Origin of the sequence: Natranaerofaba carboxydovora (genome assembly GCF_022539405.1) — a bacterium.
GTDB lineage: Bacteria > Bacillota > Natranaerobiia > Natranaerobiales > Natranaerofabaceae > Natranaerofaba > Natranaerofaba carboxydovora.
On the sequence record NZ_CP054394.1, the window covers coordinates 2,489,901 to 2,547,571 of the forward strand.

At 37.9% G+C, this 57,671-nt stretch carries 50 protein-coding genes and 2 riboswitches (1 of these 52 only partly in view); of the genes, 15 read left to right on the top strand and 35 right to left on the bottom strand.

Going from position 1 to position 57,671, the window contains the following annotated elements:
• Nucleotides 1-387: 387 nt before the first annotated feature.
• From yedE to ACONDI_RS11820, 4 genes are all read right to left on the bottom strand, one after another.
• Nucleotides 388-1,476, bottom strand: a complete 1,089-nt coding sequence (gene yedE, locus ACONDI_RS11805) for a YedE family putative selenium transporter (protein WP_241078749.1) — start codon at nt 1,474-1,476, stop codon at nt 388-390.
• 346 nt (nt 1,477-1,822) lie between these two features.
• A complete protein-coding gene (locus ACONDI_RS11810) occupies nt 1,823-2,587 on the bottom strand; it encodes an Rpn family recombination-promoting nuclease/putative transposase (protein ID WP_338086501.1) in 765 nt (254 codons plus the stop codon).
• A 340-nt stretch (nt 2,588-2,927) separates the two neighbouring features.
• A complete protein-coding gene (locus ACONDI_RS11815; RefSeq protein ID WP_241078750.1) occupies nt 2,928-3,677 on the bottom strand; it encodes a LytR/AlgR family response regulator transcription factor in 750 nt (249 codons plus the stop codon).
• Between the two features lie 207 nt (nt 3,678-3,884).
• Nucleotides 3,885-4,532, bottom strand: coding sequence for a cobalamin B12-binding domain-containing protein (locus tag ACONDI_RS11820; protein WP_241078751.1), 648 nt, complete (start codon nt 4,530-4,532; stop codon nt 3,885-3,887).
• A gap of 549 nt (nt 4,533-5,081) precedes the next feature.
• Between ACONDI_RS11820 and ACONDI_RS11825 the strand changes: the two genes are divergently transcribed.
• The 7 genes from ACONDI_RS11825 (at nt 5,082) to ACONDI_RS11855 (ending at nt 10,708) form a co-directional block, all read left to right on the top strand.
• Nucleotides 5,082-5,225: a hypothetical protein gene (locus tag ACONDI_RS11825; protein ID WP_241078752.1), complete on the top strand. Its 144-nt coding sequence runs from the start codon at nt 5,082-5,084 to the stop codon at nt 5,223-5,225.
• Nucleotides 5,226-5,431: 206 nt separating this feature from the next.
• On the top strand, nt 5,432-6,211 hold the full coding sequence (locus ACONDI_RS11830) for a GntR family transcriptional regulator (RefSeq protein ID WP_241078753.1): 780 nt from the start codon (nt 5,432-5,434) through the stop codon (nt 6,209-6,211).
• A 31-nt stretch (nt 6,212-6,242) separates the two neighbouring features.
• Entirely contained in the window at nt 6,243-6,902 is a 660-nt protein-coding gene (locus ACONDI_RS11835) for a cobalamin B12-binding domain-containing protein (protein ID WP_241078754.1), read from the top strand.
• A 252-nt stretch (nt 6,903-7,154) separates the two neighbouring features.
• Nucleotides 7,155-8,516 carry a uroporphyrinogen decarboxylase family protein gene (locus ACONDI_RS11840; RefSeq protein ID WP_241078755.1) on the top strand — a complete coding sequence of 454 codons (1,362 nt, stop codon included), beginning with the start codon at nt 7,155-7,157 and terminating at the stop codon, nt 8,514-8,516.
• 125 nt (nt 8,517-8,641) lie between these two features.
• Complete coding sequence (locus ACONDI_RS11845; RefSeq protein WP_241078756.1) at nt 8,642-9,286, top strand: cobalamin B12-binding domain-containing protein; 645 nt, start codon at nt 8,642-8,644, stop codon at nt 9,284-9,286.
• A 160-nt stretch (nt 9,287-9,446) separates the two neighbouring features.
• Complete coding sequence (locus ACONDI_RS11850; protein ID WP_241078757.1) at nt 9,447-10,298, top strand: dihydropteroate synthase; 852 nt, start codon at nt 9,447-9,449, stop codon at nt 10,296-10,298.
• A 170-nt stretch (nt 10,299-10,468) separates the two neighbouring features.
• Nucleotides 10,469-10,708: an MTH865 family protein gene (locus ACONDI_RS11855; protein WP_241078758.1), complete on the top strand. Its 240-nt coding sequence runs from the start codon at nt 10,469-10,471 to the stop codon at nt 10,706-10,708.
• Nucleotides 10,709-10,881: 173 nt separating this feature from the next.
• Here ACONDI_RS11855 and ACONDI_RS11860 read toward each other — a convergent pair whose 3' ends face one another.
• Nucleotides 10,882-11,583: a Crp/Fnr family transcriptional regulator gene (locus ACONDI_RS11860; protein ID WP_241078759.1), complete on the bottom strand. Its 702-nt coding sequence runs from the start codon at nt 11,581-11,583 to the stop codon at nt 10,882-10,884.
• Nucleotides 11,584-11,863: 280 nt separating this feature from the next.
• Nucleotides 11,864-13,273 (bottom strand): SLC13 family permease, encoded by a 1,410-nt coding sequence (locus ACONDI_RS11865; RefSeq protein WP_241078760.1) that lies wholly within the window; start codon nt 13,271-13,273, stop codon nt 11,864-11,866.
• Nucleotides 13,274-13,589: 316 nt separating this feature from the next.
• On the opposite strand from ACONDI_RS11865, the gene ACONDI_RS11870 reads away from it, so the two are divergent.
• The 5 genes from ACONDI_RS11870 (at nt 13,590) to ACONDI_RS11890 (ending at nt 21,472) form a co-directional block, all read left to right on the top strand.
• Nucleotides 13,590-14,810: a benzoate/H(+) symporter BenE family transporter gene (locus ACONDI_RS11870; protein WP_241078761.1), complete on the top strand. Its 1,221-nt coding sequence runs from the start codon at nt 13,590-13,592 to the stop codon at nt 14,808-14,810.
• A 184-nt stretch (nt 14,811-14,994) separates the two neighbouring features.
• Entirely contained in the window at nt 14,995-16,386 is a 1,392-nt protein-coding gene (locus ACONDI_RS11875) for a uroporphyrinogen decarboxylase family protein (protein WP_241078762.1), read from the top strand.
• 43 nt (nt 16,387-16,429) lie between these two features.
• Nucleotides 16,430-18,436 carry an ASKHA domain-containing protein gene (locus ACONDI_RS11880; RefSeq protein ID WP_241078763.1) on the top strand — a complete coding sequence of 669 codons (2,007 nt, stop codon included), beginning with the start codon at nt 16,430-16,432 and terminating at the stop codon, nt 18,434-18,436.
• A 161-nt stretch (nt 18,437-18,597) separates the two neighbouring features.
• The gene (locus ACONDI_RS11885; protein WP_241078764.1) at nt 18,598-19,695 is read left to right on the top strand and encodes a DUF418 domain-containing protein; all 1,098 of its coding nucleotides are present in this window, start codon (nt 18,598-18,600) and stop codon (nt 19,693-19,695) included.
• A 228-nt stretch (nt 19,696-19,923) separates the two neighbouring features.
• Nucleotides 19,924-20,009, top strand: a riboswitch (cyclic di-GMP riboswitch).
• 152 nt (nt 20,010-20,161) lie between these two features.
• A complete protein-coding gene (locus ACONDI_RS11890; protein ID WP_241078765.1) occupies nt 20,162-21,472 on the top strand; it encodes a methyl-accepting chemotaxis protein in 1,311 nt (436 codons plus the stop codon).
• Between the two features lie 155 nt (nt 21,473-21,627).
• Here the strand turns inward: ACONDI_RS11890 and ACONDI_RS11895 are convergent, their stop codons facing one another.
• The 5 genes from ACONDI_RS11895 to ACONDI_RS11915 all read right to left on the bottom strand — a co-directional run bounded on the left by ACONDI_RS11895 (nt 21,628) and on the right by ACONDI_RS11915 (nt 27,686).
• Nucleotides 21,628-22,521: a cell division protein FtsX gene (locus ACONDI_RS11895; protein WP_241078766.1), complete on the bottom strand. Its 894-nt coding sequence runs from the start codon at nt 22,519-22,521 to the stop codon at nt 21,628-21,630.
• The gene (locus tag ACONDI_RS11900; RefSeq protein ID WP_241078767.1) at nt 22,521-23,192 is read right to left on the bottom strand and encodes a cell division ATP-binding protein FtsE; all 672 of its coding nucleotides are present in this window, start codon (nt 23,190-23,192) and stop codon (nt 22,521-22,523) included. The genes ACONDI_RS11895 and ACONDI_RS11900 overlap by 1 nt, the downstream gene beginning before the upstream one ends.
• Before the next feature lie 87 nt (nt 23,193-23,279).
• Nucleotides 23,280-24,482 (bottom strand): coiled-coil domain-containing protein, encoded by a 1,203-nt coding sequence (locus tag ACONDI_RS11905; RefSeq protein ID WP_241078768.1) that lies wholly within the window; start codon nt 24,480-24,482, stop codon nt 23,280-23,282.
• A 201-nt stretch (nt 24,483-24,683) separates the two neighbouring features.
• Nucleotides 24,684-25,499, bottom strand: coding sequence for an FMN-binding protein (locus ACONDI_RS11910; RefSeq protein ID WP_241078769.1), 816 nt, complete (start codon nt 25,497-25,499; stop codon nt 24,684-24,686).
• A gap of 99 nt (nt 25,500-25,598) precedes the next feature.
• Nucleotides 25,599-27,686 carry a YcdB/YcdC domain-containing protein gene (locus ACONDI_RS11915; protein WP_241078770.1) on the bottom strand — a complete coding sequence of 696 codons (2,088 nt, stop codon included), beginning with the start codon at nt 27,684-27,686 and terminating at the stop codon, nt 25,599-25,601.
• A 515-nt stretch (nt 27,687-28,201) separates the two neighbouring features.
• Between ACONDI_RS11915 and ACONDI_RS11920 the strand changes: the two genes are divergently transcribed.
• The gene (locus tag ACONDI_RS11920) at nt 28,202-28,714 is read left to right on the top strand and encodes a ferritin family protein (protein ID WP_241078771.1); all 513 of its coding nucleotides are present in this window, start codon (nt 28,202-28,204) and stop codon (nt 28,712-28,714) included.
• 99 nt (nt 28,715-28,813) lie between these two features.
• Here the strand turns inward: ACONDI_RS11920 and ACONDI_RS11925 are convergent, their stop codons facing one another.
• From ACONDI_RS11925 to larB, 6 genes are all read right to left on the bottom strand, one after another.
• Nucleotides 28,814-29,656 (bottom strand): methyl-accepting chemotaxis protein, encoded by an 843-nt coding sequence (locus tag ACONDI_RS11925; protein ID WP_241078772.1) that lies wholly within the window; start codon nt 29,654-29,656, stop codon nt 28,814-28,816.
• Nucleotides 29,657-29,920: 264 nt separating this feature from the next.
• The gene (gene thiC / locus ACONDI_RS11930; protein WP_241078773.1) at nt 29,921-31,267 is read right to left on the bottom strand and encodes a phosphomethylpyrimidine synthase ThiC; all 1,347 of its coding nucleotides are present in this window, start codon (nt 31,265-31,267) and stop codon (nt 29,921-29,923) included.
• 484 nt (nt 31,268-31,751) lie between these two features.
• A riboswitch (TPP riboswitch) is annotated at nt 31,752-31,842 on the bottom strand.
• 82 nt (nt 31,843-31,924) lie between these two features.
• Complete coding sequence (yqeB, locus tag ACONDI_RS11935; protein ID WP_241078774.1) at nt 31,925-32,797, bottom strand: selenium-dependent molybdenum cofactor biosynthesis protein YqeB; 873 nt, start codon at nt 32,795-32,797, stop codon at nt 31,925-31,927.
• Between the two features lie 36 nt (nt 32,798-32,833).
• Nucleotides 32,834-33,628: an XdhC family protein gene (locus ACONDI_RS11940; protein WP_241078775.1), complete on the bottom strand. Its 795-nt coding sequence runs from the start codon at nt 33,626-33,628 to the stop codon at nt 32,834-32,836.
• Nucleotides 33,629-33,694: 66 nt separating this feature from the next.
• The gene (locus ACONDI_RS11945) at nt 33,695-34,495 is read right to left on the bottom strand and encodes a beta/alpha barrel domain-containing protein (protein ID WP_241078776.1); all 801 of its coding nucleotides are present in this window, start codon (nt 34,493-34,495) and stop codon (nt 33,695-33,697) included.
• A gap of 213 nt (nt 34,496-34,708) precedes the next feature.
• Nucleotides 34,709-35,524 carry a nickel pincer cofactor biosynthesis protein LarB gene (larB, locus tag ACONDI_RS11950; RefSeq protein WP_241078777.1) on the bottom strand — a complete coding sequence of 272 codons (816 nt, stop codon included), beginning with the start codon at nt 35,522-35,524 and terminating at the stop codon, nt 34,709-34,711.
• Between the two features lie 189 nt (nt 35,525-35,713).
• Between larB and larE the strand changes: the two genes are divergently transcribed.
• Entirely contained in the window at nt 35,714-36,517 is an 804-nt protein-coding gene (larE, locus tag ACONDI_RS11955; RefSeq protein ID WP_241078778.1) for an ATP-dependent sacrificial sulfur transferase LarE, read from the top strand.
• Nucleotides 36,518-36,534: 17 nt separating this feature from the next.
• Here larE and ACONDI_RS11960 read toward each other — a convergent pair whose 3' ends face one another.
• Complete coding sequence (locus tag ACONDI_RS11960; protein ID WP_241078779.1) at nt 36,535-37,335, bottom strand: methyltetrahydrofolate cobalamin methyltransferase; 801 nt, start codon at nt 37,333-37,335, stop codon at nt 36,535-36,537.
• Between the two features lie 384 nt (nt 37,336-37,719).
• Here ACONDI_RS11960 and ACONDI_RS11965 point away from each other — a divergent pair, with 384 nt between their 5' ends.
• Nucleotides 37,720-38,865: a radical SAM protein gene (locus ACONDI_RS11965; RefSeq protein ID WP_241078780.1), complete on the top strand. Its 1,146-nt coding sequence runs from the start codon at nt 37,720-37,722 to the stop codon at nt 38,863-38,865.
• Between the two features lie 85 nt (nt 38,866-38,950).
• On the opposite strand, the gene ACONDI_RS11970 is transcribed toward ACONDI_RS11965, so the two are convergent.
• The 17 genes from ACONDI_RS11970 to ACONDI_RS12050 all read right to left on the bottom strand — a co-directional run.
• Nucleotides 38,951-40,330: an SLC13 family permease gene (locus ACONDI_RS11970; RefSeq protein WP_241078781.1), complete on the bottom strand. Its 1,380-nt coding sequence runs from the start codon at nt 40,328-40,330 to the stop codon at nt 38,951-38,953.
• Between the two features lie 172 nt (nt 40,331-40,502).
• Entirely contained in the window at nt 40,503-42,809 is a 2,307-nt protein-coding gene (locus ACONDI_RS11975) for a xanthine dehydrogenase family protein molybdopterin-binding subunit (RefSeq protein WP_241078782.1), read from the bottom strand.
• 3 nt (nt 42,810-42,812) lie between these two features.
• On the bottom strand, nt 42,813-43,319 hold the full coding sequence (locus tag ACONDI_RS11980) for a (2Fe-2S)-binding protein (RefSeq protein ID WP_241078783.1): 507 nt from the start codon (nt 43,317-43,319) through the stop codon (nt 42,813-42,815).
• A 65-nt stretch (nt 43,320-43,384) separates the two neighbouring features.
• Complete coding sequence (locus tag ACONDI_RS11985) at nt 43,385-44,212, bottom strand: FAD binding domain-containing protein (RefSeq protein ID WP_277397856.1); 828 nt, start codon at nt 44,210-44,212, stop codon at nt 43,385-43,387.
• A gap of 438 nt (nt 44,213-44,650) precedes the next feature.
• Nucleotides 44,651-46,267 carry a BCCT family transporter gene (locus tag ACONDI_RS11990; protein WP_241078785.1) on the bottom strand — a complete coding sequence of 539 codons (1,617 nt, stop codon included), beginning with the start codon at nt 46,265-46,267 and terminating at the stop codon, nt 44,651-44,653.
• A gap of 31 nt (nt 46,268-46,298) precedes the next feature.
• Nucleotides 46,299-47,717, bottom strand: a complete 1,419-nt coding sequence (locus tag ACONDI_RS11995) for a trimethylamine methyltransferase family protein (RefSeq protein WP_241078786.1) — start codon at nt 47,715-47,717, stop codon at nt 46,299-46,301.
• Complete coding sequence (locus tag ACONDI_RS12000) at nt 47,717-48,379, bottom strand: cobalamin B12-binding domain-containing protein (protein WP_241078787.1); 663 nt, start codon at nt 48,377-48,379, stop codon at nt 47,717-47,719. The genes ACONDI_RS11995 and ACONDI_RS12000 overlap by 1 nt, the downstream gene beginning before the upstream one ends.
• Before the next feature lie 341 nt (nt 48,380-48,720).
• Complete coding sequence (locus ACONDI_RS12005) at nt 48,721-49,950, bottom strand: tRNA-dihydrouridine synthase (protein WP_241078788.1); 1,230 nt, start codon at nt 49,948-49,950, stop codon at nt 48,721-48,723.
• A gap of 38 nt (nt 49,951-49,988) precedes the next feature.
• The gene (locus ACONDI_RS12010) at nt 49,989-50,714 is read right to left on the bottom strand and encodes a DUF2848 family protein (RefSeq protein WP_241078789.1); all 726 of its coding nucleotides are present in this window, start codon (nt 50,712-50,714) and stop codon (nt 49,989-49,991) included.
• Nucleotides 50,715-50,862: 148 nt separating this feature from the next.
• A complete protein-coding gene (locus ACONDI_RS12015; protein WP_241078790.1) occupies nt 50,863-51,636 on the bottom strand; it encodes a nitrilase-related carbon-nitrogen hydrolase in 774 nt (257 codons plus the stop codon).
• A gap of 15 nt (nt 51,637-51,651) precedes the next feature.
• Nucleotides 51,652-51,993: a cupin domain-containing protein gene (locus tag ACONDI_RS12020; protein WP_241078791.1), complete on the bottom strand. Its 342-nt coding sequence runs from the start codon at nt 51,991-51,993 to the stop codon at nt 51,652-51,654.
• 30 nt (nt 51,994-52,023) lie between these two features.
• Nucleotides 52,024-52,569 carry a 2-oxoacid:acceptor oxidoreductase family protein gene (locus ACONDI_RS12025; protein ID WP_241078792.1) on the bottom strand — a complete coding sequence of 182 codons (546 nt, stop codon included), beginning with the start codon at nt 52,567-52,569 and terminating at the stop codon, nt 52,024-52,026.
• 12 nt (nt 52,570-52,581) lie between these two features.
• A complete protein-coding gene (locus tag ACONDI_RS12030) occupies nt 52,582-53,385 on the bottom strand; it encodes a thiamine pyrophosphate-dependent enzyme (RefSeq protein WP_241078793.1) in 804 nt (267 codons plus the stop codon).
• A gap of 1 nt (nt 53,386) precedes the next feature.
• On the bottom strand, nt 53,387-54,517 hold the full coding sequence (locus ACONDI_RS12035; RefSeq protein ID WP_241078794.1) for a 2-oxoacid:acceptor oxidoreductase subunit alpha: 1,131 nt from the start codon (nt 54,515-54,517) through the stop codon (nt 53,387-53,389).
• Nucleotides 54,518-54,520: 3 nt separating this feature from the next.
• Nucleotides 54,521-54,724 carry an ATP-binding protein gene (locus ACONDI_RS12040; RefSeq protein ID WP_241078795.1) on the bottom strand — a complete coding sequence of 68 codons (204 nt, stop codon included), beginning with the start codon at nt 54,722-54,724 and terminating at the stop codon, nt 54,521-54,523.
• 47 nt (nt 54,725-54,771) lie between these two features.
• Nucleotides 54,772-55,989 (bottom strand): acyl-CoA dehydrogenase family protein, encoded by a 1,218-nt coding sequence (locus ACONDI_RS12045; RefSeq protein ID WP_241078796.1) that lies wholly within the window; start codon nt 55,987-55,989, stop codon nt 54,772-54,774.
• Between the two features lie 206 nt (nt 55,990-56,195).
• Nucleotides 56,196-57,671: the 3' portion of a sigma-54-dependent Fis family transcriptional regulator gene (locus ACONDI_RS12050; protein ID WP_241078797.1), read on the bottom strand. 492 nt of this gene lie beyond the right edge of the window; only the last 1,476 of its 1,968 coding nucleotides appear in the window; its start codon lies off the right edge, out of view; its stop codon occupies nt 56,196-56,198.

Genomic DNA, 57,671 nt, shown 5'->3' on the forward strand with positions numbered 1-57,671 from the left:
AGTAATTAAATTTTCGAATTCCTACATTATATATACTACATATATACTACTATACTCGAAATATTTTAATCTTACCTGACTTACCTGAATACTTCTCTAATATTCCAAAAGAGGTCTATGCACCTCTTTTTTACGACTAAAGATTCTGCAGGAATTAATTTGTGCTTTTAGAATTTTCGATTTCTAAAATTCGCTTAGCACTTTCCATTATTCACACCCAGGATTCCAGTAGAGGTCTATGTAGCACGATTTAGAATTTTTGATTTCTAAAATTCGCTAAGTGCTACCTCTTTTTACAACTAAAGATTCTGCAGGAATTAATTTGTGCTTTTAGAATTTTTGCTTTCTAAAATTCGCTTAGCACATAATTAATCCTGCACGAATCTACTACATATCCGCCGATTTAGAACTCCCTACACCTACTCCAAGTCCTTCTGTATTCATAAATGCAGTAGCAAAGACAAAGACAAATCCTACAACAAGGGCAGCTATCCCCGCAGTAGTCGCCCCTGCAGGGCTTGCCGCTATCCCAAAGTTATGGGCAAGGGCTCCTCCTGTAAGCATACCAAAGACGGCAACACTTGCATCACCATCACCTGAGCCTGCTAGGATAAGCTGTCTTAGAGGACAACCTCCAAGTAAAATAGCACATATCCCAACAAGGGCCATACTAAGGAAGTTAAATAAATGTTCAGTGTGAGCTACAGGCTGATCTACGAAACCTAAGTTAAAATTACCTACCACAATGTTGAAGACAAGAGCTACAACGAATATAAAGATAAAGCCTGTAAACAAAGTGAAATCCCTAATAAGATACACATCTCTTATCCCACCTGCCATGCATAACCTTGACCTTTGGGCAAGAGCACCAACTACTAGGCCGGAGATAAGAGAAACAATCAAAGGCGCTGTCATAGAACCAGGACCTTCTTCACTAAAAATCAATATCCCAGGTACTAATAAAAGCAGCGCTAACAATACTAGAGAGAATATAGGCGCACTATAACCTTCTAAATTCTTTTGAGAATAGCTTCTTCCAAGGTTGTAGCCTTTTTTTAGAAACTCTGTTCCTACAATAATACCCACTGCAAAACCAAAAAACCCAGGCACAGCATTAAGATCTCCCCCGGCTAACCTAAGTACCATCCTTAATGGGCATCCCAAAAATATCAATGCCCCAAACATCATAAAGACAGCAAACAAAAACCTAGTTGCCGTGGCAGAGCCTGCCATGGGTCTAAATTCTCCACTTATTTTGGAGATAATGAATGAACCAAGTATTAATCCAATTACCTCAGGTCGTACATACTGAACTACCTCTGCCCTATGAAGGCCTATTCCTCCTGCGATATCCCTTACAAAGCAGGCTATACAAAAGCCCATGTTCAAAGGATTACCTAGAAGTACTAGCCCTCCTCCAAGTAGACCTACAATAACTCCTGTGATAATCATTATTCTTTTCTCTTCGATCTCCATCCACCCCTTTATCTGTCTGTAGTTCGTGAAGTTTTTCGCTTACAATTATATTTTAATATATAAAAAAGGGTTTTAGGATTGGATTTATTTATAGTTGTAATCTTTAGTATAGATGGTATTTATAATAGATATCTTTGTCTTAACAGCAAGTTCTAAAATATAGTTGCTCAATCCATTTTCCTAGGAAGCAGCGGACTGCTTCTCTCCTCATACTTCTCATAATATAATAAAGGGTGACTTTGATAGCCACCCTTAAAATTTAACCATTTTTTATAACTCTCTAATTTTCCCCTTAATAAGGTCAATTACTCTTTATATTTTAACGAGCTTTTAAGTCGAAAGCTGCTTAAAGTTCTTCTATCTCTTCTTTAGAAAGATTTGTTATTTCAATTATCTCTTCAATTTTATAACCTTTTTTAAGCATATTTTTAGCAATTTTTCTTTTACTTTCTTTTTCCGCTTCTTTTTTACCTTCTTTCTTAGCATCTGCAAGAGTTTTCTTAATTACCCTTTCAACGTTAGAGATCATTTCTTCCACCTCCTCAGGGTTAGCCTTATCTAAGATTTCAACAACCTTTTCCTTTTGTTTAGGTGACAGGGTACGGGTCAAAATATTTTTCGCCCAGGTTACAAAGAGCCTAAATTCAACCTTGTTTAATTTGCTGATAATCTTTGCGAGCTTTTTTAAGGCTTTAATTATCTCTAAAAAGTTTTTGCACTGGTCTAATAAGAATACTGTTCCCAAAAGGTTTTCTAGCTCTAATAGTTCATTTTCATCATATTGGCGAACATTAACCAATGAATATTTAAAATCCAGGACATGTTCTCCGAAAAGTTCAGAGCCATTTAAGTATTCTTTAAAATTTAATGGTACCGTCCATTTATTTTCTCCATTGTATAATACTATAGGTACTATTACAGGCAGGCGAAAATCCTTTCTTGCTGCTTTTTGGGGGTCTGTATTTTTTATTATATCTCTCCAGATTTCTGTCATGTACAAAAGCAGGCGGTATGGCATTTGAAAATCTACAGTGGATTGAAGCTCTAATAATACATAAAATATTACATCTCTATCTTTTATTTTTGCCTTGTAAACTATATCTGCAATAATTGGATGAAAGCTACTTTACTTTTAAAAAGGTATTTATATCCTGTATCATGGGGGTTATTTACCTGGCTGTTGTGCTCTGACATTAAAGTAGCCTCTTTTCTATTTTATTTATATTATAGCATATGATTGTAGTTTTTAGGAAAAATAAGTTCTAGCTTTAGGTGCATATCCTAAGCTGGATTTAATTTGTATAAATAAAAAGTGCACAGAAGTTTCAGATACGTCCGCGTCAATGTTTGAAGCTAGCTATGCTAGCAAGTTTTGACGCGGCCTGAAAATTCTGTGCACTTATCAATAATTTACCACAAATTCTTATACAGCCTTAGGATAGCACCTAAAGCTATTTCAACGCCCTCTTAAGTTCCTCTAACTTATACCTGCTTACATAGGCTGTCTTTGTAGTGCCTGCAAGCTCTACTATATAAGATCTTGGGGTATCACCTTCAGTTACTCTAATGATTTTTTCCTTATTTACTATGAAGGACCTGTGCACTCTGACAAACCTTGAGTCTAGGTCTTGTTCAAGCTCCTGCAGGGGCTTCTGGGTGGTATAGCTTTTGGTGTAGGTGTGGATTATGGTATTTCTGCCCTGCTTTTCTTTTTCTATCATGGTTATATCTTCAAAAGGTATTCTAAGAATCTCTTTTTTCTCTTCTATCAGTATGCACGGCTTGTCTGATTTTTCTACCTTTCTATGAAACTTTTCTTTAATAATTTTACTTACAAGTTTGTTTAGTGTGCTTTTGAACCTATCTTTGTCAATAGGTTTTAGAATATAGTCAAAAGGATGTACCGCAAAGGAATCAAGAGCATATTCTGAATGGGCTGTGACAAAGATAAAATAAGTCTCACTTAGCTCTATATGGATGTTTTTTGCCACTTCGATACCGTTTAGACAGTTTCTTTGATCCTCTCCTGAGAGGCCAATGTCTAATATTACTATATCTGGTTGTTCTTTTTTTGCTATTTCGATAGCCTCTTTTCCCCTGCCGGTATCAAATATACTATCTATATATGTAACTTCAGATACTAACTTCTTGATAAATTCTCTAATCCTGTCATCGTCTTCTAATATAAGTGCTTTTAGCATAGTAACACCTCTATCCTAAGTGTTTGTACATTGATTACATTTAATTTTTGATAAATATCCTTTAGCTACATTATCTAAAAAAACACATAAAAAATAAAGGGTAAATAACCCTTTATTACTATATCACCAATATAATCTATATCATACCAATATCATCTAAGCGTCTCAAAAACTATGTATTAATCTTCCTAAAAACTCCTCTAAAAACTATAAAATAAGCTCTTTTGACATCAGTTTATCTGCTGCTAGTACAGCTTGCTTTGCATTTTTGGCAAAGCCATCTGCCCCGGTCCAGTTAACATGCTCTTCTGAGACTGCACTGCCGCCAATTAGATACTTGACTTTATCTCTAATGCCTTCTTCTTCAAGGGCGGTGGAAACTTCTCTTAACCTGTAAGATGTGGTTGTAGTATATGCTGATGCACCAACTATATCTGCATTCTTTTCCTTTATCTTCTTTGCAAACATATAAGGCGGGATATCCACACCGATGTCATAAACCCTGTAACCTCCACCCTGCAGGACATACTTTACTATATTCTTGCCAAGCTCGTGCATATCGCCCTGTACTACACCTAGTACTACCCTACCCCTAACCTTTCCTTCATAATAACCAATCCTTGGGAGCACTACTTCTAATCCCTGCCTCATGGTATCTCCCGCAAGGATAAAATCATGAATAGGAGATTCTCCCCTGTTGTACTTATCCCCTGCTATTTCAAGCCCTTTGGTCATCTGGGTTAATATCGTCCATTCATCTATTCCTATGCCTATGAGCTTATTTACCAACCTATCAATAGTATTCATCTCTCCAGAGACGACAGCATTTTTCAGACTTACTTCTAATTCTAGCATTCTTTTTGGCTCCTCCCCCTAAAGCTATTTTCTACAAGGTCATACGGCTAGACTCTGAAAGCGGTTTCACCAAGAGTCTAATTCTACTTTCTAGCCTTAGATACCTCTCCCATTTACTAATAATCTGAAAAAATTTCAACATGTTTGTGAAAGCGATTTCACAAATAGCTAAAAAATAAGGGGGTATCTTAAATCTCTATTTGTTAGATACGCCCTTCTTAAGAAATTCTGACAGCATTACCAATTACAAAAAACAAAAGATGACAAAATTTTTAAATTAAAAAGTGTAATTTTTAATTTACTTTTTTCATCTTATTCTAGACTTTAACACTTAGGATAAATACATTCAAGCACTACGTTTGAATAGGTTATATAGGTGGGTGAATAGCCAATATTCAGGAGTGTATGGTCGCCGAAAAATTAACTACTTTGACATTATGAAACAGATTAAGTATTAAATAAAATTGTTAATAGTTGTCCATAATATTCTAGTAAGTATATTTTTTGTTATACCTAAAAAACAAATATATTACATTGGAGGGATCCATTATGGATAAGAGAAATCATCTTGACCAGCTTCCTCTAGCTGAGCTTGGTGATGGGGAGCTAAATCAGATCAAAGAGCTTGAGAGATCTTTGACTGAAAAGTATAATCAGGACATCTACCTTATGGCACTAAAGGAAACTAAATAGCTATTTTAGAAGAGAGTTCATCAGTGGGTTCATCAAAAAATTCACCGAGGATTTCGTCAGTGAATTTAAGCTCCAGCAATGTGGCTGGGGCTTAAAATTTTTACCCTATTTTTTACCCGATGTTGTATATACAAGTTGGCAGGTATATGATATACTTGTTGTAAGTAAGTTTAAGTATATGTCCATAAAGAAGGGAAGTTAAGAGAATGGCTACAGAAAAGTTAGACCTAAACCTCAAAAATGAATTTAGTAAGCTTGACAAAACTTCTGTCATCCCTGTTTATTACCAGGTGGCAAAGATTTTGGAAGGCCTAATCCTAGAGGAGAAGTTTGGCCCGGGTGAGATGCTTCCCTCGGAGACTAAGATCGCTGAGCTGTGTGATATCAGTAGGATGACAGTTAGAAAGGCAATCTCAGAGCTAGCAGAGAGAGGTTTAGTAATAAGGGAAAAAGGCAAGGGCACCTTTGTCAGCAAAAAAGATTTTAATTATGCAACTTTTAAACATATAGATCTGCATGATAAAATGAGAAAGAAAGGTTATGAAGTAACCACAAAAATCATCCAGGCAGATATCTTAAAGACTGAAGATGATAGTGTAGATAATATAGCTAAAAAACTAAACCTATCTCCTGGTGAAAGGGTGCTTCGATATGGTCTATTGAGCTATGTTGAAGAGAAGCCTTATGTATTCGAAAAAAAATACATACCATATACGAAGCAATCACCGATCTTAGAGAGCGATATTATCGATTCTTCACTTCCTAGATTACTCACCCTTCACGATAAGACAAAGACTCCCTATACAAACAGCAGAGTCCTAAAGGCAGTTATTCTAAATGAAGAAGCAAAGCACCTAGAAATAGAAAAAGGCTCGCCTGGTATATTAATCGAACAATTAATATATGATAAAGATGAAAACCCAATCGGGTATGAAGAATCAATCTATCGCGGTGATGAGTATATGCTTGTAAGCGAAGATAAGTAATTTTGTCACCCTCTATTTTGGAGGTTAATTTATGGTAGATAGTAAAGACCTTACAGAGGATCTTTTAGTCAAAAAAATTGCAGATCTTAACGAAAAAGAGACGATTAACCTGGTAAAGATTGAGGTTAATGATAATAACGCACAGGATATCTTTAATAGATGTATGAAAGGTGTTGAACAGGTAGGGAGAAGATACGAGAAGGGTATCTATTTCCTGTCTGATCTTATTATGGCTGGCGAGATATTTAGGGAGATCATGAAAGTACTTAGTCCATATTTTGCCGAAGAAAAAGAAAGTACTCCAACGAAATCACCAAGGGTTGTCATCGGTACTATTAAAGGAGATATTCATGATCTTGGCAAAAATCTTATATCTTTCCTGTTGAAATCTAGAGGTTATGAGGTCTATGATATTGGTGTAGATGTTTTACCCGAAGAGTTTGTTAAAGAGGCTTATAGGGTTGGGGCTGACTTTGTAGGTATCTGCACCCTTTTATCAAGCTGTTTCAAAGATGTTAAAAGAACAGTCGATCTCTTTCACGAAACGGGTCTAAAAGATGAGCTAACGATTGTCATCGGCGGCTATCCAATAAACGAAGAAGTTAAAAAATATGTAGGTGCAGACTTTTTTAGCAATGATGCCAAGAATGCAATTGAGATATTTGAGAAGTACAGGTATAAGTATGTTTGAGCAAATAGACTTTTGCACAGGAATCATTGATTTAGTTTACAATCCCTGCTTAATCTAGGTTTGATAGATAATATCAAAAAAATCAGCAGGGATTTAAAAAGATATAACCTGTCTATACAAGTATACGTCTACTCTGGGTATTTTTCTAGGAGGTGATTTCAAGTATATTTATCCAAATGTATTATTTCTTTCATTTATTGAGATTCTAAAACTAAAACTGGTTTATGTTAATACCTGAAGGAGGTTTTATTAATGACAGAAGATCTTAAAAAGCTTTATAACGAACGCCTTGGGCGCTACCAGAACGCAATCGCACTTAAATCCATTGATAGGATACCTATAGCATCAGGAAGTAATTACTTCGCCGAAGTTTATTCAGGCTGTACTAAACAGGAGATAATCTATGACCCAGAAAAGTGGCTTCAGGCTGAAAAGGATTTTATCAAAGATTTCCCGGAAGTCGATGTGCTTAGAAATAACAGACTCTGGGCTCCCCTGCAGGATACTGTAGGTAGTAAAACATACAAGTTCCCCGGTAGGGAGCTAGATCCGGACATCCAGTTCCAGTTCATTGAAGAAGAATACATGAAGGCAGACGAGTACGACGACCTTATAAACAACCCTGGAGAATATTTAATAGACAAAGTCCTTCCAAGAATGTTTACGGAGATGGAAGATAGAGGTTCTCCCCGCTCTTACATGGCATGGCTAAAGGCAGGTATGGCGCAGATGAAGATGGGCGAAATTATGAAGAACCGCTCCATCACCCTGCAACAAGAGTGCGGGATGCCTCAGCCTATGACAGGAGCCTTTTTGGCACCTTTTGATGCACTTTCAGATGCACTTAGAGGGCTTCAAGGAATATCCATCGACATGTACAGACAACCAGAAAAAGTAGAAAAAGCCTGCGAAGTACTAACAGAAGAGATGGCCGGGTTTGCCCTATCAACAGCAGACCCATTCAAACGCTATCCAATTTTTGTACCAACCCATAAAGCTTGTTTCTTATCGCCAAAGCAGTTTGAGAGATTCTACTGGCCATCATTCAAGAGAGTGCTAGAGATATTAATAGAAGCAGGCTATACAGTAAGAGCTTATCTAGAGGGAGACTGGACCCAGCACTGGCACCACTTAAGAGAACTACCAAAAGGAAAAGTTCTTCTAGATATCGACGATCAAGCAGATATAGTTAAGGCAAAAGAGGATCTTGCAGGCTATCAGTGTATTGCTGGTGGTATACCAAGCTCCATGTTCATCCTTGGCTCTCCAGATGAGATGAGAGAAAGAGTTAAGTGGCTCTGTGAGACTGTAGGGCAAGATGGTGGATATATCCTAAATGGAGGCTGTAATATTCCATACGATACAAAACCTGAAAACTACAAGGCAATGATCGAAGCTGCTATGGAGTACGGCTTCTATGATGAGTCACTAAAGCCTGAACCAATCACTCCACCAGAGGGCAAAAACACCCTTACCAAAAAGCGTATCCTTACCCCGTGGGAGACCAAAAAAGAAGAACTTGGCGGCATAACTGGTGATGAGGAGCTTATCAAAGAGCCGTGGGAAATGCTTGAAAAAATGGGCTATAACTGGCTTTGGCAGTGGTTAATGTAAACATCAGTGTATTACAATTTAGCTGGTACTATTACAAAGTAAGGATTTAGTTTGTTAGTTTAGTAGTTTAGCAGCTTAATTTTAGTTATATATTTTTCTAATTAAATGATTGGAGGTATTAAGGTATGAGTAAAACTGATCTGGCAAAGGCAGTAGCAGAGTTAGATGAAAAGAAGATTTTTGAGATAATTGATGAGAAACTTGCAAACAATGAAGACCCAATGGGAATAATAAAAGAGTGTAACGAAGGAATGATCGAAGTAGGTAATCTTTATTCCGAAGGCAAATATTTCATCAGTGAGCTAATGTTCTCAGGTGAGATTTTCAAGGAAATAATGGCTAAACTTGATGATAAACTTGAAGATACTGCAGAGGAAGAAGAAGTAACTGGTGAAAACGTAGTAGTAATTGGTACCGTGAAAGACGATATCCACGATATCGGTAAAAACATCGTAATCAACCTATTAAAAGGCAGCGGTTTTGATGTAATTGACATGGGAGTAGATGTTCCTCCAGAAAAGTTTGTAGAGAAGGTCAAGGAAACAGGAACCAAGGTATTAGGGCTTAGTGCTCTACTTAACTCCACCTTCCCTGAGATGAAAAAGGTAATAGACGCTATAGAAGAAGCAGGACTTAGAGATCAGGTAAAAATTATTATTGGTGGAGCACCAACAGATGAGCAGGTTAAAGAATACTGCGGAGCAGATTATTACGCACAGGACGCATCATCCGGAGTGGAAATTTGTAGAGAGATTATAACTCAAAGCTAAGTAATTCTTAAACCCACTTTTAAAGCTAACAGGTTTCATTTTTGAGGCGGCCAAGCCTTTTGGCTGCCTCCTTATTAATTAACATTGTTGTAGAATTGGTAACTGAAAATTTTTGAGAAGATCCTAAGAAAAAGAAAAGAAGGAGGCTTAATTCGAAAATATGGTAAAAATGTTAAAAACCAAAATAAGCAGTGAAAAAAAAGAGATAGAAATAAGTTTTGAAAACCAGACAGCTCTAATAGGAGAAAGAATTAACCCTACGGGTAAGAAAAAGCTAAGCAAAGCTCTGCAGGATAAAGACCTCTCCATAGTAGAAAAAGAAGCAAAAGAACAAACAGAAGCGGGAGCAGATATTCTTGATGTTAACGTAGGTGCAGCAGGTGTCGATGAGATGGCTATGCTTCCTGAGGCTGTTAAGCTTGTCCAGGAGACTGTTGATCTTCCTATCTGTATCGATAGCTCTAGCCCTGACGCAATCGCCAAAGCGCTTGAAGTTTACAAAGGAAAAGCCCTTATAAACTCTGTAACCGGTGAAGAAAAGTCAATGGATATAATGTTTCCCCTGGTAAAAGAACATAACGCTGCTATAATCGCACTTCCCCATGATGAAGAAGGAATTCCAGCTAAAGCTGACAAGCGCTTAAAGGTTGTTGATAAGATTTTTGATAGAGCTACCAAAGAAGGAATTCCTCACGAAGATATAATTATAGACTGCCTTGCCCTTGCTGTAAGTACAGATGATACAGCAGGCCTCGCCGCTCTAGAGACCATTGAAGAGACAAGAAAAAGATATGGGGCAAACATAACCGTAGGAGCAAGTAACATAGCCTTTGGAATGCCAGAAAACCATCTAATCACAGGTGCTTTCTTATCAACTGCCATCTATGCTGGGCTTACCTGCCCTATTGTTGATGCCAAAAAGGTTCGCCAGTACGTTCTTGCAACAGATCTTGTCCTCGGTAGGGATAAATTTGGCATGAGGTTTATAAAGGATTATAGAAGCAGAAGCTAAAGATTACAAGATAAGGTGTTATTGAGTACTGTAAGTTTAATTTGTGAAAAAAGTTACGAGATTGTAAAATATTTTACAGCAAAAACTCCCCCCTATAGTCTAAAATGACACCTAAACCAAGCCTAAAGACAAGGTTTTAACCAAAACTAATTCAAAAGGGGGAGTTTTTTATGACAGTAAAAGAAGAGATCAGAAATCAAATTTGTGGTGCTATCAAGGATGCTAACTTCCCGATTAACACCCCAGAAGAGCTCTTAAACGCCTTCCCAGAAGGTGCTGATACTACCTGCAAATGCGGTGATGTTGAAGTAACAGCAGGTGAAGCAGGTAAATTATTAACAGAAGATGATTTCCCATTTAATGGACCAGAAGAGGTAGCTGATACAATAGTAGAAAGAGCAAACTTTTAAAAAAACTGACCATCAGAACCCTTACCACCTAATACTATAACCTCCTACCTCAGGTTATAGTATAGTTCCACAACAAGCTGCTGCCCAAAATCACCTTGTAACTTTTTTGGGCAGCTCTTTTTTGACAAAACTAGTGATCAAGTTATCATATAATTTGTTGTATTTTATTCGACTTATTCTACCATTTCTTCTAGCCCATCTAACTCACAGGTTAGCACCGATGGATCTTCGATCCAGATGATACCTCCTTTAGCTTCAACACCCGGAAGCTGTTTTAGGATATTGGTTACCATCACCCTTGATGAACCGATGAAATCAGCCAGTTCCTGATGGGTCAGTTTTACATCTAATTTTAGCCTATCTCCTTCATAACGCCCATATTCTTCTGATAGCCTCTCAAGAAGGGAGACAAGCCTGTACTTCACATCACCTGCTGCAAGAGAGCTTACCCAGGAGGTTGTTTCGTGAAGTTTTTTACCCAGGTTAGCTATTATTTTCATGGCTAGTTGGGGCGATTTTTGGACTGCTCTTTCAAACTGTTCTTTGGTACAGTAGCAGACAAAAGCATCCTCCACAGCCGTTGCAGTAGCGACTTGACTGTTGTCTCTAAACAGTGCGTCCTGTCCTAACACCTCATCTGTACCGGTAAAGCCAATTGCTATCTCTCTTCCATCGGGAAAAATCCTACTTAGCTTTAGCCTTCCTTTTTTGATCAAGTACAAAGCGTCAGCGTTTTCGTCCTGGTAGAATAACACTTCTCCTTTTTTTAAGTACTTTTTCTCTGCTAGTTGGCGGATTACGTTTTTTTCTTTTGCAGACAAACCTTCAAACAAAGGTAGGCTTGTCATGCACATTGTAGTAACATTGTTCTCCATAAATAATCCCCCCACATTTTATAAATATTTGTCCCTTCGTATATTATATATTGAAAAAAACACTTGTCCTTTTATTATTTAATGTAATTTCTAATATAATATTTTTAGGTAATAAAAAATTAGCATAATTATTTGATTTTGACAATAAATAAGCCTGCCCCTTTTAGTGAGATTATAAAAAGAAGCAGGCAAGATTTGAATACATTTTAATCTAAGGCATCATTTCCAAAGTTTTAATTGAAATATTAGCAAATCTATGGTTATGGTTAATTGAACTAAATTACTGAATTAATCCCATCAACTGCCAGTAAGGAATTGTAACCATTGCTGCGATTAGTGCTATTGCTAGATATAAGAATGCAAATGGTCTGGCTTGTTTGTGAGTAAATAGTGTTCCTTCTGATACTGAGTACATAATTAGATATCTTGTTGGGTTTAGGTGGGGCATTAGCCAGTGATTACTTACTAGAACGTATACAAGTAGTAGTACGAATGGGCTTATTCCTGCTGATTCTGCAACTCCACCTAGTGAAGTAATTAATAAGATCCCTGGTACACTTAGTGATGGTATGATTAGTCGTAGTAGTAATGCTACAAAGAAGAATGCAAGTAAAAATACATATGGACTGTATAGTAATGGCTCAAGCAGTGGTATCAAGATTGAAGCAATCCATTCGTCAACTTCTACACTTGCAAGGGTTGGTGAAATACCAAGAATAATTGACACCAAGAACCATAGATGAAATGGTACTTTGCTTATAAATTCGGGTGGTTCTAAAACATTAAACACTAGAATTGCTACCATTGCACCGATTGCAACCATTGCTTCATCTAGTCCTGTAACTATACCTGACAGCCAGGCCAAAACTGTTACAAGGGCAATTATTGCAGCTGTTTTTTCCTTTTTACCCATTGGTCCCATTTCTTTCAGTTGTTCTTCAACGTATTCTTTAGAAACTTCTGCCTTTGAATCCGGTGAATACATCTTGTTAAGAAGGGGTACCATCGCTGCAAACAAGATAATCACTAGAGGCAGTGCATATAATGTCCACAGTGCCCATGGCACATCAGCCTGAACATGTTCTGGAAGCATACCGTAGATAGCAACCTGAGAACCGCAAGCAGTCAAGAAAGCTACGTTTCCAAGTACACTTGCTCCTGTATAGGCGCTCATACCAAGGCCTGTACTTTCTTTGGATTGATCTGCAAAACCAAAGGCCTTTGAGATACCCATAGTAGGAAGTGTAATAACGGTATTTCTTGGCGCTGATGATGGAACAGCAGCACTTAAGAATATACCACCGATTACAAGGGCTAAAGATTGTCCAAAATAGTTACCCGGCAGTACCTTCAACATCCATAATGCAAGCCGCTGGGCAAAGTTAGTCACCCTAAGCGCAGTAGCTAGTGTTAAAGCAGCAATTGTTAACCAACCTACTGGGCTAGAAAATCCATCAAATGCTGTGCCAATCGGTATATCTGCAACTGCAACGAATAAAAAGGCCATTAGTAAAAGCGAGATCCACTCAGGAAAAACATCTAAAGCCATGAATATGATTGCACCGGCAAAAATACCAAGAACAAGCATACCCTGTTGGTCAAGGCCTTCTGGTGGTGGTAAAAATGCAATTATTAGTCCGATAATTACACCGATGGCACCAAAAGTCATTCTTTTTTGCTTTTCGTCCATAGACTTTAACTCTCCTTTCAGTTTGAAATATTACAAAATATTAAAAATCAATGTATAAACAGGTACCTGTATATACAAGCATACAGCAGGTTTGGTTATTTGTCAAGAAAGACACTAAGTTAATTATATAGGGGAATAACGTGTTTTCAATATTTTATTTGGTGATTACAGTTGTAATAGTTAAAATAAATGTTGCGTAAATGTATATACAAGTTTCCAGCTATAAGTTATAATACTGATGTATGCTTGTCTATACTAAAACACTGCTTACTACATCTTACATGTCCGAAAATTCTAAAGGTGGTGAAAAAGATAAATGATTGAAAAAGGAGTAGGTTTTAAAAACACTTTAAGGGATTTAAAAAATGATTTTGATAGGCATAATTTAGGAGCAGGTATTGTAGCTGCTATATTTGGGCTTAGTGCAGGTGTGGTTCATATCAGTGCTGCAAACTCGGTAGGTCTGCCGTCGGATTTTACAATGATATGGGTTACTGCCCTTTATTTTATCAACGGACTATTCGGTGTATTAGTTGCATCATACTACAGACAACCCTTGCCTATGGCTAACTCATTCCCAGGAGTGTTTCTCTTTGTTGCTTTTGTTGCCAATGCAGGTCTTGCACCAACTTTGGGCGGGACACTGGTAGCTGGATTTTTAGCATTTTTGATTGGATTTTCTGGGGCTATGGGTAAGATAATGCGTTTTACACCTACGCCAATTGTTATGGGAATGATAAGCGGTATACTTTTAAGCTTTGGACTAGACCTTGTGACACCTTTGGAGGATTCTTTTTTACCAGCAGCTTTAATGATAGGAACTTATCTATTGATACAAAGATTTTATCCAAAATTCCCTGCTATAGTCGGGGCACTAATTACCGGAGTTATTTATATGTTTATAGTTGGTGTTGATTTTACAGGAGTTAGCTTGATGACTAACTACCCTAGATTCAGTGTACCTGAGTTTGATATATCAGTTATTCTGTCATACGGTATTCCTTTAACAATAATTCTTGTAGGTGTTGAAACCCCTGCAGGTGTTGGGCTTTTAAAGGCTGCAGGTTACAAAAAATCCCCCGCCAATGGGATCACTGCAGCAAATGGTATCGGCACAATGGTATCGGCATTTTTCAATCTTCATAACACCTGTATAGCAGCACCGATGACAGCGATAACATCATCACCTGAAGCAGGTAAACTTGATAAACGCTGGGTTTCTGCTGTTCTTGTCGGTTTGATCTGGATGGCAGCTGCACCTTTCTATGGAAGTTTGGTTACACTATTTGAGATCATGCCTCCATTTTTCATCAATATAATTGCGGGACTAGCACTTCTCAAAGTCCTTGTAAGTACTTTTGGCAATGCTTTTGGCACAGGAGGCCATACAATCGGAGCTTTGTTTGCCTTCTTGATCGCCGCTTCAGAGATAGAGCTGTTAAACATCGGAGCACCTTTATGGTCTCTTGTTATTGGTATTTTGGTATCATTAATCCTTGAAACTAAAGATTTTGACTTTAACTTCGCTGATGCGTAAGGGGTAAGCAGGGGGACGGTTCTCCTGCTTACCCCTGCTTACCCCTTACGTGTAATATTAAGATAAATATTTTGAAACTCTAAGGAATGATAGGAAGTGCATAAAAAGAAACAGGAGCAGGAGAACCGTCCCCACTGTTTCCCACTGCTTCCACTGCTTCCTGCTTCTAAAGGAGGGAAAAGAAATGAATGATTATGAAAAAAGGCTTGCACGCTACCAGGCGACCTGCAGGTTAGAAACTCCAGACAGACTCCCAATAGGGGCAACAGGTTCTAATTATTATGCCGAAATTTATGCTGGGTATTCCAAGCAGGAAACAATCTACGAAAGCGATAAGTTAATCGATGCCCAGGTTAAGTTTTGCGAAGATTTCCCCGAGGTAGATGTACTTAGAGCAGGCGGTAGAGTTTGGGGACCTCTACTTGATTCAGTAGGAGCTAATTTTTACAAGCTTCCAGGCAAAGAACTCTCCCCCAATACTCAATTCCAGTACATTGAAGAGGAGAGAATGAAGGCTGATGAGTACGATTTTTTCATGGATAATCCTGTAGAGTTTTTCATGGACAGGATTCTTCCAAGAACCCTGGATGATTATGACAGAAGCGGTTCTACAAGGAGCTACATAACTTTCTTGAAGGGCGGAATGGCCTTCATGGATAAGTTAAAGTTAAATGCACAAATAGCCCAAACCCTTGAAAACAAATGCGGTATGCCACAGCCTTTTAAAGGCGGTTTTTTGGCGCCGTTTGATTTTTTGGCCGATGGTCTTAGAGGGCTTAATGGCATTATGATGGACCTATTTCGCCGTCCCGACAAGGTAAAAGAAGCTTGTGACTGGCTTGTCCCCCAGACGGTTAGGACAGCTCTTATGGGTGCAGATCCAGAAAGAAAATTTCCTATCTTTGTTCCCCTTCATCGGGGCAATACTCCTTTTTTATCGCCTAAGCAGTTTGAGAACTTTTACTGGCCAAGTCTAAAAAAGACACTTCAAATACTTATTGATGCAGGCTATCAGGTAAGATGTTATCTAGAGGGAGATTGGAGCTATAACTGGCATCATTTCAGAGAACTTCCCAAAGGAAGTGTCATCTGCGACATTGATAATCAAGGTGATATCTTCAAAGCTTATAAGGACCTTGGCGGCCATCAGTGTATTGCCGGAGGAGTCCATGACAACATTTTCATACTAAGCTCTCCCGAGGAGGTCAAAGAAAAGGTCAAAACCCTCTGTGAAAAGATTGGTCAAGATGGAGGGCTTCTTATCACAGGTGGCTGTGCTTTTCCTTATGATACAAAACCCGAAAACTTCAAGGCTTATATAGATACAATGAAAGCTTATGCTACTATAGATGAGAACAAAAAGTTAGAAGTAAAATCTCCCGCCCCGCCGTCAAAGGATATTAAATCCATCCTTGCAGATTACGGCTATACTAATCTTGACAAAACCGTCATCACACCCTGGGAAGTAAAGAAAGAAGAGATAGGAGACATCCTTGGTGATGAAGAACCTATCAAAAACGCCTGGGAGAAGTATGAGACGATTGCATACCACTGGCTTTGGAGCTGGACCTGGTGATAAAATGAGTTCAAAAAAACATAGTATGAAAGGTTGATAGATCATGGAGGTTGAAACTAACAAAAATAATAAAGCAAAAGTCTATATAGTGCCTATGGAAATCGAAGTAGAGATCAACAAAGGAAAAACCATCATTGAAGCCTTAGACAAGGCGGGAGTAATGGTTGAGGCTACCTGCGGCAGAAAAGGCACCTGCGGTAAGTGCCGAGTCAAAATATTAAGCCCTCCTCCTACGATAACCCAGCAATTCAACCCGGCAGAGAAAAAGCATCTCACAGACAAAGAACTAGAAGAGGGCATAACTCTATCATGCATTAGAAAAGTTCAGGAAGATATGATAATAGAAGTTAAGGATACTATAGATGACAAGGATAACAAAAACAAGACTACCTCAAACAAAATAAATAACAAGTTAAAAAACCAAATAAAAAAAGAAGTCCAGCACGATCTAGAGATACAAAGGCTTAAAAATCTAGAGCTTGACAGCAATATCCAAAAGCTAAAGGTTAAATTAAGTGATACAAATGGCCTGCTTGAACTAGAGTCTAAAGAAATTAATTCGTCAGAGTTTGACAGGATAGTTGAACCTCTAAGAGAAAGGGCTGACCTAAAAGCTGACATAGATGTGGGTTATATTGGGCTTGATGTTTTACAAAAACTACCCGAGACTATATTTACTGAGGATGAAATTACTGCAGTCATAAACACAGAAAATAACAATAGGGTGATAAATTTTGAAAAAGGTGATACCACAGGAAAAAAATATGGTATAGTAATAGATATTGGTACAACCGGGGTTAAAGGATACCTTGCTGATCTGAACAAAAAAGAAATTCTCTCGTACGACTCTATGCTAAACTTCCAGGTAACATACGGCGGAGATATTATTTCAAGGCTTAATTATGCCGTAGAAAACAAGGAAAATTCCAAAACCCTACAAGACCTTGTTTTAAAATCTATCAACAAAGTATTAGATAGGTTGATTCATATTAGTGGTGTAAACAAAGAATATATATACGAGACTGTTGTTGTTGGTAACACAACTATGCTTCATTTGTTTTTGGACATTGTGCCGACCCACACTAATTCTCTGGTCTATAAACCTATTATCAAACATCAGGTTATATTGAATTCAAGAGAAGTCGGACTAAATATACTACCCTCCCATTCAAGTATTATTGTCCTTCCTTCAATATCTGCAACTGTTGGGGCAGATGCTTTAGCAGTTACTATGACTTTATTGATGGACAAGAATGGTCTTAGAAAAGCAGGAAAATGGGCTATCATAGATATTGGTACAAACGGGGAGATAATAATTTTTGATAACGAAAAAATCATCACATGTTCAACCGCTGCAGGGCCTGCATTTGAAGGAGGTAAGATAAAACATGGTATGAGGGTCAAAGAAGGTGCAATTAGAGAAGTAAAGATTAATAAAAATGCTAATAGCAAAACTAATGCCTTAAAATTAGATGTCATAGGTGAATCTGACCCTGTTGGAATATCTGGTACGGGGATAGTCTCTGCAATTTCCGAGTTTTTGATAAACGGTATTGTAGAAAAAAACGCTAGAATAAAAAATCCTGAAGAATGGCCGACTAAAATAAGAAAGCTTTTGGAAGATAGATATGTAAATAATAATGGGGAGGTTTCCTTCGTTCTAAGTATTTCCCCGGAAATCACTATCACTCAACAGGATATCATTGAGATACAGCTTGCTAAAGGGGCAATTAATGCTGGAATAATGACAGCATTAAAGGAAAGGGATATATCTATAGAGGATTTGGATGGAATCTATGTAGCAGGTGCCCTTGGCAGTCACATTGACAGAGAATATCTTATAAACACCGGCATCCTCCCCCCTGTTGACATAGAAAAAATAATACCCATTGGCAATGCAGCAGGAGAAGGAGGGCTTTTGTTTCTTAATTCAAGAAATGAAAGAAAACTTGCGTACAATCTGGCAAATGAAATTGAAGCTATAAACCTTGCTATACACCAAGGGTTCAAAAAAACTTTTTCTAGATCACTCTACTTCCCTACTACCTAAGAGCAATGCCTTTGCTAGCTCTATTTTTTCTGTAGTTTTCATAGTATTTACATTTTAAGCATTTAAATTTTACAGAGTTATATATATAATATTCTATATGAGAGAGTACTTCATAGGTATTCTTATGCTGATGATCTTAGCTAATATTGGAGGCATTTATATTGCAGTCTTTAGGAGAAAGGGTAGAAGTAGTTGATGCTGTTAGGGGATTTGCCCTGCTTGGAGTATTAATAGCTAATGTCGGGGTGTTTACGCATAATATAGGAGATATTAACAGCTATGCTGTGAGTTTTTATGAGATTTTCGTCTTAAATAATTTCTATGTTATTTTTTCTATGCTCTTTGGGCTTAGCTTTTATATTTTTATGGCCAAGCCAAAAAATTCTAAAGTCACTTTTTTACGCAGGGTGACTATTTTGCTTTTTTTCGGGTTTATACACCTGACTTTTTTCTGGCATATTGATATTCTTCATGCTTACGCAATAACGGCTTATTTACTGATATTTTTTTACGATATGGATCTTAAAAGTATTAAATTTTGGATTGTAGGATTATTTTTTGTGGACATGTTTTTTGAAGCCTATCTATCATCAGAGATCCTTACCAACTATCTGCTGCAGCCAACATCATCATCTCTAATAGACACTTACTACACTGCAACCTACGCCGAGAACCTGTCTATAACATTTGAGAACCTTTCAAATGTACTGGCAAACACTGTTGTAGAAGTACCTCATTATCTGTTTTTATTCTTAATTGGTCTTTATATCGGAAAATCAGGTATCTATGCCAAAACCAGCGAAAGGTTTGATGATATATACAGAACATCTATCTACAGCCTCATTGTAGTTTTATTATCTTCCCTTTCATGGGGAGTTCTAGCTATTAATGAAACTACTGATGAATACCTTGTTGATCCTGCAACAAATATATTTAACCTTGCTCTTGGCATATTTTATGTAACTTTTATAGTTATCCTTTATCAACAGTACAGTCAAAGTTATATTTTTGACAGGTTTAGGGCTGTTGGTAAGATGACTTTGACAAATTACCTTTCCCACAGTGTTATATATCTAATTTTATTTTATGATTTTAACCTTGGGCTTCATAATGAGTTTCCTAAGTTATTAGTGCCTTTAATTGCCCTGCCAATTTTCTTTTTACAGGCGGAATTTAGCAGGTATTGGATCGAAAAACATGGCCATGGCCCTATGGAAAAGATCTGGCGGTATTTGACTTATCTGCGGCGTAAAGCTTAGAACAAAAAAGTTAAGATTAAAGTCTATTCACATTTTAGTCCAATTAGTTCATAATTTTTTCACGATTACATCATTTATCCAGCGATACAAAAAAATTTAAAATCTCTTATATGACGGAGTGCAAAAGCCCTATTTTTAATTAGTTAAAAGTAGGGCTTTTGCACTAATTGTGACTAAAATGTTACACTGTGCATAGTTAACAAAAGCAATATTTAATATAGTTTTACATAAAATAAGGGGCAAACTTGACGAAAGTCAGGGACGCAAAGCCACGGGTCTAAAGCTTTTTTTGCCATGATCGCCGGGCTGCCAAAAGATGAAGAGTTTTTATATTCATCTTTTGTAAGATATATTGGTGATAACTGCCAATTTGTATCTTTGCTGCAGTTAATAAAGCCCCCTTGCTATCTTGGGGGCTTTTTAAATTGGCTAATTTTTTTAATCTATCTACAAGGAGGGTTATTTTATGTCAGGCAATTACACATCTACCAAAGTAAAGCAAGTTAACAATTTTACCAAAGGGCTTCAGTTTAAGCTAACCCTATCGATTATTGCAGCTTTTATACTAATTACTTTTGCCCGTACATTTTTCATTGAATTTGCCCGAAGTTTCACTGAAGAGACACTTATAATAAACATTTCTTCTGCCCTTGTCGCACTAATATTAGCTGGGTTTATTGCTTTTTTAATTATCAGATTTTTTTTAAAAAAACCTTTGGATTCTCTAACAGAGTATGGCAGCAGACTTGGCACTAATGATTTTTCTTATGCTTTGGATATTAATACTAAAGATGAGTTCGGTCATTTATGTGAAGTTTTTAACAGTACATCAGCTAACTTGTGTAAAGTTATTACAGAAGTTAAAGAAGCATCCGAAAGAATCTCCACCAGCAGTGAGCAGCTTGCTGCAAGTACAGACCAGATCGGGGAGTCAAGCGAAGAGATAAACTCAACCATCTATGAACTTGCAAATAACGCTGATGAACAAAGTAGAGAGATCTCCGATTCATCCCAGGCTATAACCGAAATCTTCAATAATATTAATACTGTCTATGAAAATTCTTTAGGGCTAAAAGAATCCACTAAAAAAGTAATCGAAACTGCCCAAAACGGAAGTAGTGTAGTTGATGAAAACTTAGATGCTATAAACAGTATCAAAGATTATACTGAAAGCATTGATAGCGCAGCCAAAAACTTAGAAAAAGACTCAGAACAGATTGTTAATATACTTGAGATAATAAGCGATATAGCAGAACAAACTAATCTTCTAGCGCTTAATGCAGCCATTGAAGCAGCAAGGGCAGGTGAAAGTGGCAAAGGTTTTGCTGTTGTAGCAGAAGAAATACATAATCTCGCTACTCAGTCACAAGAAGCTACCGAAAATGTAAGTAAGCTAATTAACAACACAAGAGAAAATACCAAAAAGACAGTTTCTTTGATTTCAAAAACATCAGAAGAAGTTAAAAAAGGAGTAGATATTGGCAATAAGACTCGAAATGAATTTGACGAAATTATTAATGAAAACCAGGACAATTCAAAGCAAGTTGACGAAATAGCCTCATTAATCAATGATATTTACAGCGCTAGCAAAGAAGCCGGTACTAAACTAGAAGAAGCGACTAGCAAAGTAGAAGAATTCGCCTCAGGTGCTGAAGAAATATCCAGCAGTGTGGAGGAACAAAACGAAGGGATAAATGAGATTAAAAACGCAACAAAAGAATTATCGAATCTAACAAAAGAACTAAGTGATTTGGCAGTTCAGTTTAAGACAGAATAGTCAAGATTTTTATAATAATAATTTAATAAAACTCCTACCTACACCTACCTGCATATTAGCAAATAATAGCTGGCTATCTAATGAGTTATCTAATAAATAGCCAACTATCTGCTAGATGAATGCGGGTAGTTTTTATGTAGATTTTTTAGATCTTTTTAAAGCCTCTCTTCTTTTGTAAAACGCAAAGACAAGAGACTTCCAACCAAACCAAAGACCACCCCTAGTACAATTACTAAAAATATTACAGCGGGCAAAATCTCCGCCGTATTAGGTATAGGAACAAAGGGCACAGAAGCAGTAATAATTCCCTGGCCATAACTTAGTACCCCAAAGCTAAGAACAGAAGCAAAAACACCGCCAAGACCTCCAAGGATTACACCTTCAATAACAAAGGGTAGGGATATGAACCCTTTTCCCGCTCCAAGTAGTCTAAGCATGTTGATCTCGGATTCTTTTGATAGGATACCGAGGCGAATAATCTGGGATGTGATTATCATGGTTGTAACCCCAACTATCAGTGTCAAAAAGACTCCTATATATCTTATCATGTTAGATAAGGACTGAAACTGGCTAATTATCTCTTCATTATCTCTCACATAGTCAACCCCTGATATTTGATAGAGTTCATCTGTTAGCTCTGGTAGCCTATCCGGATCAACACTAGTGGAGAAGAAAGGATCAAAAGGATTGTCTCCCATCTGGGCCAAAACTTCTATCTCATCACCCATCATAACTTCCATCTGCTGGTATGCTTCTTCACTGTCAACATGACGTGCCCCAAGTACTCCATCTTTGTTCAAAATAACCTCTTCTAAATTAGCGATCTCTTCATCAGTTAGTTCCTCATCATAAAAGATAGCCATCTCAGCATCCTGCTGTATATGGGTTATAATCTCTTCACTTGACCACCAGCCGACAAATACAACTGCCAAAATCAAAAGAGAAAGTCCAATGCTTACGATAGATGCCAAGTTAAGCAGAGGGCTTCTTTTAAAACCCGATAAGCTTTCTTTTAGGAAGTAGTTAATATTCATTAATATTATCTTCATCAAGCAGTTACCACACTTTCTTTAGTTAATTTGCCGTTTTCTAGGTAAAGGGTCCTTAGGTTCAGCTCAGAAACCAAATGTCTTTCATGGGTTGCGATTATCACTACCCTATCCTCATCTCCCAAGTTAACCAGCAGATTAATTATCCTGCGGGAATTTTCATCATCAAGGTTTCCTGTTGGTTCATCTGCTAGGATAATCTTTGAATCCCTTGCTATTGCTCTTGCAACAGCTACTCTTTGACGTTCACCATATGAGAGAAACTTGATTGGATTGTTCAATTTATCACCAAGGCCGACTTTTTCAAGGGCTGATTTACTCTTTTCCTGCATTTTGCCAGGGGTGTGCCCTAGTACTCTAAGGCCAAGGATAACATTTTCTAAGGCGGACTTATCTTCCAAAAGCTTAAAGTCCTGAAATACAGGTGAAATCATCTGCCTTAATTTTGTGATATCAATCTTTGAGCCAGGTGATATATTATGGTCATCAACCATTAATACACCATCCGTAGGAAGCTTAGCCCCCATTAGTAATTTTAGAAGGCTTGACTTCCCCGCACCGCTTGGTCCAAGAAGTAAGACTACTTCTCCTTTATCTATGTTTAAGTTTAAGTTTTCAATACCTACTGTTTGATTGTCATATTCTAAAGTCAGGCTTTTGGCTTTTATCAATTTTTCATCCTCCCCCAAAATCTCATAATCCTTACTATCACCCAAAAATATATCACAATATAAACTCACTTAGTTGTCATTTTTTTCTCATCTAAAAAATGTTGCTTCAATATCAAGCACTAGCTTACCTTCTTTCATTGTAACTTCTGTAATTTGATAACTTCCCATCTCTGCTGCAAAGTCAAAGCCAAGGTTAATATCTCTGGTTAGTTCTTCTATCACTTGTTCCCCAAGATATATATCAAAAAATCTTGCTTCCATAATTTCAAAAGACAGCTCTGTATCACCTACAGAGACGATCTCACCTTTGAAGGTTAAGTTTCCTCCGGGAAGTTCTAAAAACACTTCATCTTCTTTGAATTCAAAAAACAGATCCGGCAGCTCCTCTTCTTCTTCAAAAAAGGAGTTGAAGTTCTCTTCAGACAGCTCCGCTACCGGGTTAAGAAAAGTACCACTAATATCAATCTTGTCTTCGTCTAGTCTTTGGTCTTCAATAAAGCTCTCAAGAACTGCGGCCAGTTCTGTCAAAAAGGGGCGGGTTCTTTCTATCCAAATTGTCTCCAAACGGTTCATCTGCTCTTCAAAATCCTGAAGTTCTGCCTGCACACTTTCTAAGATTTCCTGCTGTTCTTCTTTTTTGTCCATGACCTGGGCAATATTTTCTTCTAGCTCTTCTTCTAGCTCATACTGTCTTAATAGCTCTTCGGTAATATCTTCTTCTATCTCGGCTAGTTGGTTTCTTTCTTCAATATATCCGCCAAACAGGTTATTAATATTTGAAAAAACATCTTTTATCACGTTCAAACGGCGAAGAAAATCTCTTAAGTCTTCAGCTTCAAGTACCATCTCAAAATATGATAAAGGACCTGTCCTCTGAAAAGACCTAAACACTTCTTTTAGTTCTGCTTCTAGTTCTTGAAGTTCTTCTTCTTGTTCTTCTTTTTGGGCCCTTGCTTCTTCTAGATCTTCTCTTGTCTTATCTATCTCTTCTTCTATTGTTTTTTGTTCTTCTTCGAGGCTTTCTATCTCCCTTGAAAGGTTAAATATCTCCGACTGGACCTTTTGTTCTTCTTCTGTCAAATCTGAGAGAAGTTCTTTGTCAACATCGTCTAATTCTTTTATTTCACCTATTTCCTTGAGGTCTTCTATATCAAAGCTTCTAGCAAGAGGTGAAAAACTAAATAATACAAATAGTATAAGTAGGATAATCGGATAATATTTGATTTTATTTGATTTTAATTTGGAGTACAGTTTATATTTATTGAAATTATATTTATGCTCTTTCTTCATTTTGATAGACCGCCTACCTCATTATATTTATTTGTTTGTATTTATTCGGCATTTTGTCATTGTAAACCTTTTATTAGATTTAAAGTTTTCAAAAAAAGAAAAGTCACAGCTAAAGCTGCGACAAGAATATTATAAATGATATATATATCATTTAACTCATATCTTCTTTATATTATTATGCTGCTAAATCATGCGAACTATCTAAATTTCATCTCCGACTGCGTCTTCTACTGCTTCTACAATACCTTCGCTTGCACCAGTCGCTCCTGTCTCTGTATCCACATCTGTGCTTTGTTCTTCGATAATATCATCAATTGTTTCCACAGCACTTGCTTCGTCTCCATCCCAGAAGTCTTCAGTTTCTTCATGGCTTAGAACTTGAATGTCAACAATTTGTCCCTCTTCCATTGTCACTTCTAATTCTATGTCATCGTTATAGCCTTCCCCAACTCCTGTATAAGTCTCTTCCTCTTCCTCATCGGCTTCTTCATCGGCTTCTTCGTCATCTTCGTCTTCATCTTCTATAGGCTCTGCTCCAAATGCATCTTCAACAGCAAGAGCAACGGCTTCACTTGTCTCAGTTGCTCCTGAAATTCCATCAACACCGTCTGTTCCTCCGGCATCTACTATTCTTGCAGGCACTTCCTCCGTAGCTTCTTCTACTTCTAACATCTCAGCCGCAGACTCCGAATGAAGCAAGACCTCAACATCTTCAAGGCCTCCATCCTCAATCACTACCTGAACTTCTAACTCTCCTCCATAACCTTCAGCACTACCTTCATATTCACCATCTTCTAGGTCTTTATCTTCTGCCATAAGACCTTCAACATTTTCTAGCGCTACATCATCAAATTCATCTACAGCTTCTTCTTCCTCTTCTTCTTTTTCTTCCTCTTCAAGTTTTTCTTCTTCCTCTTTGGGGTCTTCTTCCTTAGCCGGCTCTTCTTCACAACCTACGGCAAATCCCATGAATGTTGTAACCATCATAGCAAGCATAAGAATCAACAATTTTTTCATGATTAAATTTCACTCCTTCTATATAAAATTTTCTTCAATTAAGATTTATACGATAGAATTTATTGTAAACCTTTCTAATATATAAAAGTTTAAAATAATTTAAATTGTGTTGACAATTTTTTTAAACAACCTTGCAGCGTCCTCTCTAGTAGCTTCTTTGTCTGGATTTTTATATACTTTTTCAAGATCAAAGTCATCTTTTTCATAGTCTAGCTCGTTCCCATCTATTAATCCTCTTACAACCATCTCAATCAACTCTATCCTGGTAACCTCTCCCTCAGGAGGATCTTCTTCATTTACAATCTCGGGCATAATCCCCGGCTCTATATGATCTACGTTGTAACTGTAGTCAATTAGTAGATTTACTAAATTATTTGCTTCATTTCTTGTTAGGTTTTTTTCTGGTTTTAGTTTATCTGTCTCAGTAGGCACTAAGACCCCTTTGAAAGCTAGCCATTCTAGTTCTTTTTCTAATTCATGACCTTCTATATCTCCTGGGAATTTTACTTTTTCTATAAAATTTAATGATTTTTTAGGAGATTTTTCTTTTGCATCAATAGCTTCTACCTGATCGTTATGAAATCTAAACACAGGTTCTTCTCCTAGATATTCGACACTAATATCCGCATCCTCAAGAAAAAGTTCAAGGGCTTTTTCTTCTGAGATTATATCTTCTGGTTTTTGTATATCATCTTTGAAGATTGGCATACTTAGGTCATAGCTCAAAAGATCTCCTGTGTCCTTACACATTTCAAGCCTTATATAACTATTGTCTACAGGTATGTTATAGGCATTGATCTGATACATAAAGCTATATATTTCGTTTGTATCATCATTATAACTATCAATTTCGTAAACTTCCGGGGAACTATCTAGTTCTATATATTCATAATACTCAGGAGCCAAAGCCTTTATATATTCTTTTGAGAGTTCTTTTTTGTCAAAGTCTTCATTTTTGTCTGTCTCATCAATACCTTCTAAACTTTCTAACCAAAAATAAGACAGCATGAAGTCTGTAACATAACCGTAGTCGCGATCAAATGAAAGTACTATATCTGTGTTGACTTCTGTCTCAACACTATTAGTACTTTCCTTTATATAGTGAAGCTGATACTTCTTACTCTCTCTTCCCGTGGCGACATAAGTATGTTCATTAATGTCTGAAAAGCTAACATCCCCCATTCCAAGATCATCTAACAGCTCTTTTCCCTTCTCTTTTGCATCTTCTTTTGTAAGTAGTTCTTCTAGTTTCTCTGGTGAAGGTGCTCCTTTTTCTACATCTGGAGTGGGCGTTTCTTTTGTGATTTCGTCTTCTTCAAGGACCTTTCCTTCAATATCTAGTAGCCCTTTTGACTCTCCGTGAAGATAGCCTTTTTCTTCCACTATAGGCTTATAAAGAAGTTTAGCAGGATAGTTATCTGAGTTTGCCTGTTCTGCATCTATTTCATTTGCATCTACTTGTGCATCTACTTGAAGTTTTTCATCTTGTTGGTTTTCTTTTTTGTCACCATAGCTAGTATCATGATCTGGTGTATAGGTCAGTGAAGCACCTTTTTTGACAAATTTGTCCTTAGCCTTTTCTTTATCCATGAGATCTTTAGGCTCTTCAAACTCTAAATCCCGGTCTATACTCAAATTATATGAGACTATATCTCCCGTCCTGCTATCTACTGCTAGATTGATGGCATTATTGGTTGGATAATCATATGCATACTGGACGAAGTCTATCTGATGTTTTTCCATGTCTATATACATATGGGAAGTATCACTTATATCTATTAGCCCAGGCTCTAGGACAAAGTCTTCACTATCTATACCAATGGGAATAAGCTGTTCTTCAAAAACCTGCTCCAAAAAATCTTTTGCGATTTCTTCAGCTTCTTCCCGCATGATATAGCGAGGCCCTTTTTCTCTTGATTTTTCTTCTTGAAATCTTGGCATATAATTAAAATTAACTACTATTTCCTCTTTGTCATCAACTACCACGAAAAACCTTCCTGGCGAGATATTCGTTTCTTCTAACAAGTATATAGTCCACTCTTTTCTTTCTTCATCATACTCAAACCCGTCTAACTCATAAGAATCCACACCTGGAATTATCTCTCTTATGACTTCTATCGCCTCTTCTGGTGTTAGACTGCTTTTTTCTTCTATCTTTTCTTCGTAACCTTCTTTGTCATCTTCCATTTCCACTCCAAGGGCTGATTTTGGGTGAATGAATAGTAAGATTATAAAGGAAATAAAAAATAACATTGCGAGAAAATAAATACTGTTAGAGTTAACACTAAAAATCTTTCCCACCTCCAAAATAAATTTTAAAATAACAATTTAAAATAATTTAAAATAATGATTAAATTAATGGGTCAAATTAATAAGTTAAATTAGAAAACTTACATTATAAATAAGTTTCATTAGCAAAGTATAAATAAGCCTTCGTTAGTAAAATATTAGAAAAACTTGTTTCTATGACTACAAATAACCTTTGTTTTAAGTAAAGACGCTTCTAAAAATAATTGGTTACGGGAAAATTTTGTACAAATCCGAAAGATTTTTTCCAAAATTATTTTTCTAGAATATTTTAACAATAAAAAGGCAAAATATAAAAGACAGAATTAAAAAGAATATATTCATGAATATTCATGGATGATCAAGGACATTCAAGGATAAAACCAGAGGATTATAAGAAGAGGAGGGCAAAGAATATGCAGCCTTTTAGATGTCAAATATGCGGTGAAACATACCTTGGAGAGGAGAGGCCAGACAGGTGTCCTTACTGCGGGGTTGCAGGTAAGCACCTTATCAACGGGGCCGAGTGGATAAATCACGGCCAGGTAGATATGAGTGAACAGAGCTATAATTACTGCCAGGATGCTATAAAACTTGAGCTAAGTAATGCTGCCTTTTATCTTTGCTGTTCCAAAAGCGCTGAAAACCAGTTCACAGAAGCTATTTTCAAACGCCTACAAAAACAAGAGGCAGAACATGCTGAACTCATCTGTGAGATGATAGGAATAGAACAGCCAGAACTTCCCGTAGAAAACTGCGCTCCAAGCGATGCAGAGAATTTTAAAGAAGCCCATTCAAGAGAAAAGCGTGCCATGAATTATTATCTAGAAATAGTTAACAACTCACCTGAACCAAGGATAAAAGAAGTCTTTAAAGCACTGGCTGAAGTAGAGAGCGAGCATCTTCAGGCTTCTAATGTTTATGGGTAGATAGACCATTAAAAGCGATCATAGTTTACCATAACGGCCGCATTAAATAGCGGCCGTTACTATATTAATTAGCAAATTTTATTAATTAGCAAATTTTAATTAAGTAAGGTTTTTGGCAAAGTCTACAAGGGATTTTGACATATCTTCTAAGTTCTTTATTGTCTCTGAGATGGATTGAAGTTCGTTTGCCTGCTGGGTTGTTACTTTTTCAATATTGTTGACGCCCTCGTTAACATTATCATCACTTTCTTTTAAGGTAGAGAGTACTTCTTCAATCTTTTTTAGGGAATCATTTGTATTGTCAGCTAACTTTCGGATCTCTTCAGCAACCACACCAAATCCTCGACCTTCATCACCAAGTCTTGCAGCTTCAATGGCTGCGTTTAGGCCAAGGAGGTTTGTCTGGTCTGTAACATTTCTAACCACCTGCAGGATGTCATCAGTTTCTTCGACTTTGGTATTAAGTTCTTCTGCATAATTTGAGAGCTCACTTCCTGTAGATGCTAGCTCTTCTGATTCACCAGATATCGTCTCCACTGCATCCATTATCTTAGAAACTGAATCTGACAGTTCACTTGACATGTTATATATTTTCTCTTGCTTTTCTAAGTTTTTGGTGATGGATATACTTCCTATTATTTCGTTGTTTTCATCTTTTATTGGAGAAGCAGAGCTGATATATGGAAAGCCGAATTTTTCACTGTCGAATTTTTGCATGATATTCTTTCCCTGTTTAATTGCTTGATAAAGTCCAGACTTCTCAGGTACCCCGTCTCCTTTTCTTGTGCCATGATCAATATTATTTCCCGGAAAATATGCCACAAAGGTCTTCTCCCCTGCTTCAACAACAGCAACTGCAGCATCATCAGGCATGGTATCCCTGATCAACTCACCGATATTCACCATACAATCTAGCTTATTTTTGCAGTTAATAACTGACATTTTGACAACTTCCCCCCTAAATTTTTAAATTAATATAAACGGATCTTATTATTTCGGATATAATTCTAGTTAGTTTTTAAACATAATCATCCAATTTATATCAAGTGCAATTTTTATGCCAAAATAAAAAGAAGACCCTATCCATCCATATATTTCAGGGTCTTCTATAATTTAATTTATATCCAATTCCAAAATTCAAGTATCAAAATTTTTAACATTGTTTAAATATTGTTTAAATAATGAACAATATTGTCTGATTCGAATCTATTTCAGAGCTTCATCTGCTATCTTCATGGCACAGTATTGGCCACACATGCTGCATTCTTCGCCTGTGCTTTTATCTTCTGAATCTTTATCTTCAGTATCTTTATCTTTTTGGGGATTTGTATCTTTTTTAATTTGTTTTGCTCTTTCTGGGTCTAGTGATAGTTCAACCTGCTTTTCCCAGTTTAGCTCTTTTCTTGCTATACTCATCTGCCTGTCTCTTTCTAAGGAATATTCATTCCCAAGAGATATGTCGGCTGCGTGAGCTGCTATTTTGCTTGCTACTACTCCTTCTTTAACTTCTTTTTCCCCGGGAAGTCCAAGGTGTTCTGTCGGGGTAACATAGCAGAGAAAATCCGCTCCAGAAACCGCTGCCAGTGTGCCACCTACTGCTGATGTTATATGATCATAACCCGGAGCAATGTCAGTAACAAGAGGCCCAAGTACATAAAAAGGCGCATCATTGCAGAGTTCTTTTGCAATCTCCATGTTGGTTCTTATCCTGTTAAACTTCACATGACCAGGCCCTTCTACCATCACCTGAACATCTGCTTCTCGTGCCCTATCAACAAGTTCACCTAGTACTAAAAGTTCTTGTATCTGCGCCCTATCAGTTGCATCTAGGACTGAACCCGGACGCAGTCCATCACCAAGGCTTAATGTAAGGTCATATTCTCTAGCTATGTCAAGAAGCTTATCATACTCCTCATAGAGAGGGTTTTCCTTCTGGTTATGAACCATCCAGCCAGTGAGCATTGCACCTCCCCTGCTTACTATGTCACAGATTCTTCCCTGCTGTTTTAACCTTTCTATTCCAGACAGTGTAAGACCACAGTGAACTGTGACAAAATCCATCCCATCCTCGGACTGTCTTCTTATAACATCAAAGATATCTTCTGTGTTCATCTCTACAAGTGGTTTTTCTTTTCTTCTAAGTTCTGTCGCAGTTTGATAAACTGGCACACCACCAACCGGGATAGAGCTTTGGGCGATGACTTGTTTTCTTGTTTTGTCTATATCATATCCAGTACTAAGATCCATCACAGCATCTGCCCCACCTTCTACAGCCGCATCAAGCTTTCTAAGCTCTGTGTCTATACTAGATAGGGCTTCAGAAGTTCCTATATTTGCATTAACTTTGACAGTAAGGCCTTCCCCTATACCCTTTGGTTCTATCTCAGGTACATTTGTATTTATCTTAGACCCGCGCCTATTATTATATGGGATGACTATCTTTCCTCTGGCGATCCCCTCTCTTAACTTTTCTACATCAACCCTTTCAATCTTTGCTACCTTCTCCATCTCCTTAGTGATCTCCCCTCGTTTAGCTTTTTCCAACAATAACATACCAAACATCACTCTCCTATTTGAATTGTTTGTTCAAATGCATACCACAAGTTATCTGCTCGTGGCATAGCTTACATACTATAAAACAACTTTTGATTTAGCGAAACTTTTAGCAAAACTCATTTAGCTTCTCCCAATTAGTGCTAATTGTTCAGCTGCATGTCATAAACACGGGGTTTGGGCAGTTTAGCATACATACTATAAGATAGCTTTTGATTTGCGAGGGCTTCTTCCAGTCAGTGCCAATTGTTCGGCTGCATGTCATAAACACGGGGTTTGGGCAGTTTAGCATACATACTATAAGATAGCTTTTGATTTGCGCGGTTTTTAGCAAATCCTAGCTATTCGTTAGTATGTATGCTAAACAAATAAAAAAACCACCAATCCCCTTTGGCTAGCCTTCACCTGACGCAGGACTTAATAGCATACACTACACTGCATTAAGCCTGCCTAGAAAAGCATAAAAGACAGCCAAAAAAGACTGGTGGTCTATTAAATGCTTCCCTCCGCCGGTACTACCCGGATCAGGTTAAAGGGTCTACTCTCAGCCCAAATGGGCACCCCTAGCATTGCATTTGATTTTATTTAATTTTTTAAAAAACTTCCATTATATATATTCTAAGCTTTTCTGGAGAATTAATCAAGCCACAAATTCAGCTATTTTGAAGAATTAGCAAGTACTGCCTCTAAGGCTCCACCGGCTACTGCAAGGGCTTTGTCAGAGATTGTATAACAGTGGTCTATATTTTTCCTTGGATCAATATCCCCAAGCTTCATGTTTTCTTTTACTCTAAGGCCGTTTTGCAGAAGTCCTCTTATCATCCCATCTATCCCGGCCTCAACTGGTGTATCATCTACATAACCTACAATTTCGCCTTCTTTTACAATATCTCCTATAATAAGCTTACTTCTAAATTCACCTTTGCAGGGAGCCCGAAGCAGTCTTTCTGTGGTATATCCATCTATATTCCCCGGCACTCCAGTATTTGGCTTTGCCTGTCCCTCATATATCACCCTACCAAGATAATGGCCTCTAGAAGTTTCTATCACACAGTCCACATCTTCTCCTGCTTTATAACCAGGTCCAAGGGCTATCACAGTGTTTGCCATATCTTTTGTGATGCCGGTGTTTTTCTTTGTAATAGTTGCTTCTATTAGTACATCTGGTTTTAGCCCGGTCAAAGATTTTAGCTTAGGATCTATCAGAAGAGGTATTTGACCTCTATCAATTACTTGATATACTTCGCCATATATTGAATTATCATACACTGAATCTAAGTCCACCGCATCTGCATCTTTATACGTCGTATCTAGATTTGTGGTTTCTTCATAGCTGACTTTTTGGCAGGTAATACCTTCTACTTCTGTTATATCATCATATGCCGCCTGGGCAAAAGATACCGTCCTTCTAACTACTGTGGGCCTTTGGGTCTCAACTAGCACCACCTTCAGTCCGGCCCTAAAAAGCCTGTACGCCACTCCACTAGCAAGGTCTCCCCCGCCTCTTATCAAAATCAACCCATGTGACATTTTAGTTCTCACCTGCTTTTCTTCTTTTTCCTTTTTTTATTCTTTTTCTTCGCCTTTGTATCTAACTTTGATCAGCTGGGCCACTATACTTACTGCAATCTCAGAAGGTCTATCCCCACCTATATCTAGGCCTATAGGGGCATAGACTTGATCTAGTCTTTCCTGTGGGATTCCTTTTTGCTTTAGGTTATCAAATATTACTTTTATCTTCCTTTTGCTGCCTATCATCCCGATATACTTGGCATCTTTGTTGATGACTTTTTCTAGAGCTATCTGGTCATGTTTGTGTCCCCTGGTGACAAGTACTACATAGGTAGCACTGTTTATATTTATCTCTTCAAGGGCTTTTTCGATGTCATCTGCTATTATATTATCCGCATCGGGGAATTTTTCTCTTGAAGCAAATTCTTTTCTGTCATCTATAACAACCGTTTCAAAATCTAATAGTTTTGTATAGTGGGAGATGCACTGAGAGATATGGCCTGCACCAACTATTACAAGTTTTGGAGCAGTCAATATAGGCTCAACAAATAAGCTTACTTCGCCGCCACATACCATGCCTAGAGCTTCTGCATCCTTTTCATTTAGATCATAGTGGACAAATTTAGCTTCTTTTGTCTCTAATACTTTTTTGGCCTCTTCTATTATCCTTGCCTCAAGAGCACCTCCACCTATCGTGCCTTTTGTGCCACCATCTTCAAACACTATCATTTTGGCCCCTATTCTGGCAGGGGTTGAACCCTTGGAGTGGGTAACAGTAGCCAGGACAGCAGGCTTGTTGTTTTCTAAACAATGATGCAAGTACTCAAAGACTACTTTATTATCATCCAATTGCAATCGCTCCTTTTTCACATTTCAACTTAATATTATCTTGATATTAATATTACATGCCTTAAGCTATTTTATTATCTCCATTTTGAGATCCAAAGGAGGAGAATCTATAATTTTGTCTTTGATATCAAGGATGTCTATTCCATAGCTAGCATATTTCGATATATCCTTTATATTTATACTTCCAGAAAAACCTACTTTTTTGTGGCAACGCATATTAAGTTCATTCAAACAATAAATGACTTTAATTGCATCTTCTACGCTTCCGGTATCAACCATCAAGATGTCTGCTCCACCCTCTGATGCTTCTTTTACTTCTTCATATATTTCTTTTATTTCGCCAGTTGTCTGAAAAACTATTTGATAGCCTTTTTCTTTAAGTGGAGTTACAGATTTAAGAGCAGGGTATATGCCGTCAAAGATTTTGACTAGACTATTATCGACCCATACATAAGGTTTTTTTGATATAGTGCTAGATATGCCTCCAGTTTCTATAGCATTTTTAAACCTATCTTTTACTTCAATGGGCATCTTCTCCCATGCACTAGATGTTATCTTCACCCTAGAGCTAGCTTCTAGAGAAGCCTCATACGCCTTAAAAGCAGCACCCGATGGTTTTGATAGGGTAGAAATTATTATTTCTTTAACTTCCATTACAACTGTAGGCTTTGCAGTAAATGAAACTACAACATCACCTTTTTCTACCTCTTCACCATCTTTTACAAAGTGAGATAATTCTAGGTCCAAATTCTCTAGTTTTTCTTTTATCCCATCTGCACCTGCTATCAACCCTTTATTATCTGCTTTTATTTCGGCTTTCACCGTCTCATTTTTTACATTTTCAAAAATGATCTCCCTGACATCCATAAGATTAATAACCTCCACTCTAATGCTGTAATAATAGTAACCAAAAATCACATAAGAATCACATATAAGAACTCTCATAATAATTACATAAAAACAATTACTCGATATAATTTAAACAATTAAGCCAAAAAACCCTTTAGAAGATTAAAGCTATATTTTTCATTATTTTAGCATTAGAGTTTAATTATGATACTTTTTTATCAAACTGTTTTGTCATGAAACTGTTTTGTTAATTAGACTAGCAGAATACCCGGCACCAAAGCCGTTATCTATATTTACCACACTAACTCCCGCTGCACAGCTGTTAAGCATGGTTAGAAGGGCACTTATCCCGCCAAAACTTGCTCCATAACCTACACTTGTGGGACACGCAATGATAGGCGCTTCTACAAGCCCACCTACTACACTTGCAAGGGCACCTTCCATACCTGCAACAACTACTACGACTTTTGCTTCATACAAAAGGTCCTGGTTTGATAATAGCCTGTGAAGCCCTGCCACTCCCACGTCATAGAGTTTTTCTACCCTGTTACCCATGATTTTTGCTGTTTCATACGCTTCTTCAGCAACAGGAATATCCGAGGTACCTGCTGCAGTTATTACTATCAAGCCTTTATCTTCTTGAGCTTTTTCTTCTTTAACTATATCTTCTTGAACTTTATCTTCATCTTTTTCGTCCAAAGAACCATCCAAAGAACCATCATAGATAATAGTCTTTGCAAGATCATTGTATCTTACCTCAGGCATCTTTTCTTTTATGGCATGATAAATTTCTTCTGAGGCCCTTGTGGCAAGTACTTTTTTGTTATTTTGATAAAGCCTCCTAAATATTTCTACCACCTGATCTATTGTCTTTCCTTCGCAGTAAATCACCTCGGGAAAGCCTGTCCTAACGCAGCGGTGATGATCAACTTTGGCATATCCAAGGTCTTCAAAATCCAAATTTTTTAAAGCCATAAGAGCTTTTTCGACTTCTGTTTCACCATTTTTTACTTCATTTAGAAGCTCTTTTAATGATCTCTGATCCATACCAAATCACCTCCAACTCTATTTTGTTCAAAGTGTATTTTCAATAATATCACTATTAGCACTATGAAAGCAATTTTATCAATAGATAAACAAAACAATATCTGCTATTTAGTCAAAAACTGCTTAAGGTGTTTGTTAATCTATGATAAAATACTCCTATATTGCCTTAGGTTAAAGGAGGATATAAGGTTGGCTGACAAATCATTAAACAAAAAATTCTCACATCTTAAAAATATCATCAAAGATATGACAGACGGCGCTGTTGTTGCTTTTTCTGGGGGTGTTGACAGCACTTTTCTACTTAAGGTCTGTTTTGATGTATTAGGTACTGGCAAAGTTCTTGCCGTAACCTCTGCTTCAGAGACCATCCCTGAAAGAGAGCTTAATAAAGCAAAAGACCTGTGCGAAAAAATAGGCAGTAAACATAAGATCATCTATACCAATGAGCTACAGGTAGATGGTTTTAGAAAAAATCCAAAGGATAGATGTTTCTACTGCAAAAATGAGCTGTTTGAGAGCTTGTGGCAGATAGCTAAAGAAAATAACTTATCTCATGTATTGGACGGCTCTAATTATGATGATATAGGTGATCACAGGCCTGGCATGAAAGCTGCCAAAAAACATGGCGTCAAAAGCCCCCTTCAGGAGGCTATGTTAACTAAAGATGATATTAGAAAAATGTCAAAAACACTGGATCTTCCCACCTGGAACAAGCCCGCCATGGCATGTCTTTCTTCAAGGTTTCCCTACGGGGAAGAGATAACAAAAGATAAGATAACCTCAGTCGAAAAAGCAGAAGACTTATTAGAAAGCCTTGGTTACAAGCAGTTCAGGGTTCGCCATCACGACAGTATAGCCAGAATAGAAATTTTATCTTCTGAATTTGACAAAATCCTTGAAGACAAGGACAAAATAACAAAAAGCCTAAAAGAACTTGGGTTCAAATTTGTCACTTTGGACATGGAGGGCTTTCGCTCCGGTAGTATGAACTGATAATTTACATTCGACGCTTATACTTCTAAGATCCCTTTTCTGTGGGCTTTTAGATAATCTTTACAGAACTTGTCTTTGTCTAATAATGATTTGGCTGAAGTAAACTGTGCCATCATCTTTTTGTCTGTAGGGTCAAGGATTACCCCATCAAGGCCTACCGTCATACACATTATCATAAAGGTCTGATTTAGAATCTTTCTGTTTGGAAGGCCGTAGGACACATTACTTAGCCCACACATAGTATGAACTTCATCGTAATATTCATGGATGCTAGTAATAGTCTCAAGTACTGAAGGGCCATTCTTGGTGTCTGTGCTAATAGGCTGAATTAGAGGGTCAATGTAGATGTCATCTTCTTTAACCCCTTCTTCTTTTAGGCCATCGATAACTGCCTTGGCACAGTCAAATCTTTTTTTAGCATCTTTTGGTATTCCGTCATCATCCATACAAAGAGAAATAATTTTACAGCCGTATTTGGTTACTAAAGGCTTTATTGCATCATAGCGTTCTTTTTCACCGCTTATTGAATTAACCATAGCCTGTCCGTTCTTGTGATGCTTTAGCCCTGCTTCTATTGCATTTGGACTTGGGCTGTCAATGCAGAGGGGGTTGTCAACAGCAGTTTGAATCTCTTTTACCATCCACTCCATAATTTCAGGTTCATCATTGATAAAGGTACCACAGTTTACATCGATGTAATCTGCCCCACTCTCTGCCTGTTCTTTTGCAAGGTTTTTAATGAACTCTGCGTCTCTTTTTTCCACAGCTTCTTTGACGGATTTTCTACTGGTGTTAATCTTTTCACCAACTATAAGCACATCAATCCACTCCTTTTTGAATTTTAAGTTTTTCTTTTCATTTTAAGTTTTTTTAATTAAAGAAAATTATTTACCCACTGTCAGCAAATTCCTATTTTCTTAAGTTTTGCTTATCAGTTTTGCTTTTCAGTTACTAAAACTTTTTAATCATCTTAATTTTATGCAATATTTATGCCAAAAATATTTTAATGCAAAGGTTGGCATTATGATTATTTTTTTGCTAACCGAGGGATGATTTGATGGTTATATATTTTGTTTTAAAATTTCACAGATGTTAAAAATTTGAACGGTTAAAAATAAAGAAAAAACTGAAAACTCCTATTTGAAACTTTCTAAATGTGATAAAATGAACTTAGGAGAAAGAATAAGAAGGGGGGAGGACCAGTGAAAGTAAATTTTGAACAAGGACCAATCAGACCACCACACGAAACAAAAAGCCTTTTGATCAGAGTTACTAGAAACTGTCATTGGAACAAATGCCTATTTTGCCCCACCTATAAAGATAAAGAGTTCAATATTAGATCAATAGAAGAAGTGATAGAAGATCTGCACGAGATTAAAGAAGGGGAAAACAAAATTAGAAACTTTGCAGTTGATAAATTCGGAAGTTCTGAGATCACCATGGAAGTAGTGGAAGAGATCCAAAGAAAACACCCTGGTTTGTCAAAGCTTGCTTTGTGGCTTTATGGAGGAGCAAAGAGGGTATTCTTGCAGGATAGCGATAATCTTATAATGGATACAGACGACTTGCACCAAATTATCACAACTATTAAAGAATTCTTCCCCGGGGTCAAAGGTATATCTACCTACTCAAAATCAAGAACAATTGCAAGTAAGTCCCTAGAAGAGTTGAAAAAACTAAAAAGCGCTGGACTTACAGAGGTTCACATTGGCCTAGAAACTGGCCACGACAAACTTCTCGAGTATGTCAACAAAGGGGCTACATCAGAAGAACATATTGAAGGAGGAAAAAAAGCCATAGAAGCAGGTTTGATCCTCTGTGAATACGTTATACTTGGGCTTGGTGGCAGAGAATGGAGTAGAGATCATATCTTAGATACTGCAAAAGTCCTTAACTCCATTAACCCTCACTTCATCAGAATTAGAACCCTTGGGCTCAGGGATGGTGTGCCTTTATTACAGAAAGTAACTGACGGCAACCTAACCCTGCAGGGAGATGATAAGATCCTTCTAGAAGAAAGGCTATTACTTACATCTTTGAATGTAGATAGCTATGTCATAAGCGATCACATACTAAATCTTCTTGAAGAAGTGGAAGGGAAACTCCCTGAAGACAAGGAAAAAATGATAGCCAAGATCGATGAATATTTTGAGCTGTCAAAGGAAGATAGAGACAATTTCTGTATAGGAAGAAGGCTCGGGTTATATGGCTCCCTCAAAGACCTTAAGAACAAAAGCCTCTACAAAAAGGTGGAAATTGTTAAGAACAAACTTGATAACCAGGGAAGGGTAGAAGAACTTTTCTTAAATAACTATAGAGGAAAATATAACGAGCTTACTGTTTTGTAAAAAAAAGTAGCCTGGTTTAAGGAGCATATTAGACTCCAAAAATCCAGGCTATCTTTTAAACTATTCTTGTTCAGTTGTTCATTTTTTAAAATATAAAATTCCACAGTGTAGCAGATATAAATAAAAACACTAAGATAGATAGGACTAAGAGAATTGCTCCTGCCTTCATCATGTCTTTTGTCTCGAAGTAACCTGAACTGTACGCTATAGCATTAGGTGGTGTATTAGCCGGCAAGAAAAATGCAAAAGATGAGGCAACACCTGCTGCTGCAGCTAATATTACCGGGTTAACTCCAAGCTGAAATGCCATACTTATCGCTATAGGAACAAAAGCTGTTGAGGTAGCAGTAATACTGCAAAATACCAAAAGGCTAAGTCCTGTGATAATAACTATAATTACTCCAATCCAATAAACTGAGAAATCTCCAATAACTCCCATCAAGATCTCAACAAACCAGTCTATTACACCTGTTGCTTGAAGGCCATTCCCAAGGGAAAGCCCTCCACCTATAAGTATTATAACTCCCCAGTCCACATCTAAGGTGGTTTCTTTCCAGTTGAGTACACCTACTATTGGGAAGTGAAGTAATAATACCCCTAGAAGTGATACTATATAGATCCAGTTGTTTGGCATTGTCCAGATTGAATCAAGAAGCCACAGGGTAATAATAAGGGCAAAGATAGCCAAAAAATTGTACATACCTTTTGGTTTTTTGCCGTCTCCTTCTTCTTCCAAAAATCCTACTTCTACTTCTTCAGTCTCAGGCGGGAATAGTTTTAACAAAATAAACCAGGCTCCCGGTATCAGAAGAATTACAAAGGGTAACCCAATAAAAATCCAATCCAAAAAATTCAAGTGTATATCGGCCATATCCTGTAAAAACCCTATGGTAATAGGGTTAGGAGTTGTTCCTATAGGGGTTGCAATCCCCCCGATAGATCCGGCATAAGCTATCCCAATGATAAAAGCCTTGCCTATATTTTCTGCATTACCTTTTATCATCTGCAGCATTTTCACAGCAATAGGTATCATTATTGCCGTAGTCGATGTATTAGCAATCCACATCGATAGGACTGCTACAGCTACCATCATACAAAATAAAAGAGTGCTTGTCCTTGTTCCAGCAAGCTTTATCATCTTTATACTTAAGTCTCTGTCCAAATCATACTTTTTAAGGGCAGATGCAAGTACAAAACCTACAAGTATCAGTGAGTTAACAGGACTGGCAATATATGAAAGGGCTTCTTCCAGTGGCAAAATCCCAAGTGTAGACTGCAAAAATATTATTGTAAGCCCGGTGATTGGGATCGCAATAATCTCGGTACCCCACAACAGGGCAGCAACTAAAGAAATTGCTATCATCATCATACCCGGCTGATCAAGGCCAGAAAAATTAAACATTGTAGATGAAACCAGTATACCAGCGCATATTGCCATTATTATAATTTTTTTGTATAGATTCATTTGAAATCACTCTGCCTTTTCGACTGTGTGTAATTAAAAGTATTGGACCCCTTGAATCTTCTATAGGGTCCAATACTTTACGTTAAATGCTTACTCATTCTCTTCTTTCTCACAAATTCTAATATTTAGATCTGTTTGCTTTTGATTTTGCTTTATAGTTTTCTTTATATCTTTACTTTTTGTCATTGTTTTTTAACTCAAAGTATAACTGCTCTGGCATGAACGGAATCTCTTTTAACCTTAAACCAGTAGCATTATATATGGCGTTTGCAATAGCTGGTGCACCGGGGTTTTTGGCAGGTTCTCCAATTCCTTTTGCCCCGAAAGGCCCATTTGGTTCGTTAGTTTCAATTAGATAGGTGTTGATATTGTAATTAACATCGGCAGATGTTGGCACCTTGTAATCCAAAAGATTGGGGTTTAGGATCTCACCGTCAGACATTCTCATCTTTTCGCTAAGGGTCCAACCCATGGCGTTTGCTACTCCACCTTCTATCTGTCCTTCAAGGGATAGGGGGTTAAGAGCTGTTCCCACATCGTGAGCTGCCCAGTAGTTAAGAAGGGCTACTTTCCCGGTTTCTGTATCTACTTCAACCTCTACTATATGACACCCGAAAGGATAAGCCGGTGAAACATTACCATAGTTAGCCTCATCTGGCATAACAGTATCAGGAATATAGGTTCCTTTGACGGTTATCGGTACTGCACCACGTTCAAAGAAAGCTTTCTCGCAGACCTCGGCAAAGGATATTATCTCCTTTGAATTGTTCTTGTCGATAATTTTGCCATCTTTTATATCCATAACTGCTGCTGGAACTTCTGTACACTTTGAGGCATAGTCAAGAATAATCTCCTTAGCTTTTTTGGCACCGTCTAGAACAGCGTTACCTCCAAGGGTCGTTGCTCTAGAGGCAAAGGTACCACACCCAAAAGGCCCTACATCTGTATCAATGATTTCTGTTTTGACATCTTTTAATGGAAGTCCAAGGACCTCTGCTGCAATCTGGGCAAAAGTGGTATTCATACCCTGGCCTATCTCTGCTTCTCCTGTATGAATCTTTACTTTCCCACCCGGGGAGATCTTCAGAATTGCTGAAGAACCCTCAAAAGGTGGATAGAAGGGCCTGTTTCCTGATACGTGGTTACATACTGCAAGGCCAATTCCACGTTTTTTGGTACCTTCAGGTTGATTTTTGTATTCTTCTCTTTTTCTATTAAAGTCACTTTCCTTAACAACTGTATCCACACATTCAGGCAGACCGCAGGTGTTAACTTTCCAACCGTGCACTGATGTTTCGCCGCTCTCGATAGCGTTTATAAGTCTTATTTGGTCTGGTCCTATATCAAGTTCTTCTGCTGCAACATCCATGGCCTGTTCAAAGGCAAAGTGCATCTGTGAGTTACCAAAGCCTCTATAACAGCTTGTAGGCACAGTATTTGTATAGACTGAGTAACCTTTGGTTCTTACATTCTCTAGCTTGTACATTGAGTCAAGCCTGTAGCAGGCAGTTTTCATAATGGCAGGTGCATATACAGTCCTTGCACCGTTTCCTGCAAATAGTTTGGTTTCTTTGGCAGTTATCTTGCCATCTTTATTAAATGCTACTTTTAGATAGATTCTCATGGGCACTCTTGGGTTTGAGGCGATAAAATCTTCTTCTCTAGTATTTATTATTTTAACGGGTATGCCTAGTTCTCTGGCTGCAAAAGCTGCAATAATGTGGGACTTGTACTCAAATTTGGCCCCAAACCCTCCTCCAACGTGAGGCTTTACGATTCTAATGTCATCTGGGTCCATGTTAAGGGCTTCTGCATAGCGAAGCCTTGCCATCGATGGCACCTGAATTGATAGATAAAGGGTAATCCTGTTATCAACTTCTGGTACAGCGATACCTCTTTGGGTTTCTAGATGTGCATGATATAGTGTTCCCGCATAGAATACGTCTTCATAGATATAATCAGCTTCTTCGTATGCCCCGTCAACGTCACCTCTTTCAACCTCAAAGGTTGACGTAACATTTCTCTCCTGTTCTTCATGTATAGCTGGAGCATCTTCTTCAAAAGCCTCTTCCGGGTCAAAAACCGCCGGCAGTTCTTCGTAGTCTACTTTTATCTTTTCTAGGGCTGTATCTGCAGTCTCTTCATCAATTGCTATCACAACTGCTACCTCATCACCAATAAATCTTACCCTGTCTTTTGCAAGGATTTCCCAATCTTTTACCATAGGGCCAAACTTGTTATCAGGTACATCTTTTCCTGTGAAGATGCCTTTGACACCAGGGACTTTTTGGGCTTCTTCTACATCGATTGATTTTATTTTGGCATGAGCTACAGTGCTTCTTAAGATCTTACCGTGATAGACTTTTCCTAAATTAATGTCATCCACATATTTGGCCTTTCCCATGGCTTTTTCTGCTGCATCATACTGGGGAAGGCTTTTTCCAATGATGTTATAATCCTTTTTGGTATCTTCAGTCATTGTCTAAACTCCCCTCCCTTCAGGAGTTTCATTTTTGTTCTTGTCTTGAATATAATTATAGATAGCTTCAACTATCTTTTGATATCCGGTACAGCGACACAAGTTACCTGACATTTCATCTCTTATATCATCTTTAGTAAAGGAAGAAGCTTCTGGCTTTTCTACTAAGGTTATTGACCTCATTACCACACCCGGGGTACAGTACCCGCACTGGATAGCTCCGTGCTCAACAAGAGTCCTTTGAACAGGGTGAAGTTCTTCTTCACTTGTTGCAATTCCTTCAATGGTAGTGATCTTTCTATTATTAGCCTGAACAGCAAGTACAAGACACGATGTAACCGGTTTACCGTCCAAAAGTACTGTACAAGCACCGCATTCTCCCGTTCCACATCCTTCTTTGGTTCCCGTTAAGCCAAGTTCATCTCTCAAAACTTGAAGGAGGGTAGCATTGGGCTTAACATTTAATTCAAAAGTTTTTCCATTAACATGTAAGGTCACAATTTTAAACATTAAATACTCTCCCCTCATCTGTTATTGCTTATCATCAGATTAAATCGAACTAAAAATTTGTAGAATTAGACTTTCAGGAGCTTATTTTGCATACCCCTTAGTATTCTAGCTACTAGTACATTTATTATTTGGCGTCTATATTCTACAGGGGTACGCCTACCAGAAGGATTACAGCTTGTGGCCGCTCGATTGGCTATTTTTTCAATGTTATCTTCTGTTAGTGTTTTACCCTCTAGTTCCTTTTCTAACTCTTCTGGTAGGCACATTGGGGTTGGAGCAACTCCTCCTAATGCAATGTTAGCTTTTAATATTTTTTCATTATTTTCATCTAGTTGAAGTAATACTGATGCGCTTGCCAGTGCTATATCCATCTGATTTCTGGTTGAATATCTTTCATAATCTGTCAAAACATTACCGTTTGTCCATTTTGGAACAATTATAGAGTGCAAAATTTCGTCCTGCTCTATCTGAGTTTTAGATGGTCCTGTGATAAAATCTTTCAAAAGTACTGTTCTTTTCGTACCGGCTTCATTAATTAGTAAAAGCTCTGCATCTAAAGTGATTAGTGGAGGACTGGTTTCGTTTGATGGGGCTGCATTACACAAGTTACCCCCTACTGTAGCTAAGTTCCTTACCTGCTCTGAGCCGTGGCAGCTAGCTGCTTTACTTAATGAAGGAAAATAATCTCTAATAAGTTTGGTGTCTTTTAGCTGTGTAATGGTCGCTCTAGAACCTATTCTTACTGCGTTTTCTTCTTCTTCGATCTTTTCTAGCTCACTTATATTCTTTAGATCAATCAAGTACTGCGGTGTAATTTTATGATCTCTCATCTGTACGAATAGATCAGTCCCACCAGCCAAGAATTTTGCATTTTCTCCGTATTCTTTTTTAATTTTAAAGCTTCTTCCAAAGTTGAAGGCTCAAAGTAATCAAAGTTTTTCAAGTTATTCACTCCTTCTTGACTATTGATAATAAATTATCATAAACTAGCTTATCTAATATAACGAGATCTAATATACCTAATAAAACAAAATCTGCTTAACAAACAATATCTTTACAGTATTACTTCATTACTTCTTATTAAAATACATATTGCAATATACATATTGCAATTTATATGCCAATTTATCAAATACCACTGTTATCAACATTTTTAATTTAACAAAGGCGTTCTCGTTAATTAATTAAACAAGATTGTTTTCTTTTTTAACAACATGTCGATATAATGACAATATAATTTACAAAAACAGCCTGACTATTCAATTTTTAATAGCCAGGCTGTTTTGTTGAAAAAGAGCTGCTAAATCTTACAGGAGGTGGTAAAGCAATTTCTATGCATTTTCTGAACCTGGACTTGCTTCAGTTGTAGGTTCAGCTTTGTCATCTTCTTCAAGCTCTTCAGGCTTGTACATATGCGGGAACTGCATTTTGTGCATTCTCTTTGCAAGGATTGGGCCTCCCCAAAGCATTGGGATAAGAAGTAGTGATACAGGTACTGCTGTAAATACAATGAAGTTTTGGAGTGCTTCTATACCACCTTCACCAATCATAATCAAGATGGCAGCTACTGCACCCATAATAATTGCCCAGAATATTCTGATTGGAGCGTATGGGTTTTCCTTTCCACTAACAACGATAGACATTGTAAAGGCCATTGAGTCACCAGTTGTTGCTAAGAAAGACACCAGTAGTACCATTATTAACGGGACAATTATCATGCTTAGAGGTAGTTCTAGTGCTATATGAAGTAGTGCGGCTGGTAATCCTGCGTCAAAGAGTGGCTCAGAGATAATTCCTGGATTATTTAGTTCGAAAAAGATTCCGCTTCCGCCTAGAGTTGTAAACCAGAACATTGTTGCTATAGGTGCTATAATTCCTACACCTGTTACAAGCTCTCTAATTGTTCTTCCTTTGGAGATTCTTGCAACAAATAGTCCCATCATAGGGCCATAACCTAAGAACCAGGCAAAGAAAAATACTGTCCACCAGCTAAGCCAGCCCCCGTCCCCACGATAAAGAGTCATTGGAACAAAATCTCTTACATGACTACCAAAAGAACCTAAAAAGCTATCAATTATAAATCCGGCTGGTCCAACTAATAGTACTAGACCTACTAAAACAAATGCTGCTATAACATTAAATCTACTTAAAAATCTAATTCCTTTATATAGTCCTGTAACTGCTGATAGTGTATATATTCCTACTAAGACAACCAAAATGCCTAGCTGAGTTAAAAATACATTTGGCACTCCTAAAGTATGCTCTAACATGTAACTCATCTGAAGTCCAAGAAAACCAATCGGACCAATTGTACCTGCAGCTACAGCTACGATGGCAACAATGTCAGCCACGCTACCCCAGGGGCCCATAACACCTTTTTCCCCAAGGACCGGGTATAGCATGGAACGTGGTTTTAGAGGTAAACCTTTTACGTGATAAGCATACATCAAAACAACTGTAGTTAAAGTTGCAAGTATTGCCCAGGCATTAAATCCCCAGTGCAAAAAGCTTGCTGACAGAGCTGGTTCTACTGCCTCAGCACTTCCTGCCTCAATACCGCTAAAGAATGGAGGCACATCTGTAAAGTGATAAATAGGCTCTGCCGCCGACCAGAAAATCCCTCCGCCGGCCAGTAGAGTCATCATAATCATACATACCCAGGAAAAAGTCCCTATCTCAGGTTTTACATTACCCCCAAGCTTTACAGAGCCATATTTGGATATTGCAAGACCAAAAGCAATCACTACTGTTAAGAAACAAAGGGCCTGAAAGATAGCGCCAAAGTAAGTTGCACTCCAGTCAAAAGTAGTATTTACGAATGCTGAAACTGAATCAATGCTAATTAATGCAGCGATAACAAAAACAACCAAAAAGCCTCCACTGGTTATAAAAACCGGCCAATCTACATCTTTTAACATTTCATTCTTAACATTTTTTTCTTCAGCCATTTTTCTCCCTCCTTAGGGGGAATTAAATTGATTACTCTTCTCCACCCTGACGGGCTATTTCTTCCAACTTTTCTCTTGATTCAGAATCTAAAACTGGTTCTACTCCTTCTTCTACCATCTCTTTAGTCTTTTTGAGAGCTTTCTCCCTAATGGTCATTGCTCCATCATCTTCCCAGGGAGTCCAGGTACGACGTTCAAATAGCTTTGGCATCCAGATCTCTTTTCTAAAGTTTTTGACAGTATGGGAAGCACGCAGGTAGTTGCCATCCTGGCCATTTTCAAAAACAACATCTTTAGCCAGGGTTTTCTCATTAACATCTACAGGCCTTGCAAGGCGTTTGACCTGAGCCATACATTCATCACAGTAAACAAAGTCGGCATAGTCTACTACTTTGTCCATATCAAGCTGCATTCCATCCATAATGTCAGCAGCAAGGCCACTTGCCATCCCGGTGATACCTGTCTCAAATCCTGCTTGAGCATCAACCACTTTGGAGTCTCTTAGCATTGCTGGCATTCTTGTCGGAAGCCCTAGATAATCTCCCATTTGACCTAAGCAAACCTTAAGGATAGCAAATTCTGGACTGGCCATAGAGATGTTACCCGTCTTCATGTCAAAGCTCCTGGCAAAGCTTGTATATATTGCCGGAGCACCTGGGTTAACCAGCTGTGAAAGGGTTAAGCAGGATAAGATCTCTGCATGAGCCATAGCAGCACTTCCAGCAATTGTAACAGGAGCAGTTACACCTGTTATTGGGCCAGAACTTACAATCAATGGGATTTTGTATTTGCTTGCTTCGATTAACGCTTCAAGGGTTAGCTGTTCTGTTTTCATAGGTGGTGTTGTAAGAATCCAAAATGACAAGAATGGACGCTCAAGGAATTCTTCCTCACTTCCAGCAGCAATAGAGGCCATCTTGATTGTGTCCTGGACACTCTTTTTCCCCGGGGCAGGCCCTGTAATGTGTTTTGTAGTGTAGCTAAGACTTGTAGCCCAGGTGTACCAGTCAGTAATATCCTGAGGTACATCCTGAGGAGTTACAGGTGGGCTTGCAAGGGATACATTGTCAAGTCTTTGTAGTATTGATGACATGATTGCAAGGTCTTCATTAGTTGCAGGGCGTTTTTTGCCTGAATCCATATCTAGTACCTGGGTTGCTTCGACCATTGCTGCAAGGGCTGGGGAATCTTTTTCGAAATTTATATCGTATTTTTCGTCTCTAGCATATAGAGTTATATTATCTCTACCTGGAAGAGTTTCCAATGCTTTTTTTACAACGTCTCTATTTACATAAACTATATCATCTTCTACTTTGCAGCCAGCATTCTTAAAATAATCTTGTGCTACGTCATAAGGCATTCTCATCCCGGTATTTTCTAAGAGGTCAAGAGCTGTTTCGTGGATCTGCTCTACTTCTTCTTGTGATAGATACTGGAGCGAAGGTTTCACTACTTATCACTCCCTTCCTTTATTTTATTTAGGATAGATACGGCAAGTTCTGCAGCTTCCTGAAGGTCTTCTGCATAACCGTCAGCACCAATTTCCAAAGCCCAATCTTTTTCTATAGGAGCTCCTCCTACTACAAAGTAAAACTGATCTCTTACACCTCTTTCGCGAAGCTTTTCTTCTAACTTAGGTAACTCTGGAGCAGTCATTGTTAGTAGACAGGACGCACCGATAATGTCCACTTCGTTCTCTAGTGCCGCATCTATAAATTTGTCAGGTGGGCAGTCTACACCAATGTCGATAACTTCAATATCTCTTGTAGAAATCATGGTTGCAACAAGGTCTTTACCTATATCATGGATATCTCCCTCAACTGTTCCAATTAAAAACTTACCTTTTTTCCTGCCAGAGCTTCCAGAAAGCTGGTCTTCGAGCTTGGTAATTGCAGCTTTGACTATATCACCAGCCAAAATCAGTTCTGGTAGGAAAAATTCGCCCGATTCATATTTTTCCCCGACAGTTTTGATCCCCGGAGTATAAGCTTTCTCAACTGCTTCGATAATTTCGACTTCATCACTTATTGCTTGATCAGTAAGTTCATTTAACTTATCCTCATCTAGATCAGCTATCGCCTCATAAATCTCGTTAAAAAGTTTGTCGCTCATTTTTTTTCCTCCTTTAGTTAAGTTAATTTGAATTTTCAACCCACTAGGCCCGCTATAAATCTTTTAGTTGTTTAATAATACATGCAATTTGTATGCCAAAACTTCAAAAGCTAGAGTTAAATTTAAATTAAATTGTAAGAAAAGTTTTTCAAATCTGACGAAAAGGCGATTTGATAAAGATACAAAGTATCAATAATTACATAATTTAGTACGACCAATAACTTTTAACATTGCTTGTTTAGCATGCGTTGTTCAATTTTTTAACGCCTGTTATTATTTTTGACAATTAAAGCCCAACTAACAACTAGTCGGGCTTTTTAATTTGATTAGAAATAAATCCTCTATTCAAAATCACCTAGATATACTGGTGCCTCTCCTTCCATATACATGGCATTCTGCGGACACAATGATACACAAAGACCGCAACCGTCACATTTGTTCTGGTCAACATCAGCCTTTTTCTTGCCTGATTCTTCGTCTTTGTCTACAGTTATAGCATCATAGAAGCACCAGCTTGGGCACATTCCACACCCTATGCAGTCTTCTTTGTTAACATAAGCATAACTACGGCTATCTCTATCTACATCATCCCACTTCATAATTTGAGGTAGAGTTATCCCTTTCATCTCATCGATTGAAGCATAACCTTTTTCTACCATGAAGTTTTCGATACCTTCGATAAATTCCTGAACATGACCAAACTGCTTCTTGCCATACATTAGAGCAGTACAGGTTTGTACATTAGATGCACCAACCATAATACACTTAACCATGTCCTTCCAGGTTTTGATTCCATTAGTCGCAGAAATCGGGATACCTACATCCTGTGCAATCTTGGCTATCCATCTTAGAGTAATAGGCCTCATCCAGGGGCCATTCACTCCGGCATAAGTTCCATGAAGAAGAGGACGGCCACTATCAATATCGATTTCTAATGCAGTAAATCTATTAATTGCTGTTACAGCATCGGCTCCTGCCTCTTTAACTTTTTGTGCAACATCAACCGGGTTGACACCATCAGGAGTTAACTTAATAATCACAGGAATGTCAACTGAATCTGCAACCAGCTTGGCAACTTCTTTTGCCGCATCAGGAGAACTACCAAGAACCTGACCACTCTTATATCCAAGATCTCTTGGGTGAGGACAGCCAAAATTTAGCTCAAGCATGTCCACTCCTGTATCCTGCATTTTTTTGGCCATGTCTGACCAGCTATCCATATCTGTACCGGATATACTGCCCACAAGCTTTACATCTTCTTTTTCACAGTGTTCTTTGGCAACTTTCATTTCGTCCATCCAGCTATCAACGTCATAAGTCGCCAAAAATTCACATGAATAGTTAGAATAGTTCTTTGGCCAACTGTCTTTTTGAAGAACTGTAAACCTTGGAGAAACATATTTTTGCAAAAGGGGCTCTGGGCTCACAGTCTTTGCAATAATTCCACCGGCTCCTGAATCTACACATTTTTTCATATATTCAGCGTTTTTACTTGGTGTCGCTGAAGCTATAACTACAGGGTTTTTAAATTTAACACCGCAAAAGTCTGAGCTTAAATCAACTTTACTCATTTTACAATTCACTCCTTTTTAATTTTGTAAATCTTTCTTTAGTCTAAGTCCTTTTTGAACCAGCTGCTGATTGGGTTCATTTCGTATTCACAGGTGATTTCTCTGCCTAATTTCTTGTCCACTAATTGAACTTTGAAGTATGATGTGTAATTAATCTGTTTGTTTGCGGCAACTGTTCCAGATAGGATCACAAGGCCGTCTAGGCTGTCTATTTCTGCTGTCTTTTTGGCTTCTTCTAATAGATCGTCTGGTGTTAACATCGCAGATAACAGGGCGTCCTGGAACAAAATAATTTCTCCACTATCAGGGTCTTTTATCCAGCTTTTTAGCTCTATATCATCCCAGTGTTCTTTGATCTCGGAATACTTCCAGACCTTTTGTCCAACAATATTTGGATAGATTTGCTTTGCTTTTGGGATGCTGTCTTTTTCTAAATCTCTGTCTGTATGGTCACTTCCCACAGTAATATAAAGATCATCTTGTGTGCATAACATCACAAACTCGGCCTCAGGAGTATGACCACTATCACTAAGGCAATCAATAATACTATCCTGGGTAATAAGGTCTCTAAATACCGGGAAAAAGCAGGGTGTTTCATCTGGTGCTCCGATACCTTTTGCTTTTAATTCATCTACGTGTTTTTGGACCTCTTCCTGATTCCTACCGGTAAAACCACCGTTTAACATTTTTTTAACTTCATATATTAATATTTCTTCATGATTTTCGCCGTAATTATCTTTCATTAAAAATTCAAGTGTGCTCAAATTCTTTTCCCTCCCTCTCATTCAATGCTCACTAAAGTCTATAGTAGCGTATATACTACAGTATATAGTAGCATGTTCGCTGCTTTATAACTAGCTGTAAATCTTGTAAGTTGTTTTGCTGTATAGTTTGTTTTAGCTATAGTACTATCTAAAGTACTATATCGTTTAACTGGGGAAATTCTTTTCTTATCTCGTGTACTTTTTCCCTATCTATTTCTATCCTTATGATTCTTTCTCTTTCGTCAGTTGATGCCAGCACTACTCCCCAGGGATCTACCACCATACTGTGGCCCAAAAATTGCTTTCCTCTGTTAATGCCTGCACAGTTACATGAGAGCATATAGCAAACATTTTCTATAGCTCTTGCCTGGTTTAGGGCAGTCCAGTTTGCCAAGCGGGGGAAAGGCCAGGCAGATACATTTAAGAAAAATTCTGCACCTTTTCTCATCATTGCTCGAAAAATTTCTGGAAATCTAAGGTCATAGCAGATGTTAAGACCAAAGTTCCCGATGTCTGTCTCAATTACTTCTACTTTGTCACCGTTTTTTAGGATTTCTGCTTCTTTTGAACCGTAGCTAAATAAGTGCATTTTGCTGTAATTACCTAAAGGCTTTCCTTCATTGTCAATCATTACGCTGGTATTATAATATCCATCCTGGCGGGCTTCTACTATGCTGCCCGCCAGTACATAGGAGTCAATTTCTTTAGCTTTTTTCGAGATTTCACTAATGGTAAAGCCATCAAGCTTTTCACTTTCTTCTTTAAACCTGTCAAAAGCAAAGAAGCCAATATTCCACATCTCTGGAAGTAGTATTAAGTCGGCGTCTTTGTTTTCGTCCATTTTTTTAAAAGCATATTCTATTCTATCTTCTTTACTCTGCTCATCGGTAAAACTAAGCTGCAGGGTAGCTACCTTAATCATGGTTAACAGCTCCTCCTACTTATAATATCTCAACTCTAAAGTCATACATCCTTCAGGAATCTCATAAGGACCGTGCTTCATTCCCGGAGGTCTACAAGCATACATTCCTTCTGTATAAACTTCTTTTTTGTTAAGGTCTTTTAGCGAACCTTTTAGAATATAAACTTCTTCCCAAAAGTCGTGTACTAATAAGTCACTTGTAACTAGTCCCGGAGGAAATTTAAGAAGTCTGCTGTAGTCTCCTGTTTCTGGGTCATGGCTTAAGATCTTTTCGATAATGCCTTCTTCTGCACCCTCAACCTGTCTCCAGCCAATACTGATGTCGTGATCAAAAAATTCTAATTCTGGTTTAGCCATTGTAATATGCCTCCTTAGTTTTTGGTTAATTTAATTTATTGTTAATTTAACTAATTCCATTCCTAGTTCCACTGCTTTTCTATTCACATCCATTTTCTTGGCAAATCTACCTTCTAGCGCTTTCTCTAGGGATTCTTTTTTGACAATTCCGCTTTTGGCAATTAAGGCACCAAGGCTCATAACATTTAATGGTAGATTAAGGTTATTTGCTTTTTCATCTCTTACTTTTTTGGCTAGAGGTAGTCCAAGAACATTTTCTCCTTCATAGGTGTCTTTAACAAAACTGCTATCATAAACTATCAGGCAATCTTCTGGTACTTTTTTATAGTATTTTTTCAGCGCTTCTTCTGTTAGGGCCAAAACCAGGTTTGGCTCGTCTACGGCTGGGTACTGGATTTCGTTATCATCAACAACTACCTCGGATTTGGTAAAGCCTCCTCTTGAAGCAATTCCGTATGAAGCAGTTTGGGCTGCTTTTTTGCCGTCTTCAATAGCTGCTTCGCCAAGAAGCACTCCGGCCACAACAAGGCCCTGTCCTCCTTCACCTCCAATTACCACTTGCCAGTTTTGTCCCATTTACCATCACCTCTAATTAATAGATTCTTTCACTTTTTTGTATTTGGTATTGAAATCTTCTTCTTCAACTTGATGAAGCTTGCCAATCGGGAAGCACTCTTTTTTCTTGCTTTCATCAAGCTCGTCGTATTTACTCTTTTTGACACCCTGATCTTTCATCATTTTCATCATGTCCACAGAATTTGCCCTGTAGTTATATCTACCATAATAGGTAGGGCATAGAGATGTTACTTCCACCATAGAAAATCCTTTGTGATCAACAGCTTCTGCGATTAAATTGTCCATCTGTTTAACATGGTAAGGTGTAGAGCGACCTACATAAGTTGCACCTGAAGTTATAGCTAAGTCGCAGATATCTATGCTCTTTTCTGCTGTTCCATATTTTGATGTGGAGGTTATGCTGCCCTCAGGCGAGGTAGATGAATACTGACCTCCAGTCATACCATAGTTAAAGTTATTTGTAACGATAGCTGTCATGTCAATATTTCTTCTTGCAGTATGGAGGAAGTGGTTACCTCCAATAGTAGTTCCATCACCATCTCCCATTAAGACAAGGACTTTAAGCTCTTCTTTTGGTATTTTTATCCCTGTCGCAAAGGATAGGGCTCGCCCATGTGTACCATGAAATACGTGAGTTCTAAAATAATCATCACTTTTTCCCCAGCAGCCGATTCCTGTTACCACGACTGTTTTTTCCGGGTCAAGTTTTAGCGTGTCCATAGCTCTTGCTATGGAAGCCAGGGTTATCCCGTGACTACAGCCTTTACACCACATCAAAGGTAGTTTTTCTTCTCTTATATAATCTTTATAACTCATTTTAGGAAGGAACCTCCTTCAACTTCTCTAGGATCTCACCGGGTAAGATATCTTCACCTGAAAATTTGTTTATCCTTAAGACATCTTTATCCCTAAACACCCTTTCAACTTCTAAGGCAAGCTGACCCATGTTTAGCTCTACAACAACCAGGTCACTGCAGTCTTTAACTGCTTCTTTTATCTTATCTTCTGGAAATGGCCATAGCGTCTTTAACTGAACAAGTCCTATTTTTTGGCCTTCTTTTCTTGCTTTGTCAACTGCCTGAAGAGAGCTTCTAGCAGAGATCCCAAAGGATATTATTGCAGTCTCGGCATCGTCCATATGGTATGTCTCAATCATACCGATATCATCGATGTTTTTTTCTATTTTGTCCCATAGTCTTTGAACAACTTTTTGTGAGTTCTCAGGGGACATGTCCAAGAAACCTTCTTCCCCGTGCATCGAAGAGTTAACCCTCTGTAGATGTGGGTCTCCATAATTAGATATTGGTGGTATCATATCTGTATCTGGTTTATAAGGCTTATACTCCTCAGGGGAGCAAGTTGGTTTCTTTCTATCAACTATTTCAAGTTCTTCTGGTTTTTTGATCTCTACGTCCTCTCTTAGATGACCAACTGTTTTGTCAGTTAGTACGATTACTGGAGTTCTGTATTTTTCCGATAAGTTAAATGCCTCAACTGTCAGATCAAAACATTCCTGAACTGATGACGGGGCAAGTACGATAATAGAATGATCCCCGTGAGTCCCCCAGCGGGTCTGCATCACATCACCCTGAGCTTGCTTTGTCGCAAGTCCTGTACTTGGGCCCCCTCTTGATACGTTAATAATTACGCAGGGTACTTCCCCTATTACTGCAACGCCAAGGTTTTCCTGCATTAGCGAAAATCCTGGACCACTTGTTGCTGTAAAGGATTTGGCCCCTGACATTGAGGCACCGATTACTGCAGCAATACTAGCGATCTCGTCTTCTAACTGAAGATAACAGCCGTCTACTTTTGGAAGCTTAGCTGCAGCAACTGCCGCTATCTCTGAGGATGGGGTTATTGGATACCCTCCAAAAAATCTGCCACCTGCAGCTATTGCTCCTTCTGCACAAGCTTCGTTTCCTTGCAAAAATTTAACTTCACCCAAGTCTTATTCCCTCCTTTCTTCTACTTCTATTGCTAAATCTGGACAGCGAAATTGACACATCTTGCACCCTATACAATCATCTGATGAAACTTCTGGGGTTTCATCAATGGTAGGCTTTAGTACCTCTTTAGGACAAAATTCAATACAGATACCGCAGCCTTTACACCTATCATTTTTAATGACGGGAAGACCTTTCTTTGTAGCCATCAGATTATTCACTCCTTTATTTGCACCCAATTATTCTTCTAGCCACTTTATTCTTCTAACCACTCTGACGGATCATACTTTGGCAGTTCTTTTCTTACGTTACCGTCTTTTCTGTTGCCTAGAGCATAGTCGGCCTGCATAAGCTGCTGTATCTCCCTGGTTCCTTCGTAGATAACAGCTCCTTTGCAGTTTCTGTAATATCTTTCTACGGGGTATTCGTTAGAGAATCCATAAGCTCCGTGAAGCTGTACCGCATCTCCGGAAGCTGCTTCTGAAGCATCGCAGGCTACCCATTTGGCAAGAGAAACTTCTTTTGTATGTCTTAGTCCTTCATTCTTCATCCAGCCTACTTTTAGATAAAGAAGCCTTGATGTCTCGTAGTCTCTTACCATCTTGGCAATCATCTGCTTAACAAGCTGATAATCTCCGATTGGATTCCCAAAGGTTTCTCTTTCTTTACTGTATTTTAGACAAGCATCTCTACAGGCTCTTACAAGACCTGTTGCTCCTGCTGCAACTGTGTATCTTCCGTTATCAAGAGCACTCATGGCAATTTTGAAACCTTCTCCTTCTTCGCCCATCATGTTCTCTGCCGGAACTTTTACATCGTTCATAGCTATCCAACCAGTGTTACCTGCTCTTACTCCAAGTTTACCGTGGATTGTGCCTGTTTCTATTCCCATGTCTCTTGATACAATGAAGCAGCTTATTCCTTTGTAATCTTTTTGTTTTTTCTTTTCCATGTCGGTCCAGGCAAAGATTAAGAAGTGGTCTGCAACGTCTGCTAGTGAGATCCACATTTTTTCACCATTTAGGACATAATGATCTCCTTCTTTTTTGGCAGTAGTCTGAAGCCCTCTTACGTCACTTCCTGCATTTGGTTCTGTAAGTCCAAAGGTAGCGATTTTTTCGCCTCTTGCCTGTGGCGCTAGATATTTTTGTTTTTGTTCTTCGTTTGCCCAGGTAAGCATTGTCATGCTGTTAAGTCCAACATGAACAGAAAGAATAACCCTAAGAGATGTGTCTACAGCTTCAAGCTCCTCACATGCAAGTCCAAGGCTGACGTAGTCAAAACCTGCTCCCCCGTATTTTTCAGGAATACACACTCCTAGTAGATCTAGCTCCTTCATCTTTTCTAAAATTGAATCATCGAATTGTTGCTTCTCATCTAGTTCTGCTATTTTTGGTTCCACTTCCTTTGTCGCAAAATCCTTTACTGTTTTAGCTAGCATTTCTTGATCTTCATTTAATGTAAAACCCAACATTTTTAAAAACCTCCCCTTAGTTTTTAATAGTTTTTTAATTTAGTTCACCCCAAGTTAACCTTCTGCCATTTAATATTGCAATTTTCATACCAACTTAATTAGCGCTAAGAAATAAAAAAAGGAGAAAACCGTACTATAAGGGGTTACGGCCTTCTCCTTTAAATTTATATTTTTCATTATTATAATTTTCGTTCAATTTCTTAACGTCAACTGTTTAGTTTTTTCCAAAGGGTTGTTCTACTAACTCCAAGCAGCGAGGCTAGCTCCTCTTTACTGCTGGTATGGTGCTTAGCCACCTGCCTTATTATTTCTTCTTCCATTTCCTTTAGCGTGCCAAGTTTAACTGTTATCCTGGTATTGTTATCATCGTCAAAATCTAATCCGTCCTCATCTTCGCAAGAACTCATTTCGTAATCGTCTTGATACAACTCCTCAATTAGTTCATCCAAATTTCTAAATGATTCAAGCTCATCCTGGTCTTTACTTAAAAGGACATACTTTTCTACAAAGTTTTTAAGTTCTCTTATATTTCCAAGCCATTTAAAACTCTTTAATCTGTTTAGATGTTTTGCCTTAATCTCCTCAACAGTTACATTTTCTTGTTCACAGATTTCTTTGACAAATAAGTTTATCAGATAAGGTATATCTTCAGGCCTCTTTCTAAGGGGAGGGATGTTAAGATTTAGAACATTTAAACGATAGAAGAGATCATTTCTGAACTCTTTGTTTTTGACCCTCTCTTTTATATTGTCATTACAGGCTGCAACCACTCTTACATCCACTGGTATTATCTCTTCTCCGCCAACTCTTCTAACAACTTTTTCCTCAAGTACTCTTAATAATCTTGCCTGAAGAGAAGGTGGAGTTTCTGTTATTTCATCAAGAAAAATAGTACCATTATGAGCAAGCTCCAACAGGCCTAGTTTTCCGCCTTTTTTGGCCCCTGTGAAAGCACCGTCCTCATACCCAAAGAGCTCACTCTCAAGTAAATTGTCCGGCAGGGTAGCGCAGTTTATAGCTACAAATGGACCATTTTTTCTTTTGCTCTCATTATGAATGCTTTGGGCGAACATTTCTTTACCGGTACCGCTCTCGCCCGTTATTAGGATAGTTGCATCATTTTTACTGTATCTTTTGGCCTTTTCAATGACTTTTTCCATTTTGGGCGAATTAGTATGAATTTGCGAAAACTCAAATCTAGCAACAAATCCCTTACTGTGAAGCTTTTTCCTAATTTTGTTTTCTAGTTTTTGTATTCTAGAGATCTCAGTAAAGTTAATAAAGATGCCTTCGTTCTGCGTTTCAAATCTTACCGGTATTCTATTAATCAGGCATTTTTTGTTTTTTAATGTTTGTACATCATTTATAACTATATCGCCATTACCTAGAATTTTGTTAAAGACATTCTTATCTTTTTTTAGCTCTTCGATATCCCTTCCTATTATCGGTTCACTCGCAGGTATTTTTAAAAGCTCTTTTCCTTTTTCATTTATATAAGTTACTTTGCCGGTGTTTTCGACTTCCATTACTCCACCATAGGAGTGGGTAAGAATTTTCTTAAACCTTTCGTTTCGTATCAGATCATTTTTCCTGACTCTCATGAGCTCATCAGCTCTTTTGAAGGCTTCGTACACTGCTTCCCAGTTAGAATAAACCATGGCACCTTTCATGCCTTTTTTGTT

Coding starts and splice junctions, on each gene's coding strand:
- ACONDI_RS11895 (WP_241078766.1), bottom strand. CDS start 22,521: ATGAAGATAATATTAATGAATATTAACTACTTCCTAAAAGAAAGCTTA.
- ACONDI_RS11905 (WP_241078768.1), bottom strand. CDS start 24,482: ATGAAGAAAGAGCATAAATATAATTTCAATAAATATAAACTGTACTCC.
- ACONDI_RS11875 (WP_241078762.1), top strand. CDS start 14,995: ATGAATGATTATGAAAAAAGGCTTGCACGCTACCAGGCGACCTGCAGG.
- ACONDI_RS11830 (WP_241078753.1), top strand. CDS start 5,432: ATGGCTACAGAAAAGTTAGACCTAAACCTCAAAAATGAATTTAGTAAG.
- ACONDI_RS12005 (WP_241078788.1), bottom strand. CDS start 49,950: ATGAGTAAAGTTGATTTAAGCTCAGACTTTTGCGGTGTTAAATTTAAA.
- ACONDI_RS11825 (WP_241078752.1), top strand. CDS start 5,082: ATGGATAAGAGAAATCATCTTGACCAGCTTCCTCTAGCTGAGCTTGGT.
- ACONDI_RS11820 (WP_241078751.1), bottom strand. CDS start 4,532: ATGCTAGAATTAGAAGTAAGTCTGAAAAATGCTGTCGTCTCTGGAGAG.
- ACONDI_RS11880 (WP_241078763.1), top strand. CDS start 16,430: ATGGAGGTTGAAACTAACAAAAATAATAAAGCAAAAGTCTATATAGTG.
- larB (WP_241078777.1), bottom strand. CDS start 35,524: ATGGATCAGAGATCATTAAAAGAGCTTCTAAATGAAGTAAAAAATGGT.
- ACONDI_RS11845 (WP_241078756.1), top strand. CDS start 8,642: ATGAGTAAAACTGATCTGGCAAAGGCAGTAGCAGAGTTAGATGAAAAG.
- ACONDI_RS11840 (WP_241078755.1), top strand. CDS start 7,155: ATGACAGAAGATCTTAAAAAGCTTTATAACGAACGCCTTGGGCGCTAC.
- ACONDI_RS11925 (WP_241078772.1), bottom strand. CDS start 29,656: ATGTCAGTTATTAACTGCAAAAATAAGCTAGATTGTATGGTGAATATC.
- ACONDI_RS11980 (WP_241078783.1), bottom strand. CDS start 43,319: ATGTTTAAAATTGTGACCTTACATGTTAATGGAAAAACTTTTGAATTA.
- ACONDI_RS11815 (WP_241078750.1), bottom strand. CDS start 3,677: ATGCTAAAAGCACTTATATTAGAAGACGATGACAGGATTAGAGAATTT.
- ACONDI_RS11855 (WP_241078758.1), top strand. CDS start 10,469: ATGACAGTAAAAGAAGAGATCAGAAATCAAATTTGTGGTGCTATCAAG.
- ACONDI_RS11920 (WP_241078771.1), top strand. CDS start 28,202: ATGCAGCCTTTTAGATGTCAAATATGCGGTGAAACATACCTTGGAGAG.
- ACONDI_RS11850 (WP_241078757.1), top strand. CDS start 9,447: ATGGTAAAAATGTTAAAAACCAAAATAAGCAGTGAAAAAAAAGAGATA.
- ACONDI_RS11990 (WP_241078785.1), bottom strand. CDS start 46,267: ATGGCTGAAGAAAAAAATGTTAAGAATGAAATGTTAAAAGATGTAGAT.
- ACONDI_RS11915 (WP_241078770.1), bottom strand. CDS start 27,686: ATGGAAGATGACAAAGAAGGTTACGAAGAAAAGATAGAAGAAAAAAGC.
- ACONDI_RS12045 (WP_241078796.1), bottom strand. CDS start 55,989: ATGTTGGGTTTTACATTAAATGAAGATCAAGAAATGCTAGCTAAAACA.
- yqeB (WP_241078774.1), bottom strand. CDS start 32,797: ATGTCACATGGGTTGATTTTGATAAGAGGCGGGGGAGACCTTGCTAGT.
- ACONDI_RS12015 (WP_241078790.1), bottom strand. CDS start 51,636: ATGATTAAGGTAGCTACCCTGCAGCTTAGTTTTACCGATGAGCAGAGT.
- ACONDI_RS11975 (WP_241078782.1), bottom strand. CDS start 42,809: ATGACTGAAGATACCAAAAAGGATTATAACATCATTGGAAAAAGCCTT.
- ACONDI_RS11945 (WP_241078776.1), bottom strand. CDS start 34,495: ATGGATGTCAGGGAGATCATTTTTGAAAATGTAAAAAATGAGACGGTG.
- ACONDI_RS12000 (WP_241078787.1), bottom strand. CDS start 48,379: ATGAGCGACAAACTTTTTAACGAGATTTATGAGGCGATAGCTGATCTA.
- ACONDI_RS11910 (WP_241078769.1), bottom strand. CDS start 25,499: ATGAAAAAATTGTTGATTCTTATGCTTGCTATGATGGTTACAACATTC.
- yedE (WP_241078749.1), bottom strand. CDS start 1,476: ATGGAGATCGAAGAGAAAAGAATAATGATTATCACAGGAGTTATTGTA.
- ACONDI_RS12040 (WP_241078795.1), bottom strand. CDS start 54,724: ATGGCTACAAAGAAAGGTCTTCCCGTCATTAAAAATGATAGGTGTAAA.
- ACONDI_RS11865 (WP_241078760.1), bottom strand. CDS start 13,273: ATGGACGAAAAGCAAAAAAGAATGACTTTTGGTGCCATCGGTGTAATT.
- ACONDI_RS11890 (WP_241078765.1), top strand. CDS start 20,162: ATGTCAGGCAATTACACATCTACCAAAGTAAAGCAAGTTAACAATTTT.
- ACONDI_RS12030 (WP_241078793.1), bottom strand. CDS start 53,385: ATGAGTTATAAAGATTATATAAGAGAAGAAAAACTACCTTTGATGTGG.
- ACONDI_RS11870 (WP_241078761.1), top strand. CDS start 13,590: ATGATTGAAAAAGGAGTAGGTTTTAAAAACACTTTAAGGGATTTAAAA.
- ACONDI_RS11835 (WP_241078754.1), top strand. CDS start 6,243: ATGGTAGATAGTAAAGACCTTACAGAGGATCTTTTAGTCAAAAAAATT.
- ACONDI_RS11860 (WP_241078759.1), bottom strand. CDS start 11,583: ATGGAGAACAATGTTACTACAATGTGCATGACAAGCCTACCTTTGTTT.
- ACONDI_RS12025 (WP_241078792.1), bottom strand. CDS start 52,569: ATGGGACAAAACTGGCAAGTGGTAATTGGAGGTGAAGGAGGACAGGGC.
- thiC (WP_241078773.1), bottom strand. CDS start 31,267: ATGTTATTGTTGGAAAAAGCTAAACGAGGGGAGATCACTAAGGAGATG.
- ACONDI_RS11970 (WP_241078781.1), bottom strand. CDS start 40,330: ATGAATCTATACAAAAAAATTATAATAATGGCAATATGCGCTGGTATA.
- ACONDI_RS12020 (WP_241078791.1), bottom strand. CDS start 51,993: ATGGCTAAACCAGAATTAGAATTTTTTGATCACGACATCAGTATTGGC.